Consider the following 53403-nt stretch of genomic DNA (forward strand, 5'->3'; position numbering starts at 1 on the left):
CGCCCTCGGCGGACGCGGGAGCCTCAGCGGCGGGAGCCGCCGCCTCGGCGCCGGCCTTGCGCGGGCGCCCGCGGCGCTTGGGGGCCTCGGCCTCGGCAGGAGCCTCGGCGTCGGCCTTCTTCGCGCGGACGCGGCGGACGGGCTTCTCGGCCGCGGGGGCCGCCGTCATCTCCTCGGTATCGCTCATGCGCTCTGCACTTTCTCCCAGTCGGCCATGAAGGCGTCGAGCCCGCGATCGGTCAGCGGATGCTGGACCATCTTCTTGAGCACGCCGAAGGGCACGGTGGCGATGTCGGCGCCCATGAGGGCGGCCTGGGTCACATGGTTGGCGCTGCGGATGGACGCGGCGATGATCTCCACCTTCTCGCCGTTTACCGTGTTGGCGGTGAAGTCGTAATTGCCGATGGCCTCCACGACGTTGGCCAGCTGATCGAGGCCGTCCTCGGAGATGTCGTCGAAGCGACCGACGAAGGGGCTGATGTAGCGGGCTCCGGCGCGGGCGGCGAGCAGCGCCTGGGGCACCGTGAAGCACAGCGTCATGTTCACCGGCACGCCCTGCTGGGCGAGGGTGTGGGTGGCGGCCAGGCCCTCCACCATGGTGGGGATCTTCACCACGACGTTGGGGGCGATGGCGGCCAGCTTGAGGCCGTCGGCGACGATCTCGTCGCGGGTCATGGCCACGGACTCGGCCGATACGGGGCACTCGGGGCCGACGATCTCGCAGATGCGGCCGATGTGGGCGTGGAAGTCGTCGAGCTTGCCGCCGATGCGGGCGTACAGCGACGGGTTGGTGGTCACGCCGCCGAGCGCGCCCCAGCTGGCGGCCTCCTCGATCTCAGCGAGGTCGGCGGTGTCCAGAAAGAACTTCAAGGTGTCCTCCTCAGGGTGGTGGTTGACTATGACGCAATGCGCACGCGGCGCATGACAGCCCAGGTGGGAAGGGGAAAGATGATGCGATGTCGTTGAGGCGTCTCCTGCCGACGGCAAGCGCGACGCCGCGCCTTGGGGCGTCGGACGGCGTTTGCGCGGGGAATAATCGACCAGGCCATGGTAGCGCAACCGCGCGGAGGTTTCAAGCGTGGAGGGGCCCGTTGACGGGGCGTAAGGCGGGGACGCTACCCTTCGAGAAGCGAGCGGTAGAAGCAGGTGCGCTCCCCGGTGTGGCAGGCGGGGCCGGCGGGGTGGACGAGGGCGAGCAGGGTATCGGCGTCGCAGTCGTAGCGCAGGTCCACCAGGCGCTGGACGTTGCCGCTCGTAGCGCCCTTGTGCCAGAGCTCGCGGCGGCTGCGGCTCCAGAAGACGGTCTCGCCGCGCTCGAGGGTGAGCGCGATCGACGCGGCGCTCATCCACGCCATCATGAGCACGGCGCCGTCGTCGGCGTCTTGCACGATGCAGGGGATGAGCCCGTCGGCGTTGTACGTGAGGTCGGCGATGTCCACGGCCATCACAGCCTCACGGGGATGCCGAAGGAGCGCATATGCTCCTTGACCTGGCGGATGGTAAGCTCGCCGAAGTGGAACACGCTCGCCGCGAGCACCGCGTCGGCCTCGCCCTCCAGGATGCCCTGGGCGAAGTGGTCGAGCTCGCCGACGCCGCCCGAGGCGATGACGGGGATGTCCACCGCCCGGGCCACGGCGCGGGTGAGCGCGCAGTCGAACCCGTCGCGGCTCCCGTCGCGGTCCATGGACGTGAGCAGGATCTCCCCCGCCCCGCGCCGCGCGGCCTCGCGGGCCCAGATCACCGCGTCGATGCCCGTGGCCTTGCGCCCACCGGCCACGTAGACCTCCCAGCGGTCACGGCCGCCGGCCACGGCCTTGGCGTCGATGGCGCAGACGACGGCCTGGGTGCCGAAGGCCCGGGCGGCTGCGGTGATGAGCGTGGGGTCGGCCACGGCCGCCGAGTTCACCGACACCTTGTCGGCGCCGGCGGCTATCATGCGCCGGATGTCGGCCACGCTGCGGAAGCCCCCGCCCACGCAGTAGGGCAGGTGCAGCTCCTCGCTCGCACGGGCGGCCAGCCCCACGGTGGTGGCCCGGTCGTCGGAGGTCGCGGTGATGTCGAGGAAGATCACCTCGTCAGCGCGCTGCTCGTCGTAGCGGCAGGCCAGCTCGATGGGGTCGCCCGCGTCCCGCAGGTTCATGAAGTTGACGCCCTTGACGACGCGGCCGTCCTTGACGTCGAGGCAGGGGATGACGCGCTTGGTGAGCATCGTTGCCCCCCTATTCCCCGTCGGCGGCCAGGTCGGCTGCTGTGAGCGGGCGCTCCTCGCGCGCCAGCGCGTCGGAGGCGCGCAGGGTGCCCGCGCAGGCCGCCACGCCCGCCTCCACGGTAAGGGTGCCCTCGTAGATGGCGCGGCCGGCGATGACGCCCTCCACCGCGCCGCCGAGCGCGGCGAGCGCCTCCACGTCGGCCACGGTCGCCACGCCGCCGCTCGCGATGACCGGGTGCCCGAAGGCCTGGGCCATGGCCGCGTAGGCCGCCGGATCGACGCCCGTCTGCATGCCGTCGCGCGCGATGTCGGTGAAGACGAGGTGCTCGAAGCCCCGCTTCGCCATGGCCCGCGCCAGGTCATGCGCGTCCACGCCCGACCCCTCGCGCCAGCCGGCCACGGCCGCCTCTCCCCCCTTCGCGTCGATGCCCGCGCACAGGAGCGACGCGCCGAAGCGCTCGACGGCGGCCTGGGCGAGGTCGGGGTCGCGCACGAGCGCGGTGCCGAGCACCACGCGCGCCACGCCGGCGTCAGCCAGGCGGTCGATGGTCTCGAGCGAGCGCACGCCGCCGCCCACCTCCACCTTGAGGCTCGTGAGTCTGAGGATGCGCTCGACGGCGGCGAGGTTCTCCGGACGGCCGGACTTGGCGCCGTCGAGGTCCACCACGTGGAGCCACTCGGCGCCGGCCTCCTCGAACAGCTGGGCCTGGAGGCCCGGGTCCTCGTTATACACGGTCACCGCGTCGTAGTCGCCCTTGGCCAGGCGCACGGCGCGCCCGCCGAGGATGTCGATGGCGGGAAGCAGGTACATGGCAGGTCCTTTCCGCGCCCTAGCGGGCGTCCTTGGCCAGGCGGACGAAGTTGCGCAGCAGCGCCGCGCCCGCGTCCGAGCTCTTCTCCGGGTGGAACTGCACGCCCCACACCGCGTGCCCCGGCACCTGGACGGCGCAGGTGAACGGGCGGGCGTGCACGGTGCGCGCGATGGCGGCAGGGCCGTCGGGCACGGCGAAGCTGTGGGTGAAGTAGAAGTGCTCGCCTTCCGGGATGCCGGCGAACAGCGGGTTGGGCCCGGGGGCCGAGCCGGGATGTGCCCAGTCGCTCAAACAGTCCTCGCTTGGTGGAACAGCCCACAGGGCTGTTCCAGTCGCTGTGGAACTCGCTTGGTGGGCACATCCCGGCTCGGCCTCCGGGCCCGCTGCGACGTACTCCACGGAGTTCCATCCCACGTGGGGCACCTTGTAGGCGCGGCCGGCCTCGTCGAGGCGCGGGAGCGCCCCCACGACGCCGGGGATGAGCCCGAGGCCCGCAGGCAGCGGCCCGCCCTCGGGCGCGTGCTCCTCCCCCGCCTCGAACATGAGGTGCATCCCCAGGCAGATGCCGAGGAAGGGCGCGCCGCCCTCCACGGCGGCGCGCACGGCCTCCACCTGGCCCAGCTCGGCCATGGTGGTCGCCGCGTCGGCGAAGGCGCCCACGCCCGGCAGCACCACGGCGTCGGCCGCCGCGATGGCGGCCGGATCGTCGGATATGAAGGCGTCGGCCCCGGCGGCGGCCAAGCCGCGCTCCACCGACTTCAGGTTCCCCTTGCGGTAGTCGACGACGACGGTCCTCAACGTCACCTCTTCCCTCGCTTCCTCTCAGCCTCGTGCGGCCGCGCCTAGAGCGCGCCTTTGGTGGTGGGCAGCTGCCCGGCCATGCGCTGGTCGGGCTCGACGGCCTGGCGCAGCGCCCGGCCCACGGCCTTGAAGCAGGCCTCGATCACGTGGTGGGCGTTGTCGCCCGCCAGCTGGCGCACGTGCAGCGTGATGCCGGCGTTGGCGGCCAGCGCGATGAAGAACTCCCGGGCGAGCTGCGTGTCGAAGGCGCCCACCATGCCGAAGGGCAGGTCCACGTCCCAGTGCAGCTGGCCGCGGCCCGACACGTCCACGGCCGCGAGCACGAGCGCCTCGTCCATGGGCAGCGTGCACGAGCCGAAGCGGGTGATGCCGCGCTTGTCGCCGAGGGCGGATGCGAGGGCCTGGCCGATAACGATGCCGGCGTCCTCCACCGTGTGATGGGCGTCCACGTGCGTATCGCCTGCGGCGCGCACCTCCAAGTCGAGCAGGCCGTGGCGGCCGAGGGCATCGAGCATGTGGTCGAAGAACCCCACGCCCGTGACCGCGTCCACCCGGCCCTCGCCGTCCAGGCGCACCTCGACGGCGATCTGCGTCTCCTTGGTCGCGCGCTCCACGCGCGCCGATCGGTCGGTCATCGTGCCTCACACCTTCCCATGATGAAGTCCCTCAAGGCGGCCAGGAAGCCGTCGTTCTGCTCGGGGGTGCCCACCGTGACGCGCAGGCAGCCCTCCAAAAGCGGCGCATGGCTGAAGTCGCGCACGAGCACGCCGCGCTCGTAGAGGAAGGCCCAGGCCGCGTCGGCCCCCTCCATCCTGAACAGGATGTAGTTCGCATCCGACGGGAACGGCGTCACGCCCGGCAGCGTGAGCAGTCCCCGCATGAGGCGCTCGCGCTCCTCGATGATGGCCGCGATGCCCGGCTCGAACGTGGCGCGGTTGGCGAACACCACGCGCGCCGCGGCCTGCGAGAGCGCGTCCACCGAATAGGGCTGGCGCACCTTCACGAGCTCGCGGATGACGTGCGCATGGCCGAGCACGTAGCCCACGCGCACCCCGGCCAGCGAGAACGCCTTGGAGAACGTGCGCAGGATGAGCAGGTTCTCATGGCTCTCGAGGTAGGGGCGCAGGGTGCGGCGCGAGAACTCGAAGTAGGCCTCGTCCACCACGACGAGCGCGTCGGTGGCGTCGAGCAGCCGCAGGACGAAGTCTTCCGGCGCCCGCTCGCCTGTGGGGTTGTTGGGGCTCGTGACGATGACGTAGTCGATGTCGCCGGCGGCCACGCGGGCGAGCACCGCCTCCTCGTCGAGGGAGAAGTCGGCGCGGCGCGCCACCTCCACGATGCGCGTGTTGGTGAGCTGCGCGTTGGTCGCGTAGACCGAGAAGGTGGGCGGCAGGTTGAGGAACGTCCGACCCGGCCCGCCCCAGGCAAGCGCCAGGTCGAAGAGCAGCTCGTCGCCGCCGTTGCCCACGAGCACCTGGTCGCGGTCGAGCCCGTTGGCCTCGGCGATGAGGTCGCGCAGGTCGTTGGCGAGCGGATCGGGATAGCGGTTGAGGGCCGTCCGGCGGATCTCGCGGACGATCTCCGCGCGCAGGGCCGCCTCCACGTCGCACGGGTTCTCGTTGGCCGAGAGGAACGCCTCGGCCGGCAGGTACTTGGGGTCGTAGGGCTCGAGGCCCGCCAGCTGCGGGGCAGCCGGGCGCACCCTACGCATCGCGGCCTCCCACCTTCGGCACGCCGTCCATGCCCGCCTCGTCAAGGAGCGCCAGGCGCTGGGCCACCGACTCGGCATGGGCCCACAGCCCCTCATGGCGCGCGATGGAGACGACGGCGCGCGCGTCGCGGGCGAGCGCCTTGGGCGTGTACTGGATGATGGAGGACTTCTTCACGAACTCGTCCACCGAAAGCGGCGAGGCGTAGCGCGCGGTGCCGCCGGTGGGCAGCGTGTGGTTGGGGCCGGCCACGTAGTCGCCGACGGCCTCGGGCGTCCACTCGCCGAGGAAGATGGCGCCGGCGTTGCGGATGGCGCCCACGAGGTCCATGGCGCCGCGCAGGTGCAGCTCCAGGTGCTCAGGCGCGATGACGTTGACGGACTGGATGGCCTGCTCGACCGTCTCGCAGATGACGATGAGCCCCTGGTCGCGCAGGGACGCCGTGGTGATGTCGGCGCGGGTGGAGGAGGCCATGTGCCGCTCGACGGCGGCCTCCACCTCATCAGCGTAGGCCTCGCTGAAGGTGACCAGGTAGCAGGCGGCCAGCGGGTCGTGCTCGGCCTGGGCCATGAGGTCGATGGCCACGAGCGCCGGGTCGGCCGTCTCGTCGGCCACGACGCACACCTCCGACGGGCCGGCGATCATGTCGATGCCCACGTCGCCGGAGACGACCTTCTTGGCGGCCGCCACGAAGGCGTTGCCCGGGCCCGTCACCTTGTCCACCGGCGCGATGGACTCGGTGCCGTAGGCGAGCGCGGCCACGGCCTGGGCGCCGCCCACCGTGTAGACCTCGGTGACGCCGGCGATCTTGCACGCGGCCAGCATCGCCGCGTCCAGGCCGCCGTCCTTGGCCGGCGGGGTTACGCAGACGATGCGCTCCACGCCGGCCACCTGGGCCGGCAGCGCGTTCATCAGCAGCGACGAGGGATAGAGGGCCCGCCCGCCCGGCGCATAGACGCCCACCGACTCGAGCGGGGTCACCTTCGCGCCCACGATGGCGCCGTCCTCGCGGGCGTAGAACCAGCTCTGCTCGACCTGGCGCTCGTGGAACTCACGGATCTGCGCGGCGGCCTGGCGCAGGGCGGCGAGGACCTCGGGGTCGACCTGCTCCTCGGCCGCGTCGATGGCAGCCTGCGGCACGCGGAAGTCGCCCACGGCCACGCCATCGAACTTCTCGGTCAGCTCGCGCAGGGCCGCATCTCCGCGCTGGCGCACGTCCTCGACGATGGCCGTGGCGGCTTCGAGGGCCTGGGCGTTGAAGGCGCCGGTGCGGTTGAGGTGGGCGCGCGAGAGGACTTCGTCTGACTTGAGGATGACGCGGCGCATGGGCTTTCTCCTTTGTCTCGATGGGGTGGTCAGGCGGCACGCGGGCACGGGGCGCCGGTGCGGCAGGCGGATCGCGGGGAGGCGGCCGGCGCGAGGCGCGGGCAGCCGGGGCGAGCGTCAGCTCGCGGGGCCTCCGGGCTGCGAGGAGCCGGCGATGGGCTCGTAGGCGGCGGTGGCGGCATGGGCGCCGAGCGCCTGGGCGAGCGCCGTGATGCGGTCGTCGGTGCGGAAGGCGCAGGGGTTGGCGAAGAAGCGCGCCGTCGAGCCGATCACATCCTCCACCACTTCCAGGTTGTTCTCACGCAGGGTGGTGCCGGTGGCCGTGATGTCCACGATGCGCTCGGCTAAGCCGGTGAGCGGCGCGAGCTCGATGTTGCCGTGGAGGTAGACGATCTCCACCTGCACGCCGGTCTTGGCGTAGTAGGCGCGGGTGATGCGCGGGTACTTGGTGGCCACGCGGATGGAGCCGAGCTTGCGGTAGCGCGCGGCCACGTCCTGCGCCGCGCCGATGGGCTCGGCCACCACGAAGCGGCACGCCCCGAAGCGCAGATCGGCCAGCTCCACCACGTCAGGCGCCGCCTCGAGCAGCGAGTCCTTCCCGCAGATGCCGCAGTCGGCCGCTCCCAGGGCCACGAAGGCCGGCGCGTCGGAGGGGCGCACGATGATGTAGTCGACGCCGGGGTTGGACACGACGAGCGCGCGGCCCGGCGCGTCGAGGCCCGTCACGTCCAGGCCGGCCGCGGCGAGCGCGTCGATGGCGTCGGCGTTGAGCGCGCCCTTGGGCACGGCGATGCGCAGGGGACGCGCGCCCGGCGCGCCCGCGGTGGCGGCGGCCATGGCCTGCTCCAGGTAGAAGGCGAAGCCGGCGGCAGGGCGGTCGGCCCCAAAGGCGGCGGCCAGGCGGTCGTAGCGCCCACCCGAGCCGAGCGGCGTGCCGAGCAGCGGCGAGTAGGCCGCGAACACGATGCCGGTGTAGTAGTCGAACGAGCTCATGGCCGAGAAGTCCACGAGCACGCGGCGCGCCAGGTCGGACGCGGCCAAAAGGTCGTAGATGCGCTCGAAGTCGTCGAGGCCGTCGGCGCAGCCGAGCGGGGCGACGAGCGCGCGGGCCGCCTCGATGGCGTCGCGGCCGCCGCGGATGCGCGGCAGCGCGCGGATGGCGGCTGCGTAGGCCGGGGCCACGCCGGCAGCCAGCTCGGCGAGGGACGCGTCGTCGAGCGCCGTCAGGCGGTCGAGCTCCACGAAGTTGGAGGCGTGGTACGCGTCGAGCACCGCCGCCTTCCACGCCTCAGGCGCGCCCGAGCGGTCGAGCAGCGCGCGCAGCGGGGCCACCGTGGCCACCGCGAGCGAGAACTCATCGACGCCAGCCGTGGCGAGCGCCTCGGCGAACAGGCCGATGATCTCGGCGTCCGCCTGCGGGCCCTCCTCCCCCAGGCACTCGACGCCCATCTGCGTGAGCTCGCGGGCGCCCTCCCGGGCGTCGGAGTCGGCCTCGCGAAAGACGCGCTGGGTGTAGCGGAAGCGCAGCGGTCCGGGCTCGGCGGCCAGGCGCGTGGCGCCCATGCGGGCCACCTGGAGGGTGACGTCCGGGCGCATGGCCAGAAGCTCGCCGCGCGAGTCGAAGAACTTGAAGGGGGCGGCGGGGATGCGCCCGCCCGTCTCCAAGACGCCCATGACCTCGAGCGTCGGGGTCTCCACGGGCAGGTAGCCGCGAGCGGCGAAGAGGTCTTGCACCGCGCGCGTGATGACCTCACGCGCCGAGGCCTCCTCGGCCAGCACGTCCCGGAATCCGGATGGGGTGACGAGATTCACAGGTCCTTCCTTCTCCTCGCAATCAAACGATCCCATGGTACCCGCCCCCGGCCGCCCCGAACCGCCCAATCGACCGAACCGGACGCAAATACCGCCAAGCGAGCACAAGCCCGGACAGCCGGCACGCCTCCATGCGCACGCCGACCGCCCTTCGCCTTCGCTGTACTTTATCACAGTAGAGTAATAAAGCAATAGGAGGGGAGCCCTCGGGCAAAAAATGGACTTATCGCAATCGTCAGCGATGGCGTCGCGCCTTTTCGACCGGAATCGGAAAACGGACTTATCGCGCGTTTTCGCAAAACCGCTAGGCGATGTCGCCGTTTTTTTGTCCACCGCAGCCCAGTCACCAGCGCCGGAGATCAGGGAGGCAGACGGCGCAAAAGCCGTCGTCGTAACTGCGGGTTCACGGCGCCCGGCGACGCCTGGGGCCGAAGAGCGCAAGCAGGCGGGCTCAGGCCTCCTCGATGACGAGGGCCCGCAGGATGCCGGGGGTGTCGTAGGCGCGCTTGCCGGCGCCCATGCCCACGCGCTCGATGACGAACCGCTCGGGCAGCGCCGCCCGGGTGCGTGCCGCAGCGGCGATGGCGGCGCCGGTGGGGGTGACCAGCTCGCCCTCGACCGCAGTCAGGCGCAGCGGCAGGCCTGCGGCCCGCACGATGTTGACCACCGCTGGCGCCGGCACGGGAATGAGCCCATGCTGGCAGCGCACTGTTCCGCGCCCCTCGGCAAGCTCGGTCACCACCACCTCGCCGATGCCCCGAGCGGCCAGATCGTCGAGGGCGACAGCCGCGGCCACGATGTCGGCGATGGAGTCGACGGCGCCCACCTCGTGGAAGTGCACCTGGTCAACGGGCACCCCGTGAGCCTCAGCCTCCGCCTGGGCGATGAGCTCGAATATGCGTCGGGCAAGCGCCCGCGCCCCCTCCGTCAGCACCGCCGCCTCCAGAATGGCGTTGATCTCCGCCATGCCGCGATGCTCGTGGCCATGCCCCGCGCCATGGGAGTGCCCGTGGAGGCCACCCTCGCCATGGTCGTGGACGCGGCCCTCGCCGCTGTCGTCGGCATCCTCCCGGGAGCGCCCGTGGAGGTGGCCGCAGGCGAGCTCGTGGACGCGGGGATCGGAGGCGGGCTCGTGGACGTGGGGGCCGGACGCGTCGGCGCCGGCGCCCCCGGGGATGCGAGGATCGGAGGCGTGAGGGGCGGAAGGGCCGACATGGGCGTAGGAATCACCGTGTTCGTGGAGAAGGGAGGAGCCAGCGCGCTCGCAGGAGGCGGCTGAGCCAGCGCGGCCGCGGCCCTCGCCGCTGTCGTCGGCATCCTCCTGGGAGCGCCCGTGGAGGTGGCCGCAGGCGGGCTTGTGGGCGTGGGGATCGGAGGAGGCGGCGCAGGACGCGTCGGCGCCGGCATGCTCGCGGGGCGCGGGGGCGGGACCGTGGAGGTAGGCCAGGTCGTGGTCGTGGTTCTCATGGGCGGCGTCGAGCACCACGTCGAAGTCGCACACGTCCAGGCCTGACTTCACGACGCGACCGATGCGCACCTCGAAGCCGTCGACCGGCAGGCTCGCGAGCGCCGCGCGCACGGCGTCCTCACTGGCGCCCGCGTCGAGGAGCGCCGCCACCGCCATGTCGCCGCTGATGCCCGATGAGCATTCCAGGTACAGCATCTTCCCCATGTTCCGCTTCCCTTCCTCAGCGAGCACGCGCCCGCCAAACTCGCAAACAAGTGTTTCACGTGAAACATTTCTCCGCACCAAAACGCCCAAACGAATGTTTCACGTGAAACATTTTCAACCTGCCAGGCACCCCCCCACCGTGCGAGGATGTTTCACGTGAAACACCCTCGCACGCCTCGGGCTCGGCCGCGGTCAGCTCGACGAACGCCAGACACCAGGCACGACGAGGCGCGGCACCCAACGCGGTGCCACGGCGCACCCTGGCCCCACCCGAAGCTCGCCGAGCGCCTCAGCGCAGGTGGTTGATGAGGCTCGCCTGGTAAGCCGCGCCGAAGCCGTTGTCGATGTTGACCACCGACACCCCGCTCGCGCACGAGTTGAGCATGGCGAGGAGCGCCGTCATGCCACCGAATGACGCCCCATAGCCGACGCTCGTGGGCACGGCGATGACCGGGCATGAGACCAGACCGCCGACCACCGAGGCCAGGGCCCCCTCCATGCCCGCCACGGCCACCACCACCCGCGCGCGGGCGAGCACGTCAGCCTGCGCAAGCAGGCGGTGAACGCCTGCGACGCCCACGTCATAGAGCCGCGTGACGCGGTTGCCCAGGAACTCGGCCGTGAGGGCTGCCTCCTCGGCCACGGGCACATCGCTCGTGCCGGCCGCCGCGACGACGATCTCCCCCACGCCGTCAGGCTCGGGCATGCCGCCCACCACCCCCAGCCGAGCCTCGGCGAAGTACGTCAGCGCCAGCGCAGGCGCCGGGCCGTCGACGGATGCGGCAAGCGCGGGAGCAGGCACAAGGGCCCCGAGAGCCGCTGGAGCGCCAGCCTCAGACGCGTCCCGCACGGCTCCCCCGCCGCCGGCCGCCCCGCCTGAGAGCGCGTCGGCCACGGCGGCGGCCTTTCCATCATCGAGGCGCGTGATGAGTACCCGCGGCTGGCCCGATGCGACGAGCGCCTGGCAGATGCCCGCTATCTGCGCGGCCGTCTTGCCCTCGCCGTAGACCACCTCGGCCACGCCCTGGCGAACGCCCCGGTGGGTGTCCACCTTCGCATAGCCCAGATCGGCGAAGGGCGCCGTCTTGCAGCGGGCCAGCGCCTCCTCGACGGATGCCTCCCCCGCAGCCACCGCTGCGAGCAGCGCCCTCAGACCAGCCTCATCCACCACACGCTCCCTCTCTCGTCTGCGATAGCGCCGCGCGTTGAATCCGCGCCCGCCACCTGCGCCGCACGTCCTCGCAGGCCTCGCGCCGCCAGCAGCGCGTCCGCACGGCCGCAAGGCGCTCCAGCGCTCCACATTACAGCACTTGAAGCAAACTCCAAGTCAAGAATTCTCGCACTCGCAGCCAAAAAGGCGTGCTGGCCGAGACTCTTTCCGCAAGACACTGCCCGCCGCTCACTGCCGACCTGGGAAAACGTCCCGCGAAAGAGCGACCACCCGCAAAGTAGGCGCCCCGCGCCCGCGAAAACCGCCCTCACCCCTCGGATAGCTCGCAACAATGGCTCCGAACCGCGCCCCGAGCGCACGCCGCCCCGCCAGGCAGGACCGGGCGGGGCGGCGGAACGGGCTCTGAGGGACAAAGCGCACTACTTCAGAATATCGCGCTCATGCTCCATGATGTCCTCGTAATGGTCGATCTTGTAGTCGAGGCGACCCAGCGCGTCCTCAAGCTCGACGATGCGCCGGCGGATGTCCTCGCGCTGGCTCTGCAGGATGGCCTTGCGGCGTTCCATGGTCTCATCGCCACGATAGAAGAGATCCATGTATTCGGTGAGCGCCTCGATGGACATGCCCGCGTCGCGCATGCATTTGACGAACTCGACCGTCTTGCAGTTCGCCTCGTTGTAGTCGCGAATGCCGCTGGCATTGCGGGGGATGCCCTGGAGAATGCCGATGCGCTCGTAATAGCGAAGCGTGTCGGCGGAGATCCCGTAGCGTTTGCTTACTTCAGCGATCTTCATAGTGCTAAGTGCTCCTTGCAGTGCAGGTGAAACCAGCCCAGGAGGGCACCCCTATTAGACCACATAGAGTTAACTTCATGTCAAGTTTGACAGCCCAATTTTCTTAAGAAGCCCCCGCGTATGGATGCGTTTCGGCCCGAAAGCCGTCCAAGCGCGCCCTCTCAGGCCCCCATGCTCGCCTGAACCGCCGACCACAGGGAGAACGAGACCACCGCCAGCGCGACGATCACGATGCTCACGACCACCTTCGCCGCCACCGGCCACCCGGAGCGCCACATGAGCACAAGCCCCACGGGCCAGAAGACCACCAGCAGGAAGATGATCCAGAAGTTATCCTCGTACCATCGCTTGCCACCGGCCTCCTTGACGATGGCGTTGGCCTGCTCGCGGCTGCGCTGAGCCTTGTGAGTCCAGTCGCCAGCGCGGCGACCGCTCGAATCGTTTGCCATGGTAAGACCCCCTCTGCGTGAAGAAGCGCCCTCGGCGCGGGCTTTCGGCTCATGCTATCACCGAAAGGCTCATCGATGCCGAGGGCGCTCTTCCGTGGCCCAACCGTTACGGGCGACCGCCCGCGGTGCCTCCGCTAGCCCAGCTTCTGCTCGAGCAGCTCGTTGATCACCTTGGGGTTGCCCTGCCCCTTCATGGCCTTCATGCACTGGCCCACGAAGAATCCGATGAGGCCGGTCTTGCCGCCACGGTACTGCTCCACCTTGTCGGGGTTGGCGGCGAGCACCTCGTCCACCACCGCCTCGATGGCCCCGGTGTCGGACACCTGGCGCATGCCGCGCGCCTCCACGATGGCCGCCGGGTCGGCGTCGTCGGCGATTACCGCGGCGAAGACCTCCTTGGCCTGCTTGGACGAGATGGCGTCCTCGGCCACAAGCCCCACGAGCTCGAGCGCGCGGGCCGGCGTGAGGCGCGCGAACACCCCGTCGAAGCCGCTCGGCGCGCCGTCGGAGCCGTCGTGGGTGTTCACATAGCCCGTCGCGTCATTGATGACGAGGTTCGCGAGCGGCTTGGCCAGCCGGGCGGCGTCGCCTGCGGCCTGGGCCATGGCCTCGTCGAAGAAGGCCGCCGTGGCGCGGTGCTCCACGAGGTGGCGCGCGTCGTAGGCGGACAACCCGTACGCCTCGGCGTAGCGGGCCGCCTTCTCGTGCGGCAGCTCGGGCAGCTTAGCGCGGACGCCCTCGATGAACTCGTCGGTGAGGTCGTAAGGCGCCAGATCCGGCTCAGGGAACAGGCGGTAGTCGTCGGCGGTCTCCTTCACGCGCATGACGATGGTGCGCTTGGCGGACGGATCCCAGTGGCGCGTCTCCTGGTAGATGACGCCGCCCTCCTCAAGCACCTCGGCCTGACGGCAGATCTCGTAGGCCAAGCCGTCGTGGAGGTTCTTGAAGGAGTTCATGTTCTTGAGCTCGGTCTTGGTGCCCAGGCCCGTGGTGCCGCGGCGGCGCAGCGACACGTTGCCGTCGCAGCGCAGGCTTCCCTCCTCCATGGAGCAGTCGGAGATGCCGATGGCCAGGTAGATCTGGCGCAGCTTCTGCATGAACAGGCGCGCCTCCTCAGGCGTGCGCAGGTCGGGCTCGGTCACCAGCTCGATGAGCGGCGTGCCGGCGCGGTTGTAGTCCACGAGCGAGTGCGTGGCCCCGGCGATGCGACCCTCGCCGCCGCCGAGGTGCACCATCTTGCCGGCGTCCTCCTCCATGTGGATGCGCGTGATGCCCACGTGGGCCACATACCCGTCCTCGGTGCGGGTGACGTTGCCGCGCGACTCGCCGACGGCCACGCCGTCGAGGTCGATGCGCTCGCCCGCCGCCGGGCCGTCCACGTCCAGGTCCAGGTGCCCGCGCATGCAGAACGCGACGGGGCCCTGGGTGGTCTGGAAGTTCTTCGCCATGTCGGGGTACATGTAGTTCTTGCGGTAGAACATCGAGTGCTTCTCGATGTCGCAGTTGGTGGCCAGGCCCGCCAGCACGATGGACTCGATGGCCGCACGGTTGGGCACGGGAAGCGCCCCGGGCAGCCCCAGGCACACCGGGCAGGTGTGGGTGTTGGGCGCCGCGCCGAACTCCAGCTTGCAGCCGCAGAACATCTTGGTGTTGAGGGTGGTCAGTTCGGCGTGGATCTCCAGGCCGATGACGGCCTCCCAGTCGCGCAGGACCTCTTCCAGCTTCCTCACGGCTACTCACCGGCCTTTCCGTCAGCGAAGGCGGGGGCTACCGGCGCCGGCCCGAAGGCCAGCTCCAGCGCCGCGGCCGCCCGCAGCATGTTGGCGTCCTTGAAGGGCGGCGCGATGAGCTGCACGCCCACGGGCATCCCCGTGTCCGCGCCGAGCCCCACGGGCACGGACATGCCGCCGTTGCCCGCGATGTTGATGGAGATGGTGAACATGTCGGAGAGGTACATCTCCGTCGGGTCGCCGATCTCACCGAACTTGAAGGCGGTGCGCGGCGCCACCGGCGCGAGGATCACGTCTACCTTCTCATAGGCCTCCAGGTAGTCGCGCGTGATGAGGGTGCGCACCTGCTGGGCCGGGTAGTAGTAGCGATCGTAGACGCCGGCGGACAAGAGGTAGCTGCCGAGCATGATGCGACGGCGCGCCTCCGGCCCGAAGCCGTGCTCGCGGCTGGCCTCGTACTGGCTGCCGAGGTCGGAATGGCCCGGATCGCAGTAGCCGTAGCGCACCGAGTCGAAGCGCGCCAGGTTGGAGAAGGCCTCGCAGGGGCCGAGCACGTAGTAGGCGCTCATGGCGGCGCGGGCGTGGGGCAGCTCCACCTCCACGAGCTCGGCGCCGGCGGCCTCGAGCGCGGAGGCGGCGGCCTCCACCTTGGCCTTGACCTCAGGCGCGAGGCCCTCGGCCTCCAGGAACGCGGGCACGACGCCCACGCGCAGGCCGCGCGCGCCGTCGGCCAGGTTGGCCGTGAAGTCCACGTCGCACGGCTGGCTCGTGCAGTCCAGCTCGTCGCGGCCGACGATGGCGTTCAGGGCGAGCGCCGCGTCGGCCACCGAGCGGGCGAACGGGCCCACCTGGTCAAGCGAGCTGCCGAAGGCCACCACGCCGTAGCGCGAGACCATGCCGTAGGTGGGCTTGACTGCCACGATGCCGCAGAACGAGCCGGGCTGGCGGATGGAGCCGCCCGTGTCCGACCCGAGCGTCACCGGCACGAGGCCTGCGGCGACAGCCGCCGCGCTGCCGCCCGACGAGCCGCCGGGCACGCGCTCGAGGTCCCACGGGTTGCGCGTGGGGCCGAAGGCCGAGGTCTCGGTGGAGCTGCCGAAGGCGAACTCGTCCATGTTGAGCTTACCGATGGGCAGCGCGCCGGCGTCGAGCGTGCGCTGGACGCAGGTGGCCGTGTAGGGCGACACGTAGTCGCGCAACATGTTCGACGAGCAGGTGGTGCGCGTGCCCGTGAGGTTCATGTTGTCCTTGTAGCCCACCGGCACGCCGGCGAGCGGGCCCAGCTCAGCCAGGCGCCCCTCAGCCACGGCCGCATCCACACGCGCGGCGGCCTGGAGGGCCAGATCCTCGGTGACCTGGAGAAACGCGTGCACCGCCTCATCGGCGGCGGAGATGCGCTCCAAGGAGCCGCGCGCCACCTCGGCGGCGGAGAACTCCTTGGCCGCGAGCCCGGCCTGGATCTCGGCAACGGACATCTCCCCGAAGCTGCGAGCCATCAGCGGTCACCTCCCTCGCCGAGGATGGACGGGATGAGGAAGCTGCCGTCCTCCTGCTTGGGCGCGTTGGAGAGCGCCGTCTCCTGGGTGAAGCCGGCGCGCTCGACGTCATCGCGCATGACGTTGGAGAGGTCGCCGATGGGGTGGAAGGTGGGCTCGACCCCGTCGAGATCGTACTCGGTGATGGGCGCGAGGCTGTCGATGATGGCGTTGAGGTCGGCCGTCATGGTGACGACCTCCTCGGCAGACAGCCCGATGCGCGCGTACTCGGCGATGCCGCGCACGTCGTGTTCGGTGAGGTGTTGGGTCATGGAGAGCTGCCCCGCTTTCGTCGGTGGATTCAACCTGCTTATGATAGCAAAGGCGCGACGGAGCGGACGGGATCGGAGGCAGCCGGACGAGAATTCGCGGATGGTGACGCACGGCGGGGCACGGAGCTTCAACGGAGGCCGCCCGACGACGGAGCGAGACGGCAACGGAGGCCCGACGGATGGCAGCCCGCGCTCGCGCGCCGTGGTAGGATGGGGCATCCGATCGAACAGGAGGCGCCCATGGCCCTAACGTCCCCCTCCCTCCCCCTGCGCGCGAGCGCCGTCGTGTGCGCGCTTGCGCTGCCCATCGCGCTCGCCGGCTGCGCGCCGGCCGGGCCGGCATCCGACGTGCCGGCCGCAAGCGAGCCCGCCGCGTCCGCGACGAGCCTCACCGCCGGGCTCGAGCCCGACCGAGTGACGCCGACGTCCGAGCTGACCGAGGCCCAGGCTGACGCGCTGACCGACTTCTCCCTCACGTTGTTCAACGAGGCCTACGGCGGGCAGGGCGGCGCGCTGCTCTCACCGCTCTCCGTCGAGTACGCGCTGGCCATGACGGCCAACGGCGCGCGCGGCAATACCCTCGCCGAGATGGAGGACGTGCTCGGGCTGCCCGTGTCCGACCTGAACGACTGCCTGCACGCCTACGCCGCGTCGCTCGAGCCGCCCGAGGGCGCCGACGCGGAGAATGCCGAGCCGGCTGACGACGCGCTGCACCTGGCCAACTCGCTGTGGATCCGCGACGGCCTGGCCGTGGAGGAGCCCTTCCTCCAGGCCTGCGTCAACTACTATGACGCCGGCGTGTTCCAAGAGCCCTTCGACGCGTCCACCGTCGAGGCCATCAACGGCTGGGTGGACGAGCAGACCGACGGCATGATCGACCGCATCGTGGAGACCCTCGACCCGTCGATGGTCATGTGCTTGACGAACGCCGTGGCCTTCGACGGCGACTGGGAGACCCCCTATGAGGAGTCCCAGGTGGCCGACGACACCTTCACCCGTGGCGATGGCAGCGCCCAGACGCTCCCCTTCATGGGCTCGAGCGAGGGCCTCTACCTGGAGGGCGCCGACGCCACGGGCTTCGTCAAGCCCTACGCCGACGGCCGCTACTCCTTCGCCGCGCTCCTGCCGGCCGAAGGCACGACGCCCGGCCAGCTGCTCGCGTCCATGAGCGGATCGGAGCTGCGCGCGCTTCTGCGCGGCGCCTCCTTCGACGAGGTGCAGGCCCTCATGCCCAAGTTCGAGGACCGCTACGGCATCGAGCTGTCGGGCACGTTGGCGAAGATGGGCATGGCCGACGCCTTCGGCGCCAGCGCCGACTTCACCGGCATCAGCGCCGAGGGGAGCCTGGCCATCAGCGAGGTGGAGCACAAGGCCTTCGTATCGGTGGACGAGACCGGCACGCGCGCCGCGGCCGCCACGAACGTGGGAGTCCGCGTCACCTCGGCCATGCCGAGCGGCGAGCCCAAGACCGTGCGCCTCGATCGTCCCTTCGTCTACCTCATCATCGACAACAACCAGTGCGTCCCCGTCTTCATCGGCATCATGGACGGCGCCGAGTAACCCCGCCAGCCGCCAAGCCCCGAGGGCCCGAGCCTACCGCGGGTCCACGCCGCGCTCAGCGGCCGCTCGGGTTAGGGACTCCTCGGTGAGGGGCGCGCCGGCGGGCACGTACACGGCCAGGCAGGGGAAGCTCGGCTTGGCGGACAGGAGCGCGGCGGGGTCGTGCCCCTCGCGTGCGGCGAGGACGGCCGAGGCGGCGCGCACCGCCTCCTTCGAGAGGCCCGCGCGGCGCAGGGGCGACACGATGCCGCGCTCGGCGAGCGCCCGGAAGCCCGGGCGGCGCGCCGGGTCGTCGCTGCCGTTGGTGCCGTCCACGATGGGGATGCGCCCCGCCGGCGCGGGAACGCCCGCGCTGGCGCCGCCGGCGACTTCAACGGCCGCGCGGGCCGTGCCGCCCGCCGGCACGCCTGAGGCGCTCACCGGCCCGTCCTCCCACAGCCCCGCCTCCGCGTCGCGCTCCACCTGGGCACGGATGGCGTCGAAGATGAGCCCCTTGCAGCGATAGCACCGGTCGGGCGGGTTTGCGGCCACATCGGCATGGGCCAGCACGTCGAGGGCGATGGTCGTAAGCGGCACCCCCAGCGCCGCGGCGACGCGCTCGGCGTCGTCGCGCTCGAAGGCCGGCTGGAAGGCCGTGTCGACGCGATAGGCGCGCACGGCGCAGCCGGCCGCCCGGGCCGCCGCCAGCAGGTAGGCCGAGTCGCAGCCGCCCGAGAACGCCACCGCCAGCCGCGGCGTCCGCGCCAGGAAGCCGTCGAGCGGCTCGGCGCCCAGGCGCTGCCCCTCCCCTACGCCCGGCACGTCAGGCGCCAGCCGCGCTTCGCGATCTTCAGCCATCGCTCGCCCTCCCCTTTCTCGCTCCTCTTCCCCGAATGAAAAACGGGCGCCACCTAGGCGCCCGCCGTCCGCATGATCTGACGCGTGTTACACGTTGAACTTGAAGTGCATGACGTCACCGTCCTGCACCACGTAGTCCTTGCCCTCCTGGCGCAGCTTGCCGGCGTCGCGGCAGCCCTTCTCGCCGCCGAGGGCCACGTAGTCGTCGAAGGAGGCCGTCTCGGCCTTGATGAAGCCGCGCTCGAAGTCGGTATGGATGACGCCAGCGGCCTGGGGGGCCTTCGCACCCACGGGAATGGTCCAGGCGCGGGTCTCGGTCTCGCCGCTCGTGAAGTAGGACTGGAGCCCCAGCAGGCGGTAGGCCTCGTGGATGAGGCGGGCCAGGCCGCTCTCGGGCAGGCCGAGCGCCTCCAGGTACTCGCGCGCCTCCTCCGGATCCATCTCAGCCAGCTCGGCGATGTCGGCCTCCACCTTCGCGGAGATAGGCACGGGCACGCAGCCGTCGATCTCGGGCAGATCCGCCCCCACGGCATCCTCGTCCACGTTGGCGATGTAGAGCATCGGCTTCATGGTGAGCAGGTGCAGATCGTAGAGAGCCGCCACCTCGTCCTCGGACAGGCTCAGCGTGCGCACGCGATGGCCCTCGTTCAGCCCTGCGAGGGCCTTCTTGGCCGCCTCCAGCTTGGCGATGCCGGCCTTGTCGCGCTTAGCCTCCTTCTCCAGCCGCGGGATGGCCTTCTCCACCGTGGCGATGTCGGCCAGGATGAGCTCGGTCTTGATGGTGTCCACGTCCGAGAGCGGATCCACCTTGCCAGCCACGTGGGTCACGTCCGGGTCGGCGAAGAAGCGCACCACCTCGGCGATGGCGTCGGTCTCGCGAATGTTGGCGAGGAACTGGTTGCCCAGGCCCTCGCCCTGGGAGGCGCCGGCCACCAGCCCCGCGATATCCACGAACTCCACCGTGGCCGGGACGATCTTGGCCGGATGGTCGATGGCCGCCAGCGCGTCGAGCCGCGCGTCAGGCACCGGCACGATGCCCACGTTGGGCTCGATGGTGGCAAAGGGGTAGTTGGCCGCCAGGCCGCCTTTGTTGGTGAGCGCGGTGAACAGGGTGGACTTGCCCACGTTGGGCAGGCCGACGATGCCGATTGAGAGAGCCATGGGAATCCTTCGCTTACGTCGAGTTACCTTCTGGAGAGAATCCTACCGTAAAACAGAGGAAGAGCGCCCGACGAGGGCGCCCTTCCCAGGGAAAGCAGAGACAGCGCAGCGCGCTACATGGAGAAGAAGCCGAACTGCGCCGCCACGTAGGCCACCAGGATGATCACCACGAGCACCGGGGCGACGTACTTGATCATGACGGTCCAGGAACCGGCCATCGAGAACTTGGAGGAGACGCGCACCTCGTCGATGATGGCCTGGGGCTTGATGATCCAGCCGACGAACACGCAGGTGAGCAGCGCCACGATGGGCATGAGCACCGAGTTGGAGAAGAAGTCGGCCAAATCGAGCAGCGAAGAGCCCTCGCCGAGAGGCTCGATGAACGACAGCCCGTTGTAGCCCGCGTTCACGAGCGCGCCGGCGATGACCACAAAGGCGATGACGATGCCGAGGGCCTTGCCGCGCGTGCACTTCAGGCCGTCCTGCACGATGGACACGAGCGTCTCGGTGAGCGAGATGGCGCTCGTGAGCGCCGCGAACAGCACGAGCAGGAAGAACAGGAAGCCGATGATGGTGGCCATGCCGCCCATGTCGACGAACACGGTGGGCAAGGTGATGAACATGAGCGAGGGGCCCGCCTTCGTGGCCACGGCCTCGCCCGAGCCCATGGCCACGAAGGCCGCGGACACGATGAGCAGGCCGGCGATGAAGGACACGCCCAGGTCGAAGCAGCCGATACGCGCCACCGAGGAGGTGAGGTTGTCCTGCTTGCGCATGTAGGAGCCGTAGGTGATCATGATGCCCATGGCCAAAGACAGGCTGTAGAACATCTGCCCCAACGCACCGATGACCAGCTCCGGCGAGAACTTGCTGAAGTCCGGGGTCAGGTAGTACAGGGCGCCGTCGATGGCGCCGGGCATGGTAAGCGTGTAGAGCGCGATGCCGACGGCCATGACGATAAGGGCCGGCATCATGAACAGGTTGGCCTTCTCGATGCCGCCCTTGACGCCGAGCGCCACCACGACGAACACGACGGCCATGAAGACGAGCATCCAGATATAGCTCTCGAAGCTCGAGGTGATGAACCCGCTGAAGAAGTCGCCGCCGTCAGCAAGCGCCTCCGGGCCGTTGACCAGGTAGGCCGCCGTGTACTTGGTTACCCAGCCGCCGATGATGCAGTAGTAGGGCGTGATGATGAAGGGCACCGCCGAGGCCAGCACGCCGATGAAGGCGTATTTCTTGCCGAAGCTCTTGAAGGCGCCGATGGCGGACTGCCCCGTCTTGCGGCCAAGCGCCGTCTCCAGCAGGAGCAGCGACACGCCGAAGGTGAATACCAGCACCAGGTAGGTGAGCAGGAACGTGCCGCCGCCGTACTTGGCAGCCAGGTACGGGAAGCGCCACATGTTGCCCAGGCCCACCGCCGAGGCGGCTGCGGCCAGGATGAACGCCCACTTGCCAGACCAGCTGGCACGGGCGGGAGAATTCGTTTCCATAGTATCCCCTTCTCGAATTCCCCGGCGGAGACCGGCTCTCCCCGAGCCCGCAGCCTCCGCCGAAAACGTCCAATCGCTAACCGGGTGATTATACGCGCAGGCGCTTGCGTTGCCACGATGAGTTCGGGTGGCAGGCCGAACCGTCCGCGAGCGGGCGATCCGATGCGAGCCTGGAGAGGAGCACGGCGCGTCGGGAAGTGCGCTACAGCGCGCCCGCCTCCGAAAAAGGGCGCCGCTACCGCAAATACGGTCGGTTATGCACCCGCCGGAGCCGGCAGACGGCGGACTGAAGCGAGGCAGGCCGGCAAAATCCCAGGTCGCGAAAAGCGCCGACAGGGCTGTGGGCGCCGGGGCGAACTTATCGAGTGCAAAACCGCGCGAATTTGCAGAGAAGGGCCGCCATTCCAAGGTCGGCACGCAGCCAGCCCGAGCAGCGCATGGCCAGATACGAGCAGGCGCCCGCACGAGGGCGGGCGCCTGGCTAGAGGGAGAGACGCCGGGGAGGGGGATCCGGCAGCTCCCAGGGAGGGGCGTTAGAGACACATGCCGGGGAGATGCTCTGCGCTCCCCGGGAGACGGGCTACTCTGCCTTGGGGCGCAGCGGCAGGAACTTGAGGCCCAGGAGGAAGACGAGGACGGCGAGGGCGACGACGCCGGCGCACACGCCCCACTCGATGGGGGCCGGCCAGTAGACCATGCCCTGGTAGGCGCCGGCCATGCCGGACTCCCAGCTGGTGACGGTCATGGGGGTCACCGGGCCGGCCAGGTCGAGGGAGGGCAGCTGGAAGCCGCCCACGAGCAGCTGCACGCGCTTGCAGAGGATGGCCAGGACGGCGGCCGCGCTCGCCGCCACGAGCAGCGGGGTGGTGCGCAGGGAGGGCGTGAAGCAGACGACGGCCGCGGCCACGCAGAGCACGACCTCGCCCCAGAAGAAGGGCGCGAGCGGGCCGGACACGAGCATCTCAACGACCGCCAGGCCCTCGCCCCCGGGGAAGGCCTCCGTGAGCAGGTCGCAGCCGAAGAAGTAGAGGTCCACCACGACGAAGGCGCCGAGCAGCTTGGCGAGGCGCGCGAGCTGCGCCTGCTCGAGGGCCAGGTAGCCCGCGCGGCGCAGGGCGGCGGCCACGCAGATCACGAGGCCGGTGCCGCACACGAGGGCGGACGACACGAACCAGGGCGCGAGGAGCGCCGTGTGCCACATCTCGCGGCCCTGCTGCAGGCCGAAGATCCAGGCGGTGACACTGTGCACGAGCACGGCGCACACGAGCGCGACCACGCTGATGACGCGCAGGGCCGTGTGCGAGACCTTGCCGGCCTCGGCCCGCACCTGGGCCCAGAGGTAGGCGCAGGACAGGATCAGGTAGGTCGCCAGCACGATGATGTCCCACATGAGCGGCGAGCCCAGGTTGGAGTAGGCGAACAGCTCCCACACGCGCAGGGGCTGCCCCAGGTCGACCACCACGAAGCCGATCGCGGCCACCGTGGCCGCGATCGAGCTCATGACGGCCACCTTGGAGATGCCGCCGAAGCCCCTGATCCCGAAGGCCTTGGGCACCGACGAGATGATGAGGCCGCCGGCCGAGAGGCCCACGAAGAACATGAACATGGTGATGTAGAGGCCCCAGGAGTCCAGGTTGCGCATGGCGGTCTGCGCCATGCCGCCCGTGAGCTGCATGCCCCAGAGCACGATGCCGATCACGGTCAGGATGCCGGCGATCGCGATCCCCGCGTTGAGGCCCTTCCCGCCCCAGGCGGCCGCCCGGGCGCCGGCGGCCTCGCGCGCCTTGGGCGCCGCGGCCGGGTTGAAGTCGTCGTCCACGACGGCGACGGATTCGAGTTCAGTCATGAGAAGTCTCCTTCGGAGGAGGCGCGCCCACGCAAGCCGCGGGCGCGCCGCGCGGTTACACCAGGTAGTACACGGAGGGGTTCGTGCCCTTCTCGGGCAGCAGCTGCTTCTTGCTGCGCGCGGCTATCATCTGAGACACCTCGCTCTGCGGGTCGTCCAGATCCCCCCAGATGCGCGCACGGGCGGGGCAGGCGCCCACGCAGGCCGGCTCCTGGCCCTTCGCCACGCGCTGGTAGCACATGGTGCACTTCTCAACCGTGTGCTTCTGATGCGCGGGCACGTCCTCGTCTCCCAGGTCCATGCCCAGCATGAACTGGGGCTCCTCCCAGTTGAAGGAGCGCACGCCGGTGTAGGGGCAGGCGGCGACGCACATGCGGCAGCCGATGCACTTCTCCACGTCCTGACGCACGATGCCCGTCTCCGGGTCGCGGTAGGTGGCGCCCACCGGGCACACCTTGGCGCAGGCGGGGTTCTCGCAGTGCTGGCAGTTCACCGGCACGTACTCGATGGTCGAGTTCGGGAACTCCCCGGCGGGGATGTCCATCTCGGCCCCGCCGTCGGTGAGGATGCGGTTCCACCACATCTCGTCGGGCAGGTTGTTCTCTATCTTGCAGGCCACCGAGCAGGTATGGCACCCGATGCAGCGCTGCTGGTCAATGGCGAATCCGTAATGCATGGCTTGCTCCCTACTTCTTCCGGACGTCGACGCGGGTGTCGTAGAAATTGAAGGCGACGGACCACTCGTCGTGGTCGGGGTACGTCAGCTCCTGATAGCCGCCCTCGATGAACTGGTCACGCTGCCAGCCCTTCGGCATGCGGCTCACGCCCGCCGGCAGGCTCGGGTCGATGACGCACTCCACCACCATGTGGCCGCGGTCGTTGAACACCTCCACGACATCTCCCGACGCGATGCCGCGCTCAGCGGCGTCCGGCGCGCTGATCTTGTACACCGGCTTGGGGTCGAGCTCTTTGAGCAGCGGCGAGTTGAACCACTGGGAATGGGTGCGCCAGCGCGAGTGCTCCTGGTAGAACACGATGGGGAACTTCTTGGCCGCCTCGCTGTTCTCGGACACCTCGGCGGACTCCTGGTAGTACACCAGGTGCTCCTTGGGGAAGCGCGCCTTCACGTCCTGGCCGTAGGCCACGCGGGGCGCCGGCTTCTCGGTGTAGAGCTGCGCCAGGCCCGACTTGGTGGGGAACTTGGCGCGGCCGACGATGCCGGGCTTGCCGGGGATCACCGTCAGGTCGATGTAGCCCTCCTCGCGCAGGCGCTCAAGCGTGACGCCGGCCTTCTGGCAGGACTCGTTCTTGAGCAGCGCGGTGGCATAGGTCTCGAAGGTGGCACTCTCAGGGAAAGCGGCCTCCAGGCCCATGGCGCGGCCGATGAGGCTGGCGATCTCCACGTCGTCCTTGGCCTCGTAGAGCGGCTCGATCACCTTGTCCTGATGCACGATGTAGGGCAGGTTGTGCGCCTTGCGGAAGTCCTCGTTCTCATAGAACGACGCGGCGGGCAGCACGATGTCGGCATGGCGGGCGGTGTCGGTCATCTCCATGTCCATCGCCAGGATGAAGTCGAGGTTGGGGATGATCTTGGTGAGGTAGTTGTTCTGGGCGGGCCAGTTGCTCACCGAGTTGGAGATGATGGAGACGAGCGCCTTCATCGGGTACGGCTCGCCGTGAAGCTCCTGGGTCTCCACCACCTGGTGCAGCATGGTCATGGGGAAGGTGGTGGCCATGCCCTTGAAGCCCTTGGCAGCCCAGAGGCCCGTGAGGTTGAGCGAGAGCGCGGTGTTCAGGAAGATGCCCGTGAAGCCGGCGCCGTCGCGGCCGACCTGGCCGGTGAGGGACAGCAGGATGGCGATGGCCCAGCAGGACTGGTAGCCGTTGGCGTAGTGGTCCATGCCGAAGGAGATGTTGACGGACGCCGCCTTGGCGCCGGCCAGCTCCTCGGCCAGGTAGACGATGTCCTCCTCCTTCATGCCGCACACGCGGGCCGCGTCGGCCACGGTGTACTCATCGATGCGCTCCTTGAGCAGCGTGTAGGACGTGGTGCACGGGATGCCCTGCACGTCGAAGCGACCCTCGAGCGCGGGGCTTGCGGCCGCGCCGTAGAGCGCTGCGGCGCCGGAGGCCTCGTCCCACACGTAGGCCGGATCGTCCTCGCCCTCGGCCACGGCCTCGAAGTCGCTCTTGTGGAGCAGCAGGCCCGTGTCGTCGCGCACGAGGAAGGGCGCGGTGGAGCGCTTGGCGATGAACTCGTCATCCTGCAGGCCGTTGGCCAGGATGTGGTTGGCCATGGCCAGCGCCAGGTAGCCGTCGGTGGTGGGCTTGATGGCGAAGTACTCGTCGGACTTGTGCGCCGTGGCCGACTTCACCGGGTCGATGGTGATGATCTTGGTGCCCTGCTCCTTGGCGCGCTGCATCCAGCGCCAGTTCTGCGGCGTGGAGTGCACGGGGTTGGAGCCCCAGATGAAGATGTGGGAGGAGTCGAGCACGCTCTTGGCCTCGTTGGCGAAGTACATGAGGCCGGTGCCGAGCACGCGGTCGATGCCGTAGCCGGTGGACAGGTCGTTCATACCCGCGGGCTTCGAGACGCCGAGCATGCCGCCCAGGCGGTTGAAGATGCCGGTCTGGCCCTGGATCTCGCCGTAGTTGCCGGTGCCGAAGTCGAAGGCGATGGCCTTCGGGCCGTATTCGTCGATGATGGCCTGGAAATGCGAGGCGATGTCGCTGATAGCCTCGTCCCAGCTGATGCGCTCCCACTGGCCGGCGCCGCGCTCGGTGCCCTCCACGCGACGCATCGGGTACTTGATGCGCTCGGGGCTGTAGATGCGGTGCATGTAGGACATGCCGCGCAGGCAGCTGCCGCGGTACAGGTCCTCGCCGTAGTCGGCCGGCGTGAGCTTGACGAGCTTGCCGTCGCGCACGTGCGCCTGGTAGCGGCAGGACTGCATGCAGTTCGAGCGGCAGACGCCGTAGCCGACGACGTCAGCACCCGCGGGAGCCGCGGCGTCCTGAGCCGCCAGCGCCGTGAGCGCAGGCGTCGCGGCAGCCGTCACGGCAGCCGCACCGGCCACCGCGCCCGTCGCCTTGAGGAAGCTGCGGCGCGTGAGAGCGCGCTGCGGCACGTTCGATGTGGACATTTCTCCTCCTTGCGTGATCAGCGGAGAAGCCACCCTTCCCTCCCGGAGGGCGGACGCCGGGCCGTCGCCCGAGCGCCCATCGGCTGCTCTCCCCCTATCGTCTCCTGAGAATCGGCCGATCCTGATGAGGGGCATATTATCATAGTTAATTAGTTCAATGCAATCATTCTTTGACGATTTTATGACGAAAAAAAGCCTCGCCGCGAAATGCGACGAGGCTGTGTTAGCGCAACGTGATCAGAGCCGCGCCAGCGCAGGCCGGATGCGGCGCGGCGCGCGGGCGGGCGCAGGTTGGGCGCCCCCCTAGTCCTCCAGGATCTTGCCCAGGTCGAAGCCGTCGGCCAGGCCGCTGGGGGCCAGCAGGATGCCGCGCCCCTCGCGCGCGCCCTCGTAGGCCAGGTTCATGGCGCGCAGCTTCATGGCCACGGGCTTGCGCTCGTACACCTCGGCGGCCTCGACGAACATCTCGGAGATGTCCTTCTCCACCTCGGCCAGGATGGTGCGCGCATTGCGCTCGCGCTCCGCCTGGGCCTCCTTCGACAGCGCGTCCTCCAGCTCGGGCGGCACCTTCACGTCGCGAATCTCCACCGACATCACGGTGATGCCCCACTCCTCGCACTTAGCGCCCATGACCTCTTGCAACTCGCGATCGATCTGCTTGCGACGCAGGGAGAGATCAGCCAGGTTCACCTGGCCGATGGCGTCGCGCATGGCCGTCTGCGCGCTGCGCAGCACCGCCCGGGGGTAGTTCTCCACCTCCAGGCAGGCCTTCTGCGCGTCCCACACCATCCAGAACAGGATGGCGTCCACGTCCACCGGCACGAGATCGGCGGTGAGCGCCGCCTCGGCCGCGAACGACGAGTTCATGACGCGGGTATCCACGTGCATGGCGGCATAGTCGACAAGGGGCGCCACCACGTAGGGCCCCGGCCCGGCGATGCGATGGAAGCGCCCGAGCCGAAGGATGGCCACGCGCTCCCACTGGGGTGCCACGCGCACCGCGCCGGCCAGCGCGAGCCCCACGAGCACCGCCACGACGGCCGTGAGCGCGCCGACCGACCCGACGACAGCCATCCAGGCCCCCGTCGCCACGCCCGCGCCCACGGCGAAGAGCGCGAGCGCGAACAGGTAGACGCCCACGCGCGTGGCCTCGTTGTCTGACACCTCGGTGGCCTCGACCGGCCGCGGCGGCTGCGCGGGCGCGCCGGCGCGCCTTCCCCTCAAGCTGAATCCCATGACGTCACCTTTCCGCTGCCCGAAGGCGGCTCTCCACCAGCTTCGCGATGTCCTCCCGCGGCACGCCCAGCTCGCGGCATTGGAGGATGAACGAGTCGGCGAGCGATTCGGCGGCGCTGCCCGCGGCCTGCTCCTGCTGGAGGTAGCCGTCGTGGGCGAAGGTGCCGCGCCCGCGCTGGGAGATGATGTAGCCGTCGCGCTCGATGTCCTGGTAGACGCGGCTGACGGTGTTGTAGTTGATGCCCAAGTCCACGGCCAGCTGGCGCATGGTGGGCAGCTTGTCGCCCGGGGCGAAGACCCCCGACGTGATGAGGTAGATGAGGCGGTTGCGCAGCTGCAGCCAGATGGGGATGCCGCTGTCCTCGTCGATGGTCATGTGCATGAGGTTTTCCTGCTCTACCAAAACGCGCCCCTACCTGCCTTTCTCAGACGAAGCTCAACACGAGCGGAGCCATGACGGCCGCGGCCACCACGCACCAGCGCAGCGCCAGCCCGCCGACGAGCACACCGCAGGCCGACGCGAGCATAGCCGCCGGCCGCGCGCGGCCGATGCGCCGCCCCGCGCCGTGCAGCCCCAGCGGAACGGCGATGCCCGCCCCCACCACGCCGCTCCAGAACACAGGAGCGAGCGCGCCGGTAAGCAGCAGCGCGCAGGAGGCGCGCGCCCACTCCGTGGAGAGGCCCCGGCTGACCAAGAATAGCGCAAGCGCCGCCAGCTCGACATAGGCAAGCGTCCTACCGAGGTGCCAGAGGGCGCCTGCGGCGGCCTCGCGCGTGCGCTCGTCGAGCCCCGGGGCCGGAGCGAGCACGGCAGCCGCCACGGCAAGCGCCGTGCCGCAGGACAGCGACGAAGCCGCGAACAGCACGGTCAGCCACGGGGTGCGCCAGAAGTCGACGGCCACCGCGTCAGCCAGGAGCAGCGCCGAGTAGGCCATCACGCCCACTGCGGCGACGAGTCCCGCGATGACGCAGCCCCAAGCCGCAGCCGGGGTGCGTAGGCGAGGGACGAATCCCATGACGGCCACGGCTCCGCTCGTCGCGATAAGGGCGACCACGAGCCACGCGCCGACGGCCATCACCGTGCGTGGCGGCTGGATCAGGACGCGGGCCGCGGCATCGAGGCTTCCCAGGTCGGCCAGGAGCATGAGCGCCGCTGCCATGACGACAAGCGGGGCTAGCGCGAGGGCCGGCTGCACGCCGTGGACGACGACCCTCGTGCGCGACGTAGGGCGCCACGCGTCCCAGAGGCACGCACCGGCCGCCACCGCGAAGGCGCCCGCCCCCGTGCCGGCCAGAAAGAGATAGCCCACGATGAGCCCGCCGAAGACCACGCCCCTCCCCCTCTCGCGCTCGACGCCCACCTCGGCGCCTTCTCCGCGCGCACGGCCCCCTCGCCGGCGCTTCGCGGCCATTGTAGCATCTTTGTCATAGTCGAATAGTTCAAAGCGCCCGCGCGGCCACTCGGCGCGTGAACACCGTCCCTCAGCCAGCAGCCTGCGGGCACGCAGACCCCCAACACGCGGCCGTCCCGGCACCAAGGGTGACTGGGCGCCGGGGCGAGCCCCCCCAGGGACGCCCCGAGGACTCGCCGCCACTTCTCGGCGCGCCGATGGCACAGAATCGCAGTTTGGTACGGTTGAAGCCGCCCGACCCCGCAAGATGATCAGAGACGAAAAATCGCGACCTGGGGAAACGCAGCCGGATGCAGGCCCCGCCGGGCAAAACCGGCTCCTGCGGGAGCGTCGCACCGTACCAAACTGCGATTCCGTGCCATCCTGGGGCGAAAACGTGGCAGTGCGCGCCTGCCGTGTTACACCAGGCGCGCAGGATCAACGGCGGCGAGGTGGCCGTCGCGGGTCTCAAAGAGGCTCAGGCGCCGGTCGCGGCTCTCGTAGAGCAGCCAGAAGGCCGCAAGCGCGCCGGAGCGGCCCGGCGTCGTGCCGCACGCTGTGCGATCGGATGCCGCAGGATCCGCGACGACGCGCTCAGATGCCGCCCAAGGGCCGGCCGCGGCGCGCGCGTCCTCCCAGCCGGAGGCGGGCACAACGCAGGCCGCGATCGCCGGAGCAGGCGCGCATGCCTCCGCGTCACCCCACATCGAGCCCGCAGCAGTCGGCGCGGCGGCGCGGGCCGCGTAGCGCGAGTAGTCCACGTAGCGCACGCCCATCAGCATTCCCCTCCCTCTGGCACGCCGCCCGATTCGACGGGCGCTCCTCCCACGCCAGGCGTCGGCGCGTCCTCGGCGAAGCACGGCCACGGCGCTCGCTCCCAGGCGTCGCCGCCGGCGAGCAGGCGTCCCACGACGCCCTCGTAGGCGACGCGCCAGAACACGAGCCCCTGGGCCGGCGCGTTCTCGCCGGCGGCCGAACGGTCGCGCGCGGCAAGCACCTCGGCCGTCCAGCCCGGATCACGGCGCCCAAGCCCCACCGCCACGAGCGTCCCCACCATGGTGCGTACCATGGAGTGCAGAAACGCGTTGCCGACGACGCGAACGACCACGACGGGCTCCCCCGCTACCTCGCCCGGCTCCACCGTCACCTCGCGCACGAACCGCGTGGTGGGCTTGCCCACGGCCGAAGCGGCCAGGCAGAAGCTCTTGAAGTCATGCTCGCCCACCAGATGAGCGGCTGCGGCGCGCATGGCGCCGAGGTCAAGCGGCTTGCCCACGACCCAAGCGCGCTCGGCGAACAGCACCGGGCGGAACGGCTCAGTGAACAGCAGGTAGCGATACTCGCGCTCCACCGCGTCGAAGCGCGCGGAGAACCCGCGCGGCGCAGCGACGACCCGACTCACGGCCATGCGGTCGTCCACGAGCGCGTTGAGGGAGCGCTGGAAGCTGCGCGCCGTGCGTCCGGCCAGCTCGGCGGCGTCGGCGTCGAAGCTCACCACCTGGCCGCGCGCGTGCACGCCGGCATCGGTGCGGCCAGCGCAGACGGTGGGCACCTCGCGGCGCAGCAGCACGGAGAGCGCCCGCTCCAGCTCTCCCTGCACGGTGAGCTGGCCCGGCTGACGCGCGAACCCGGCGAAGGGCGCGCCGTCATAGGCTACGGCCAGGGCGAACGAGGCGTCCCGCGGGCATGCGGCGGCACGCTCGGCGAGCGAGGGGCGCACCGGGGCACCCGATGCGACGCTATGGGCGGATGCACGATCCGTCAAGGGATTCTCCTTCGTGACCTCCGCCCGAGGGGCGAAGGCAGCAGGCTGCGTTTCAGTGGTTCGTTAAGCTCAAGGCTTGCTCATTGTACCGCAAAGGAGCGCAGGCGAGGAAGTCCCCGCCTCTCGACGGGAAAACACGGCATCTCAGGGCGAGCGGAGCGCGCCGGCGTCCCAGAGGGGGATCGACGAGATGCCGCCAGGCGGGCTTTTACCGTCCTCCACCCCGAGCGAGGCGCCCGTAGGCGGCCCAGGACACGCAAGGCCCCCTCACGCCAGAGCGCGCCCCTCGAACCGGGGCCGCCGACGGCGCCGGAACGCCCTTCAGGCCACCCGGAACGCCCCTCCCAGCCGCCGTCAGCACGCCCGCGCGCGCCGCCATCAACCGCCCAGGATGGCGGCGACGGCTCCGCGGCCCGCCCCACCTCGCCCCGTCGCCAAGCCACGCGGTAACGTGAGAGGGGGCCGCCGGCTCCCCGCCAGCGGCCCCCTCGCGATCAGCGTCTGACGACAGCGCCCCTAGGCGATCATCACGGATCGACCGAAGAGCTCCTGGATCTCCGAGCGCATCACCGCCGAACGGGCGTCTACCGTCACCGGCAGCTCAGCACGGAAGCGGCGGCCGTCGGCCTGGTTCACGAACAGCACCACGCCATCGCGCCCCGGGTAGGACTGGAGGATCCGATTGAGCCGCAGCGACTTCGTCTGGTTGAACTCGGCCGAGGACACGCGCAGCTCCAGGTGGGCAGGCAGCGCGTCCTCCTCCCGCAGCTCGACGGCCTCCATCTCGAAGGCCATGATCTGGCTGCCGCGGTCGTTGACCTCGAACTTGCCCTTCACCTTCACGATGGCGTCATCCTGGATGGCCGCGGCGTTCTCGTCGTACTTGAAGCAGATGCACTCCACGTGGCCCGTCGTATCCTCCAGCGTGAAGGTGGCCATCTTGGTGCCGCGCTTCGTCAGCTTGACCACCACGTTGGACACCATGCCCACGAACACGGCCGACTTGATCTCCTTGGTGCGCTCGGCCAGGTCGGCCAGGGCGAACTTCGTCATGCGGGAGAGCAGGCCCTCGTAGGGCTGCAGCGGATGCTCGGACACGTAGATGCCCATGATCTCCTTCTCGTAGGTCAGCTTCGTGCGCTTGTCCCACTCCACGCCGTCAGGATCGGGCACCTCCTCCTGGAAGCCCGAGTCGGCGTCGTCGGCGAACAGGTCGAACATCGACACCTGGCCGGCGTCGCGGTCCTTCTGGCGCTTGGCCGCGCCCTCGAGCAGCGGGGTGTCCTCCACGAAGTGCATCATCTGCTTGCGCGTGTAGCCGGTCGAGTCGAAGGCGCCGCCCTTGATGAGCGCCTCCAGGGTCTTGCGGTTGTAGGCCTTGGTGTCCACGCGGTTCACGAAGTCGTGCAGCGACGAGAACGGGCCGTTGGCCTCACGCTCGGCGATGATGGCGTCGGCCACGGACTGGCCCACGCCGCGCACGCCCACCAATCCGAAGCGAATGCCCTCCGCGACGGGGGTGAACTCCGCGCGCGACGAGTTGATGTCCGGGGGCAGCACCGGGGTGCCGTTGTGGTTGCAGCTGGAGATGTAGCGGATGAGCCGGTCGGTGTTGCCCATGTAGCTGGTGAGCACCGCGGCCATGAAGTCGTTCGGGTAGTGGGCCTTCAGGTAGGCCGTGCGCATCACCAGGATGGCGTAGGCGGCCGAGTGGGACTTGTTGAAGGCGTACTTCGCGAACTTCTCGGCGTCATCCCAGATGCGCTCGGCGATCTCCAGCGCGAAGCCGTTCTGCACCGCGCCGTTGTTCCAGTCCTCCTGGAGCTGGCGCATGACGTCGATCTTCTTCTTGCCCATGGCCTTGCGCAGCTTGTCGGCTTTGCCGGCGGAGAAGCCGGACATGGCCATGGACACCTGCATGATCTGCTCCTGGTAGACCATGGTGCCGAAGGTCTCCTCCAGGATGGGGCGCAGGCGATCGTCGTAGTAGTGGGCCGGCGTCTTGCCGCTGGCCACCTGGATGTAGTCCTCCACCATGCCGGACTCGAGCGGGCCTGGGCGGTTGAGCGCGATGGAGGCCACGACGTCGGAGAAGCGCGTGGGGGGCAGGCGCTTGAACAGGCTCACGTACAGCGCACCCTCCACCTGGAACAGGCCGTCCATGTTGCCCGACTGCATGAGCTTGAAGGCCAGCTCGTCGTCGGTGGGAATCTCCTCGGGGACGATCTTCTCGCCCGTGCGCTCCTCGATGTTGCGGCACGCGATGGACAGCACGTCCAAGGTGCGCAGGCCCAGGAAGTCCATCTTCAGCAGGCCCAGGTCAGGCGTGTAGTGGCCGTCGTACTGGGTGATGATGCCGCCGCCCTTGGTGTCACGTTTCATGGGCACGTGGTCGCTCATGGGATCGCGGCAGATGATGGTGGCGCAGGCGTGCACGCCCTCGCCGCGCACATGGCCCTCGATGGAGCGAGCCGCGTCGATGATGGTCTTCACGTCCGGGTCGGTGTCGTAGGCCTTCTTGAGGTCGGGGTTGGTGTCGAGGGCCTTGTCGATGGTGATGCCCAGCTCGTCGCCGATCATCTTGCAGATGCGGTCGCCCAGGCCGAAGGCAGCCTTGCGGGCGTCGTCGGCGGAGAGCCCGGCCCCCAGCTGCAGGGTGCCCGAGAGCACGCGGGCCGTGTCGCGCACGGCGTTCTTGGCCTGGAGCGTGCCGAAGGTGATCACCTGGGACACGTGATCCTCGCCGTAGACGTCCTTGATGTGCTGGATCACCTCTTCGCGACGACCCTGCTCGAAGTCGACGTCGATATCGGGCATCTCCACGCGCTCGGGCGAGAGGAAGCGCTCGAACAGCAGGCCGTTGCTCAGCGGATCGAGGTCGGTGATGCCCATGGCGTAGGCCACGATGGCGCCAGCGGCCGAGCCACGGCCCGGGCCCACGCCGATGCCCTGGGAGCGGGCCCACTCGATGTACTCCTGCACGATGAGGAAGTACGCCGGGAAGCCCTGCTGGATGATGATGCCCATCTCGTAGTCGGCACGCTCCTGGGCCTCGGCGGGCACCGGGTCGCCATAGCGCTTGACGAGGCCCTCTTGCACGCGCTTGCGGAACCACGACTCCTCGGTCTCGCCCTCAGGCAGGGGAAAGCGCGGCAGGATGGAGTCGCGCTCAAGCACCACGTCGCACTTCGCAGCCAGCTCCACGGTGTTGTCGCAGGCCTCGGGGAAGTCGGCGAGCGCCGCGCGCATCTCCTCCTCGGTCTTCATGTAGAACTGGTCGTTCTCGAACTTCATGCGCTTCTCGTCGTTGATGAGGGAGCCGGTGCCGATGCACAGCATGATGTCCTGGGCGCGCGCGTCTTCCTTGGTGAGGTAGTGGAAGTCGTTGGTGGCGATGGTCTTGAGGCCGGCCTCGTGGGCCACGCGGGTGAGTTGGTGGTTCAGCTCGTTCTGGGTGAGGCCCGCGTCGGTGCGCAGGCCTTGGTCCTGCAGCTCGATGTAGAAGTCGCCCTCGTCGAAGCAGCTGGCGAACTTCCGGGCCCACTCGACGGCGTCCTCGAAGCGGCGGTCGTCGAGCAGCTTGGGGATGATGCCGGCGATGCAGGCCGACGAGCCGATGATGCCGTGGCCGTACTTCTGCAGCATGGAGAAGGTGGTGCGCGGCTTGTAGTAGAAGTTGTCCACGTGGGACTCGCTCACGAGCTTCAGCAGGTTGTGGTAGCCCTCGTTGTTCTTCGCCAGCAGCAGCAGGTGGTAGAGCCGGGGCTTCACGTCCTTGCGCAGGGACTCGTCGGTGGTGAAGTACACCTCGCAGCCGAAGATGGGCTTCACGCGCTTGCCCGTCTCGGCCTCCACCGCGTCGCAGGCGTCGGAGAGCTCCACCATGCCGGACATGACGCCGTGGTCGGTGACGGCCACCGCCGGCATGTCCAGGTCGGCGGCACGACGCACCATGTCCTTGATGTGCGTGAGGCCGTCGAGCAGGGAGTACTCGGTATGGTTGTGCAAGTGGACGAATGCCATGGATGCGCCTCGCAGGTGATCAGGGCGCCGGGATGCGTTTGGGGGAGGTGTGGCGCAGGGGGATTTTTCGGTAAGCCATGATACCAGCAAAGCCGCTCCCCCGCCCCCGAACAAACCATGGAGATTGGACGAAGCCGAGGAGCGTCCAGAACTACCCGCCCGTTAAACTCTGAATCAATTGAGCAGAGGGGGAAACGTTTGAACTAATCAGCCCAGCCACCCACAGTCGGAGGCAATGTGTCGCAACACCTCGAGACCGTCCCCTGCCCCCCCGAATTCCCCGATCGCAACTGTGCAGGAAAAGCTTTGTCATCACGTAGACGAACGATACGCTGGATGGTATTTTGCCTATGAGAGTCGCTCAGCACAGGGAAATTTGCGTTCACTTATACCGAACCATCCGATCGAGAATAAAGATCAAGTCAGGAGCATCGTCGATGGGCCAGCCGACATTTCAATGGATTCCCGTCTACAAAGTCATTGCCGAGGAAATCCAAAAGAGGAATACCCCTCGCGGCCGCGAAGAGCTGCTCGACATCTGTGCCGAGTGTCTGGGAAAAGATGACTGGGAGTACGTTGACCCGCTTGCAATATTCCTTGCGTTCAATCGCTCCGGGAAAAACAACAATCTGCAGCGCGCGAAGCAAATTCGCTCTCTCATGAAGGCGTTCGAAATTGAGCTCCCCTTCGATGACGACCTAAGCGGCATCCCAACAACTTACCAGCGGTTCGGCATAATAGCCCACAATGCCGACGATGCCGAAAAGAGCTGGGATCTCTTCGGTCTTATCCTCAATGGGGATGACCAGATATTGGAAAACGAATCATTCCTTGAAATGATGGATCAGGTAGCTGCATTTAACGGCAACAGGCATTTTAACGATCTTACAAAAATCCTGTATATGATTAACCCCCGCGTTTTCTTTCCCCTCCACCACTCCAACAACGATTTGGTCAGAGATCGTTATGGAGTGGACTGCAGAATTATCCATCATTCGGCAAAGGGATACGCTGAGTTCATTAAGCAGCTCAAAGATGCCCCCGCTGAAAAGTTCTGGCTCCTATCTAACTCAGCTGATCCCCACCTCGGCAATGGCATCAATGCTCAGATAGATCCCGAATCGCCCTCAGCCTCCCGAGCTCCACAAGGTAGGAACATCATTTTGTATGGCCCTCCCGGCACCGGCAAGACCTACAGTGTGCCAGCAGCCGCGTGGCTCATAGCTAATGGAAAAGAATGCTCTCTCGACAGCCTTCGTGACCTTTCCCCGGAAGATCACGAAGCAGCTAAACAATGGTATAATGCGCAGCTACAAAAGCCCGATGGACAGATCGCCTTCACCACCTTTCATCAATCATATGGCTATGAGGAATTCATTGAGGGCATTCGTCCCGTCATTGCCGAAGAGAGCCCCGAAAGCGACGGCAGTTTGTCCTATTGCCACGAAGACGGCATTTTCAAATCTTTTTGCAAGCGGGCTTCTCAGCCCATTGTCTTAGGAGGGGCCGAACGCCTCGGGCTCAACAGCAATCCAACCGTGTGGAAGGTGTCGCTCGACGGCACCGGGCCTAACCCCATTCGCGCCGACTGCCTCGAAAACGGCCACATCCGCATCGGATGGGACGAGTACGGCCCTGTCATCACCGACGGGATAGACTACAAGCACGGCGGCAAGGGAATACTCAACTACTTCACAAACGTCATGCGTTCGGGCGACATTGTGCTCTCATGCTACTCTGCCACGACTGTCGACGCAATCGGCGTTATAACTGGCGACGCTGAATGGCACGAGGAGTATGATCGCCTCAAACGGCAGCGAGAGGTGAATTGGCTCGTAAAGGACCTCTCCCTCAATATCGTCGAGCAATTCAACGCGCCCACCATGACGCTCTCGACTATCTACCGCTCAAAGGTAAGCGCCGGGGACATTTTGAAGGTTGTCGAGAGAGAAAGCGGTGGTGAGATAGCATCACCTAATGACAATTCGTATATCTTTGTTATTGACGAGATTAACCGCGGAAATATCTCCAAGATATTCGGAGAGCTCATCACTCTTATTGAAGAGTCGAAACGAGCAGGCCTCGCCGATGAACAGCGAGCTGTCCTCCCTTACACCAAGGAGGTCTTCTCAGTCCCTGCAAACGTCACTATTCTTGGCACCATGAACATGGCAGATCGATCTCTGACTCAGCTTGACGCAGCTCTGCGCCGACGCTTTAAGTTTATCGAACTTGCTCCCAACCCATCAGCCATCAAGCCCCAAAACATCGAGAGCACCGAGGGGCCCATCAACCTCAGCTCTATTCTAAGCGCGATGAATGCGCGCATTGCAGCCCTCTATGATCAGGATCACCTCATCGGCCATTCCTATTTCATAGGCACCAAAACTTTCAAAGATCTACGGCAGCGTTTCAGTCAAAACATCCTTCCCTTACTCCAAGAGTACTTCTACGATGATTACGACAAGATCCGGCTTGTGCTGAACGATAGCAGCGACGCGGAAGGCTTCATCGTCAAGAGGCAGATAGAAGGAAAATACCTGGGCAATCTCGGGAATGTGGCCGCACCGCTAATGGTCAGCGATAGCGCCCAATGGGAGCCACGGCACTTTATGGCCATCTACGAAGAGACGCCACTTAAAGTCAGGCCAACCAGCGTAAAACAAGGATGACCTAGACCTGCCATGAAGGATACCTTGACTCTGTTTGAGTACGACCATCTCTGCACCGACGACGGAGCAGAAGACACCATTTTTATCGACAGTGACGCCTTCAATGCCCTTGAATTGTTCCTTTGCTCCCAAGCCGCTAACGAGAACATCAACGCGGAGGAGACACATGCGGTGTTTCGCTTCTCCAGCCGGCGGGGACGGAAAACACTCGCTGCTCAGAATTACGTCGGTGTTATCTCTGCTGGCAACACAGAAATTGAGATATTGCCCAAAATTGGCAAAAAAATCCGGTACTGCGATTCCGAATACGAGCGTGTACGTCGCACGTTTCTTGCTATGCTGCAAGAATTGCGAGACGCCCCTTTCAAGAACCTGGGCTGCGCAGAATTGACAACGGCCAGGATGCCCTTGTTTGAGATATTCATTTCAGCATTTCTCAATGAGGTGAGCAAGGTTGTCCGAAGTGGCCTAAGATCCGATTACCAAGACTGGTCGGGAAACGAGCGCTTCCTGAGGGGGGCGACTCAACTTTTCCGAGCAGCTACGTCTCAATCACGCCAACAGCTCTCGCTTTGCTGTGGAGTACAGCGTCTATCACGTGAATCGACCTGAAAATCGCCTGATTAAGACAGCTTTACAGTTCGCGGCACGACGGTCGCAGAACCCACTTAACCGGCGACGTATCAAAATTGCCTCAGATCACCTCTCTGATGTTGAACCTAGCACCAATCCCCGCGCCGATTTCGCAGCCTGCAAGAGCGACCGCAACATGACCCACTATGCCAGCGCGCTCGCCTGGTGTCGCATCTTCTTAGCCAGCGAAGCACCTGTCCCCTTTCCCGGCATCATTGCCGCCGATGCCCTGCTGTTTCCCATGGATCGAATCTTCGAGAACTACGTAGCCGCCCAGTTGCGCCGCGCTTGCGCATCGATCGGCATTATCATGCAGTCCCAAGACCATGGCAAGTATTTGTTCGATGAACCAAAGCGATACCATTTGCGTCCTGACCTTGTCGCCACGAACGACAATCGCACAGTCATTCTGGACACCAAGTGGAAGCTGCCAATAAATGGCAAGCCAGCCCAGGGGGACATGTACCAGATGCTCGCCTACGCGATTCGCTATGGGGCCGATCACGTGGTGCTCGTGTACCCAACCACCATCGACAGCCCCAGTGGAAAGAGGCAATCTCATCGCATCGACATCTCGGGAAGAGCCACCTGGATACATACTTATTTTTATTCCCTTCCCGAGATTACCGCCGGAAATGACGAGCATTATGACGGCGCACAGGAACTAGCTGGTTTTATTTACGGCCTCTTCTAGCATCCATGTCGCCAACGCTTGCCGCAGGCTCCCAGCCTCCATCAGCCCCTAGCCCACAGGCGCCTATGCTAATATGGCCTTGACAGCATGATCGATGCGAGGTGATTGCACATGCCGGAGATCTCTCTGTTCAGAGGCATTCGGGTCACTATGTACTATAGTGACCACAATCCTCCCCATTTCCATGCGGAGTGTGGCAGCTATAAGTGCCTGGTGGACATCGCGGCCGGCTGCGTCCTCAACGGCTCCCTCCCGGCACGGCAGCTGAAGCTTATTCTCGCGTGGAACGAGCTGCATCGAGACGAGCTCATGCAGAACTGGGAGCTCGCCAAGGAAAACCGTGTCCTCAACCAGATCAATCCGCTGTAGGGAGCACTTATGCAGACCGACTATTTCCCGACGGTAGTGCAAGCCGTAGCCGGCCCCGAGAAAACGGTGTACGCCTACTTCTCCGACGGCCGTATCACCCACTTCGATCTGAGCGACCTCATCGCCGAAGGTGGCGTATTCGCGCAGCTCGCCGATGATGACCTCTTTGCCAGCGCGCTCACCGTCCTCAACGACACCGTCGCCTGGGACGTGAGCGGGCGCTACGACCCCGCCACCTGCATCGATCTCGACCCTTTCACCGTGTATGCGGCGGAGCGGGTTTCCGATCCCCTGGAGGATGTCGCGTAACACGACCCGCAAGTCAGGCTGACTCCCGAGCATTCCCCAAGGCCAGCCTCGCATCCGTCCCTCATCCCCGAAAACTCAAAGGGGGCGCCCCCATCGGAGCGCCCCCTTCAAACAGGCTCTTTCGGAAAAGAGTATTACTGGGCGGCCTCGCTTGCCACCTTGAGCTGCAGGTCGTACCACGCCATGTGGTTCTGGCAGTTCTCCAGGGCCACACGGGCCTGCTCGGTGTCCTGGCCCTCCAGATCCTCGATCTGCTGGCGCAGGGCCTCGGCCTTCTCCTTGACCTCCTCGACGTCAAGCGTGTCGAGGTCGGTGCCGAAGCGGCCGAGCACCGTCAGCGTGTCACGGTACACCTGAGCGGCGCCCTCGTAGAGCAGGAAGCGACGCCGATCGTTGCCGGCTTCATCCAGCCAGAGGGTCAGCACGCCCTGCTTGTCCGCGGACACGAGCATCTCGTGCCCCGGCAGGACGCCGTAGCCGCCTTCCGCGCCGGGAACCGACGCGTAGTGGATCTCACCGGAGAACAGCTCGCGGGTGGGAATGGCCACCGTGCAGCGAAGGGTTGCCATGCTTACTCATCCTTCTGCATCGCGTCGTAGGCCGCGTAGACATCCTCGATGGGGCCCTTGTTCACGAAGCACTGCTCGGGGATGTGGTCGCACTTGCCGTCGAGGATCTCGGCGAAGGAGCGCACCGTGTCCTCCACGCGGACGTAGACACCCGGCACGCCGGTGAAGACCTCGGCCACGTGGAACGGCTGGCCCAGGAACTTCTGGATCTTGCGGGCGCGGTTGACGGTGAGCTTCTGCTCCTCCGACAGCTCGTCCATGCCGAGGATGGCGATGATATCCTGCAGGTCCTTGTACTGCTGCAGGATCTGCTGCACGCCCACGGCCACGCGGTAGTGCTCCTCGCCGACGATCTCCGGGTCGAGCGCGCGGGAGGTGGACTCCAGCGGGTCGACGGCGGGGTAGATGCCCAGCTCGGCGATGCCGCGGGAGAGAACCGTTTTGGCGTCCAGGTGGGTGAACGTGGTGGCCGGCGCGGGGTCGGTCAGGTCGTCAGCGGGAACGTAGACGGCCTGCACCGAGGTGATGGAGCCCGTGGTGGTGGAGCAGATGCGCTCCTGCAGGTCGCCCATCTCGGTGGCCAGCGTCGGCTGGTAGCCCACGGCGGAGGGCATGCGGCCCAGCAGGGCCGACACCTCGGAGCCCGCCTGGGTGAAGCGGAAGATGTTGTCGATGAACAGCAGCACGTCCTGGCCCTGATCGCGGAAGTACTCCGCCTCGGTCAGGCCGGCCAGGCCCACGCGCAGACGGGCTCCCGGAGGCTCGTTCATCTGACCGTACACGAGGCAGGTCTTGTTGATGACGCCCGACTCCTCCATCTCCAGGTAGAGGTCGGTGCCCTCACGGGTGCGCTCGCCCACGCCCGTGAACACCGACGTGCCGCCGTGCTCCTGGGCCAGGTTGTTGATGAGCTCCTGGATGGTAACGGTCTTGCCGACGCCAGCGCCGCCGAACAGGCCCGTCTTACCGCCCTTGACGTAGGGCTCGATCAGGTCGACGACCTTGATGCCGGTCTCGAACGTCTCGGTGGTGGTGATGAGCGTGTCGAACGCGGGCGCGGGATGGTGGATGGGCATCCACTCCACGTCGGTGGGCATGGGCTTGCCGTCGACGGGCTCGCCCAGCACGTTCCAGATGCGGCCGAGGGTCGCCTGACCCACGGGCATCATGATGGGAGCGCCCGTGTCCACGGCGTCCATGCCGCGCACCATGCCGTCGGTCGAGCTCATGGCAACCGTGCGGACCAGATCGCCGGGAAGCTGCGTCTGAACCTCGAGCACGGTGCTGACCTCGCCCATCGGGGTAGTAGCTTTCACGGTCAAGGCGTTGTAGATGGCCGGCATGGCGTCCGGCGGGAACTCAACGTCTACAACAGCGCCGACGATGCGGACGATCCGCCCCGTAGCGCCCTGCTTGGCCGCTCCTTTTTCGATAGTTTCAGCCATTTATTCCTCCAAAGCTGCGGCGCCGCCAACGATCTCGGTGATCTCGGTGGTGATCGCGCCCTGGCGCACGCGGTTGTACACGCGGGTCAGGGTGGAGACCATCTCGTTAGCGTTGTCGGTAGCCGACTTCATTGCGTTGCGGCGAGCGCCTTGTTCGCCCGCAGCGGAATCGAGAAGTGCGAAGTAGAAGGCGTTGCGCAGGTAGGCCTGCATCAGGTACCGCATGACGGACTCCGCATCCGGCTCGAAGTCGAGGTCTCCCGGAGGGATGGTGTCATCCTTCTCGCGGAAGCTCGCGAAGACGTCCTCCTCCTTGGGCTTGAGGCCCAAAAGGTCAGCGTAGGACTGCTGGTTCACGGGCAGCACCTGCTGCTCGACCAGGCGCTGCTCAGCGGCGTTCTTCGCGTGGTTGTACACGATGATCGCCTCGTCGAGCGTGCCCTCGCGGTAGCCCTCGGCCAGGTAAGCGGAGATCTGGGCCGCCTCCTCGTAGGTGGGGTCGGCGGAAAGCCCCTGGAACTCCATCACCGGCTTGATGTTGCGGTAGCTGAAATAGCCCAGGGCCTTCTTGCCGCACGCAACAACCTCGACCTCGACGCCCTGGCGCTCCTTCTCGCGGATGAGCTTCTCGGCGTGGCGCAGCACGTTGCTGTTGAAGCCGCCGGCCAGGCCGCGGTCAGAGGTGACCACGACCACCAGCGCGCGCTTGACCTCGTCATGAACCTGGAGCAGGGGCTCGGAGTCCATCGGGGCGTGCTTCGCCGCGTTGATGAGCATGTCCGAGACGGCCATGGCCCAGGGCAGCGCGTCGTTCACCCGCTCGGTGGCCCGGCGGATCTTCGCAGCCGCGACCATCTCCATGGTGCGCGTGATCTGCTTCGTCGAGGCGACGGAGTTGATTCGCCGTTCTATGTCGTGAAGGTTGGGCATGGTGACCGCCTTTTACGCCGTCGGGACGAAGGACTGCTTGAACGCGCTGATGGCGTCGTTCAGGGAGGCCTTGATCTCGTCGGTCAGCTTCTTCTCCGTCATGATGCTCTCGAAGATCTGCGGCTTCTGGGCGCGGATGGTGTCGAGCAGCTCCGTGCGGAAGCGCACCACGTCGTCCAGCGGCAGATCGTCCAGGTAGCCCTCGTTGCCGGCGTAGATGGAGACCACCTGCTCGGCGACGGGCATGGGGTTGTAGCGGCCCTGCTTCAGCAGCTCGGTCATGTGGGAGCCGCGGGTCAGCTGGTCCTGCGTGGCCTTGTCCAGGTCGGAGCCGAACTGGGTGAAGGCCTGCAGCTCGCGGTAGGACGCGAGGTCCAGACGCAGGGAGCCGGCCACCTGCTTCATGGCCTTGATCTGCGCGGAGCCGCCGACTCGGGACACAGAGATGCCCACGTCAACAGCGGGGCGCTGGCCCTGGAAGAACAGGTCGGTCTGCAGGAAGATCTGACCGTCGGTGATGGAGATCACGTTGGTCGGGATGTAGGCGGACACGTCGCCAGCCTGGGTCTCGATGATCGGCAGGGCCGTCATGGAGCCGGCGCCGTTCTCGTCGGACATCTTGACCGCGCGCTCCAGCAGGCGGGAGTGCAGGTAGAACACGTCGCCCGGGTAGGCCTCGCGTCCCGGAGGACGGCGCAGGGTCAGCGACATCTGGCGGTAGGCCACGGCCTGCTTGGACAGGTCGTCGTAGATGATGAGGACCGCGCGGCCCTTGTTCTCGGGGCCGGCGGGCTCGCCGTTCTCGCCGTTGTAGACGAAGTACTCGCCCATGGCAGCACCGGCCATGGGGGCGATGTACTGCAGCGGGGCCGAGTCAGACGCGTTGGCGGAGACGATGATGGTCTTGTCCATGACGCCGTGGCGCTCGAGCGTCTCGACGACGCCGGCAACCGTGGAGGCCTTCTGGCCGATGGCGACATAGATGCAGATCATGTCGGTCTCTTTTTGGTTGATGATGGCGTCGATGGCGATAGCCGTCTTGCCGGTCTGGCGGTCGCCGATGATGAGCTCGCGCTGGCCGCGGCCGATGGGGATCATCGAGTCGATGGCCAGGATGCCCGTCTGCATGGGCTCGTGCACGGGCTTGCGCGAGGTCACGCCCGGGGCCTTGAACTCGACAGGGCGGTAGCCCTCGGCAGTGATGGGGCCCTTGCCGTCGATGGGCATGCCGAGCGGGTTCACGACGCGGCCCAGCAGGCCCTTGCCGGCGGGAACCTCAACGATACGACCGGTGGTACGAACCTGGTCGTTCTCACGAATTGCGGTGACGTCACCGAGGAGCACGGCGCCGACCTCGTCTTCCTCGAGGTTCTGAGCCAGGCCGTAGACGGTCTTGCCCTCCTTGCTGACGAACTCGAGCAGCTCGCCCGCCATGGCGTCGCGCAGGCCGTCGACGCGGGCGATGCCGTCGCCGACCTGGATGACCGTGCCGACTTCGCGAGACTCGACGCTGACGTTCAGCGCGGCGAGCTGCTTGCGCAGGGCATCGTCAATGGACTGTGCGGTGATTTCAGTCACTAGCATTCACCTCCATCTGAAGAATCCTTGAGCACCTGGCGCGCGTGGTTGATCTGCGAGATTATGCTCGCGTCGATGCGCTTGCCGTTGGCGCTCATGATGATGCCGCCCAAAATAGACTTGTCGATGCGCTCGCGCAGAACGATCTTCTTGCCCAAATCGGCTTCGGCTTTGCGGGTAATAAGGGTGCGCAGGTTGTCGTCGAGGGCCACGGCCGTCGTGACGTCCACCACGCAGAGGTCGAGCTTGGAGCTGAGCTCCTCGCCGTAGGCCTCGTAGACGCGGGGGAGCAGGTCGGCATCGCCGCGCTCGGCCATGACGGCCATGACCCCGATGAACACCGGGTTGCAGTCGGCGAAGACGGCCTCGGCCAGGTCGTGACGCTGCTGCGCGGTGTAGTCGAGGTTCGACAGCGCGTGGGAGAGATCCATGTCGGCGTTCATGACGCGCAGGACCTCCTCCATCTGATCGCGGACCTCGACCACGGCGTCCTGGCCGCCGGCCTGGTTCGCCCCGTCGAACATGACGGCGGCGTAGGTGGCGACTTCCTCTTTGACGACAAGGCGATTAGTTGGCATTGAAACTACCTGCCTCGCTCACGTAGCGCTCGATGATCTTGCGATGCTCGCCCTCGGTGAGGTCCTCGCCGATGAGCTTAGCAGCCACATCCACGGAGATGTCCACCACGGAGCCCTGAAGCTCGGCCACAGCCTGCTTCTTCTCGGCCTCGATGGCGACCTTCGCCTTGGCGATCATGTCCTCAGCCTCGGACTGGGCCTTGGCGCTGATGTCCGCCTTCACTGCCTCGCCCGTGGCACGGGCGTCGGAGATGATCTGGGCTGCCTGGGCCTTGGCGTCAGCGAGCTGCTGCTTGTACTCCTGGAGCACGCGTTCGCTCTCGATCTGAGCTTCCTCGGACTTCTTCAGGGCCTCGCGGATGGTGTTCTCGCGCTTCTCCAGCATGCCGTTAAACATCGGCCAGCCGAACTTCGCGAGAATGATCCAGAGGATGATGAAGGCGACGAGCATCGGGATGAACTCGATCATGTCGGGCAGGATCTGAGCGATGCCACCCGCCTTCTCGTCGGCAGCTTCAGGAGAGGCGAACGCGAGCGCCGGGAACGCAGCAGTCACCGCCAGCGCCGAGGCGCTGAGCTTCGCAACTGCCTTGCTTGCTCTTGCTTTCACGTATAACCTCCTTCTAGCCTTTTCGCGGCTTACAAACCGAATCAGACTGAAGTGGGTTACAGGATGAAGGCCAGAACGAAGCCGATGAGGGCGAGGGCCTCGGCAAGGGCGGCGCCGATGATGAAGTTGGTGAACAGACGCCCCTGAACCTCGGGCTGGCGGGCGGTGCCGATGCAGCAGCCGTAGCAGGCCAGGCCGATGCCCACGCCAGGGCCGATGGCGCCGAGGCCGTAGCCGATGACCTTCAGAGCAGAAAGTACGAGTTCGATTTCCACAATTTCCTCCTTTTACCGTTTTTGAGCCTGTTTCCCAAAAACAATGACATCTATGGTCAACCGACGATGTGGATGTGCCGGTAGAACCCAAGCGGGTGCGGGGAGCGCGGCTCCCCAGGGGCACGCAGCCCCGACGGGCGCCTAGTGCGCCGAGGTGGCCAGCGAGATGTACACGGAGGTGAGCACCGTGAACACGTAGGCCTGAAGGAAGGCGACGAGGGTCTCCAGCGCGTACATGACGAGCAGGAGCGCGAACCACGCCACAGAGATGCCGGCGGTGGGGCTCATGGCCTCGATGCCGGTGGTCAGGAAGATGCCAGTGGCCAGGGCGAAGATGCCCAGCACCATATGGCCGGCGAACATGTTGCCGTAGAGTCGGACAGCCAGGGTAAGCCAGCGCAGAATGAGCGAGATGAGCTCGAAGAACCAGATGATGGGCACCATGGGGGCCGGCAGGCCGGACGGGGCGATAGACTTGATGTAGCCCAGGCCGCCGTGGGCCTTGATGCCGCACCAGTTGAAGTAGAGGAAGGAGAGGGTCGCGAGCGCCCAGGTGACCGAGATGGTGCCGGTGGGCGTCTTACAGCCGGGGATGAGGCCGACGAAGTTCGAGATGAGAATGAAGAAGAACATCGTGGCCAGGAAGGGCACGTGCTTCTTGTAGCCGTGGCCAATGATGCCCTCGCCCATGTCGTTGCGGACGAACTGGTAGCCGTACTCGACGGTGTTCACGAACTTGTTGGTGGGCACGAGGGTCAGCTTGCGCGCGACGGTCAGAACCACCACGCAGGTGATGATCCAGCAGATCACCATCCACAGCACGTACTGCGTCATGCCGAAGGTGCTGCTCCCGACGACGATGGTGGAGTTAAAGGACTCCTGCAGTTCCTGCGCATGGTGTGACAGTTGTTCAAGAGCGTCCACGTATCAACCCTTTCCTTCTACTTTCTCACGACGGTGCCCACGCCGTAGGCGATGGCCACCGTGCTCAGGGCAACGACCTCGGCCACCACGAAGGGAAAGCCGAGCTCCCGGTTGAGGGCGATGCAGACGACGGCCGTCATGACCAGGATGACGAAGGAGACGAACAGCGCCAGGAACAGCACCAGCATGGAGCCGGCGATGCCCGCAGAGGCCGTCTTCCTCGTCATGCGCAGCCCGATGAGCAGCGGGGCGAACCCCGCCACGCCGGCGAACGCTCCGAGGATAATCGCAAGTGCCATAAACCGTCCTCATCCGAGCGCCGCATCGCGCATTCAACCCATTAAACCGCTACGTATGATAGCGTCGGCACGGGGGTTGGCAGGTGAGAGTTTGCGAAAATAGGCGAGCGGCGCGCGGGGCGCGCGAAGGGCGCCCCAGACGCGGCACGGCCCCGCCCCTCGCCGTGGAGGGACGGGGCCGCGAAGGCGGTCGGACGCAGTTGGGGACGCGAGGCGCGGGCCCGCGCAGGGCACGCGACGGGACCTCGACGCCAGGACGCAGGCGGGCTACTCGGCCGCGGGCTCGGCGCCCGGCTCGAAGACGCGCACCTTGATGCCGGACTCCGCGAGCATGGACATGGCCAGCTCGTCGGGATAGGGGTTCTGGTAGACCACCTCGGTGATGCCGGAGTTGATGAGCATCTTGGCGCACACCACGCAGGGCTGGGTGTTGATGTAGATGGTGGCGCCGTCGATGTCGGTGCCGAAGCGGGCGGCCTGGACGATGGCGTTCTGCTCGGCGTGCAGCCCGCGGCAGATCTCGTGGCGCTGGCCCGAGGGCACGCCGAGCTGCTGGCGCAGGCAGCCGGTCTCGGCGCAGTGGGCGAGGCCCGTGGGCACGCCGTTGTAGCCCGTGGCCAGGATGCGGCGGTCCTTGACGATGACCGCCCCCACCCCGCGGCGCAGGCAGGTGGTGCGCTCGGCCACCTCGTTGGCCAGCTTCATGAAGTACTCGTCCCAGCTGGGGCGGCTGTCCTTGAAGCCCTCGGACATGGCGTCCTCCTTCCCCGGCGGCGCGCTGGGCGCCCCCGGCTACTTGGTTCCGAAGATGCGGTCGCCCGCGTCGCCCAGGCCCGGCACGATGTAGGCGTTCTCGTTGAGGCCCTCGTCGACGGCGCAGGTGTAGACGCGCACGTCGGGGTCAGAGGCCAGCACGGCCTCGATGCCCTCGGGAGCAGCCACGAGCACCATGAGCTTGATGGTGCCCCGCACGCCCGCCTCGCGCAGGTAGCGCACGGCCGCGGCGGCCGAGCCGCCCGTGGCCAGCATCGGATCCACCACGAGCACCTGGCGGCTGGCGATGTCGGCCGGCAGCTTGTCGTAGTAGACGTGGGGCTCGTGGGTCTCCTCGTCGCGGAACATGCCCAGGTGCCCCACGCGGGCGGCCGGCATGAGCTCGAGCACGCCGTCCACCATGCCCAGGCCGGCGCGCAGGATGGGCACGACGGCCAGCTTCTTGCCGCCGATCTGCTTGGCGTCGGCCGCGCAGATGGGCGTGTTGATGACGATGTTCTCCAGCGGCAGGTCGCGGGTGGCCTCGTAGCCCTCGAACAGGGCCAGCTCGCGCACGAGCTCGCGGAACTGCTTGGAGGAGGTCTCCTCGTCGCGCAGGATGGAGAGCTTGTGCTGCACCATCGGGTGGTCGATGACGATGACGCGTTCGTTGTCCATGGGGCTGCCTTTCCCTCGCTTCCCTACTTAGTACTCCAGGCCCGGGTAGAGCGGGTGCGCCTCGAGCAGCGCGTCCACCTTGCCCCGGATGTCGGCAAGCATGGCCGCGTCGTCGGGATGGAACACCGCGGCGGCGATGAGCTGGCCCACCTGGTAGAAGTCCTCGGCCGTGAAGCCGCGGGTGGTGGCAGCGGCCGACCCCACGCGGATGCCGGAGGTGACGAAGGGCGAGCGCGGCTCGTTGGGGATGGAGTTCTTGTTCACCGTGAGCCCCACCGACTCGAGCAGCTTCTCGGCGTCCTTGCCGGTGATGTCGGCGGCCGTGAGGTCCACCAGGCACAGGTGGTTGTCGGTGCCGCCCGACACGAGGCGCAGGCCGCCGTCGAGCATGCCCTGGCCCAGCGTGCGGCAGTTCTCCACCACGCGCGCGATGTAGTCCCGGTACGCAGGCTGGAGCGCCTCGCCGAAGGCGACGGCCTTGCCAGCGATGACGTGCATGAGCGGGCCGCCCTGGGCGCCGGGGAAGATGGCCTTGTTGATGCGCTTGGCCATCTCCTCGTCGTTGGTGAGGATGAAGCCGCCGCGCGGGCCGCGCAGGGTCTTGTGGCTCGTGGAGGTGACGATGTCGGCATGGGGCACGGGGCTCGGGTGCAGGCCCGCAGCCACGAGGCCGGCGATGTGGGCCATGTCCACCATGAGGTAGGCGCCCACCTCGTGGGCGATGGCGGCCATGCGCTCGAAGTCGATGACGCGGGGGTAGGCCGAGGCGCCGCCCACGATGACCTTGGGGCGCACCTCCTTGGCCTGGCGTTCCAGCGCGTCGTAGTCGATGGTCTCGGTGGCCGGGTCGACGCCGTAGGAGACGATGTGGTAGAGCAGGCCCGAGAAGTTGACGGGGCTGCCGTGGGTGAGGTGGCCGCCGTGGTCGAGGCTCATGCCGAGCACCGTGTCGCCCGGCTCGATCATGGCCAGGTAGGCGCCGAAGTTGGCGCTCGCGCCGGAGTGGGGCTGGACGTTGGCGAAGGCGGCGCCGTAGAGCTCGCAGGCGCGGTCGCGCGCGAGGTCTTCCACCACGTCCACTTTCTCGCAGCCGCCGTAGTAGCGCTTGCCGGGATAGCCCTCGGCGTACTTGTTGGTGAGGACGCTGCCCACCGCCTCCATGACGGCGCGGGACGTGAAGTTCTCCGACGCGATGAGCTCGACGCTGCCGCGCTGGCGGGCCAGCTCGGCGCGCAGGGCGGCCTCGACGGCCGGGTCGGTCTGGGACAGGTGTTCGAGGGCCATGGGCTTAGCGCTTCCTTTCCAGGTCGTGGATCTTGGCGACGCGTCCGGCGTGGCGGCCGCCCCCGAAGGGGGTGGCGAGGAACGCGTCGATGATAGCCTCGTTCTCCTCGAGGCTGACGAAGCGCCCCGAGAGGGTGAGGACGTTGGCGTCGTTGTGCTCGCGGGCGAGCGCGGCGAAGTCGGGCCGCACGATGTTGACGGCGCGGATGCCGTCCACCTTGTTGGCGGCCACGGCCATGCCGATGCCGGTGCCGCAGACGAGCACGCCGAAATCGGCCTGGCCGCCCGCCACGGCGCGGGCCACCTTCTCAGCGTAGTCGGGGTAGTCGACCCGTCCGTCGTCGGCCGGGCCGAGGTCGGCCACGTCGTGGCCCAGGCCCTCCAGGTAGCCGACGAGCGCCTGCTTCTGCTCGAAGCCGGCGTGGTCGCTTGCGATGCTCACGCGCATGGGCGTCCTCCTCCGATGGGACGGGCCGCTCTCCTGCGGGTGCGGCCTGGGGTTTTTCCGACAGCTTGACATTGTAGGCCCAACACGGGGCGACGGCATCGAAGATTGCGCGTGCCGCGCAAAAAACCCGCTGGCGCGCGGGGCGCATGCGAGAAGCGCCGACGGGGGCGGGCGGGGCGGGCTCCGCCTGCGAAGGCCTAGAGCCGCGCGTCGAGCCAGGCGAGGACGTCCTGGTAGACCTCCTCGCGGCCGATCTCGTTGAGGATCTCGTGGCGCATGCCCTCGTAGAGCTTGAGGGACACATCAGCCACGCCCGCGGCCTCCATGCTCTGCGCCGCGCGGGCGACGCCGCGGCCCGCGTCGCCCACTGGATCGGCGTCCCCGGCGATGAACAGGACGGGCAGGTCGTGGGGCACGGCGGCGAAGGTGCGCGGCAGCGCCGCGCGGAAGGCCAGGTCGGTGAGGGCCGCGTAGGCGCCGGCGGAGAACATGAAGCCGCTGGCCTCGTCGGCGATGAAGGCGTCCACCTCGGATTGGTCGCGGGTGAGCCAGTCAAAGGGGGTGCGTGGATCGTCCACCTGATGGGAGTAGGACCCGTCGGCCAGGGAGTGGAGCAGGTTGCTGCGGGCGTCGGCGCCACGCAGGGCCACGATGGCGCGGGCGAGCAGGTTGCCCGCCTTGGAGACGACCACCGGCCGATGGGCGGTACCGCAGATGATGGCGCCGGCCAGGCCCGCTGCGTGGGAGGCCAGGTAGACGCGCAGGACGAGGGATCCCATGGAGTGGCCGAAGAGGAAGTAGGGCACGTCGCCCTCGTAGCGGCCCGCGACGAGGGCGCGCAGGCCGCCCACATCGGCCACGAGAGCATCGGCCCCGGCGGCAGGGTCGATGAGGCCGCGGCTGGCTGGGTCGGGCGCCGTGCCGCCATGGCCCAGGTGGTCGTGGCCGCAGACCACGAAGCCGTGGGAGACGAGGAAGGCGGCGAAGCCCTCGTAGCGGTCGATGTGCTCGGCCATGCCGTGAACGATCTGGACGATGCCGCGAGGACGATCGCCGGAGGCGACGGCGGGCGGCTCCCAGAGCACGGCGTGCACGGGCGTGGAGCCGTCGGCGGAGAGGAAGCCGAGGGGCGTGCGGACGGGCGCGGCCAACGCCGAGGCGGCGTCGCCGGCGGACGCGCAGCCGGCGTCGGCGGACGCATGCTGGGCGCCATCGGCTGCGAGGCCCTCAGCCCGAGTCGCGGCGTGCTGGGCCGCGCAGGCGCGCACCGCGGCGGCCAGGGGGCCCTCGCGCAGGATGACGGGAGCGGGCCCTGTGCAGTCGACGACGGTGGAGGCCGTGCCGCCGGCCGCGCCTGCGCCACCCAGCACGCCGGCACAGGCGGCGGCCAGGGTCTCGTCCACGTCCTCGGCGCGGCGCGGGGCCGGCTCGCCGGCGGGGTTGGCCGAGGTGACGGCCAGGGGGACGCCGGCGGCGCGGATGAGGGCGAGCGCGTCGTCAGAGGCGGGCATGCGCAGGCCGATGGTGCCCGCCTCCGACCGGAAGGCCGGCGGCACGGCGTCGGAGGCGCGCACCACGAGCGTGAGCGCACCCGGCCACAGCCGCGCAGCCAGGTCGCAGGCGTAGGCGGGAGCGTCGACGCCGTAGCGGTCAAGGTCGGCGGGGTCGGCCACGAGCCAGGCGACGGGCTTGCCCTCGTCGCGTCCCTTCAGGCGGAAGAGCTCAGCGGGGTCAACGGCGGGGCCCACCGCCACGCCGAGCCCGTAGACGGTGTCGGTGGGAAGAACGACGGCGCGTCCCTCGGCGAGGGCGACGGCGGCCTCTGCGGCGGTGATGGCGTGAGTCATGCTGCTCCCTTTCCGCGCAGCCCCTCGTCGGAGCCCGCATGGGTGGTCGGCGAACGATCGCCCCTCATGATACCGCCCGCCTCCCCCGCTGCCTGCGGCAAGGCGCCCGGAGGGACGATCCGTAGTCGAGTCGATGCAGTTGTGGAGAAATTGTTAGCCTCAGTTAATACTCTCGCTTTTCGTCAGAAGTTATCTTATATTAACTTTCGTCAGGAAGGACGAGCGCCGAATCGAAGCCGCCGACAAGGCGGGGCCGAGACGGCGAGCAACCTTCCGGGCAACTCCTCCTCTCTTTGCTTTACCGGGTGACGGAGCCCTCCTCGTCTGGCTGCCGTCACAAACAAGAAGGCCCGCAGGATCCCCCTCCCTGCGGGCCATTCTTGTTTGTGGGGCTGCATCAGCCGGCAGGGCGGGCTGCGCAGCGCGTCAAGTTCGCGCCGGGAGCCCCGGCAGCCGTTTAGGCGTCGCGTGCCTCGATGAGGGCGCAGACGAAGCAGAGGTCGGACAGGCGGTTGAGGTAGGCCATCGCCGCGTCGGCCACGATCGGACGGCTGCCCTCCGCGTCCTGGGCACGCAGGCGCCAGAGGGCCCGCTCGCAGCGACGCACGACGGTACGCGCCACGTGGAGCTGGGCCGAGGACGGGTTGGCGCCCGGCAGGTCGAAGCCGAAGCCGTCAGGCAGCGGCGTCGCCAGGAGCGCGACCGTTTGCTCGAGGGCGGCCACGTCGTCAGGGCCGAGAAGCGGATCGCGTCCCGGGTCGGCCACGTCGGCCATCATGACGGCGAGCAGGGACTCGGCGTCGCGCAGTTCCTCGCTCACCGCCGGGTTCTGCGCGAGCGCCCGCGCCATCCCGAGTGCGGCCTGCGCCTCATCCACCAGACCGAGCGCCTCGATGGGCACGCTCGTCTTGGACACCCTCGTGCCGTCGAACAGCGACGTCTCGCCGCCATCCCCCGCCTTCGTCACCGTCGTCCGCATCGCCTTCGCCCCTCTTCCGCCTTCTTGCCGAGTATCACCGCGCCGACCGTGCAGCGCAGCGGCGGCGTTTGACGCCACCATAGCACACGGGGATAATCGAGCCGTCACCGAGGGAGAGGACGTCACCGAATGGGAGCATACGCTGACCAGGTGTTCGAGCAGGTTCGCCGCGTGCCGCGCGGCAAGGTGGCCACCTATGGGCAGATCGCGCGGCTGATCGGCAAGCCGCGCACGGCCCGCTACGTGGGCTACGCCCTGCGCGCGAACCCGGAGCCCGGCGCGGAGGCCGACGACATCCCCTGCCATCGCGTGGTGTTCAAGGACGGCTCGCTCTGCAAGGGCTTCGCCTTCGGCGGACCGGAGGTCCAGCGCGAGATGCTCGAGGCCGAGGGGGTGCCCTTCCTCGACGACGGCCGCATCGACCTGGCCCGCTGCGCCTGGGATCCCCACGCGCCCGCCGACGCGGAGGGCCTGCCCGTCGCTCCCCCGCCCGACTTCGACTGGGCCCGCGAGCTGGGCGAGGGGTAGGCGATCGCGCGAGGGCTGGTACGGGGCGCCCGGGCGAGACGGAGGCGGGAGGCGAGCGAGGACGCGGGGGCGCGGGACTGCGCGCGGACGAGGCGCCGAGGCGAGAACGGGAGCGCGGGCGGGTGCGCGGGGGCGGAAGCGCGACGCCAGCGCGAGGGCGAGGGCGCGGGACTGTGGCACGCAGGGACGCGTGGACGCGCGCGGACGAGGCGCCGAGGCGAGAACGGGAGCCGGGCGGGTGCGCGGGGGCGGAA

General features: G+C 67.8%; 50 protein-coding genes and 1 pseudogene. 7 read left to right on the forward strand and 44 right to left on the reverse strand.

The genetic code is table 11. The features are described 5' to 3' along the window. The 17 genes and pseudogenes from D1643_RS01675 to gatC form a co-directional block, all read right to left on the reverse strand. Positions 1 to 187 (reverse strand): annotated as a pseudogene (locus D1643_RS01675) (hypothetical protein); the annotation flags it as partial. Further along, positions 184 to 870 (reverse strand): transaldolase family protein, encoded by a 687-nt coding sequence (locus tag D1643_RS01680; protein ID WP_160707975.1) that lies wholly within the window; start codon positions 868 to 870, stop codon positions 184 to 186. The gene D1643_RS01680 and the pseudogene D1643_RS01675, both read right to left, overlap by 4 nt. Before the next feature lie 245 nt (positions 871 to 1115). Beyond that, a complete protein-coding gene (gene hisI, locus D1643_RS01685) occupies positions 1116 to 1445 on the reverse strand; it encodes a phosphoribosyl-AMP cyclohydrolase (protein WP_201750904.1) in 330 nt (109 codons plus the stop codon). Next, positions 1445 to 2209 (reverse strand): imidazole glycerol phosphate synthase subunit HisF, encoded by a 765-nt coding sequence (gene hisF, locus D1643_RS01690; RefSeq protein WP_160707977.1) that lies wholly within the window; start codon positions 2207 to 2209, stop codon positions 1445 to 1447. The genes hisI and hisF overlap by 1 nt, the downstream gene beginning before the upstream one ends. 10 nt (positions 2210 to 2219) lie before the next feature. Then, positions 2220 to 3020, reverse strand: coding sequence for a 1-(5-phosphoribosyl)-5-[(5-phosphoribosylamino)methylideneamino]imidazole-4-carboxamide isomerase (gene hisA, locus D1643_RS01695; RefSeq protein WP_160707979.1), 801 nt, complete (start codon positions 3018 to 3020; stop codon positions 2220 to 2222). Positions 3021 to 3039: 19 nt separating this feature from the next. Further along, positions 3040 to 3825: an imidazole glycerol phosphate synthase subunit HisH gene (locus D1643_RS01700; protein ID WP_370520248.1), complete on the reverse strand. Its 786-nt coding sequence runs from the start codon at positions 3823 to 3825 to the stop codon at positions 3040 to 3042. A 38-nt stretch (positions 3826 to 3863) separates the two neighbouring features. Then, on the reverse strand, positions 3864 to 4457 hold the full coding sequence (gene hisB / locus D1643_RS01705) for an imidazoleglycerol-phosphate dehydratase HisB (RefSeq protein ID WP_160707981.1): 594 nt from the start codon (positions 4455 to 4457) through the stop codon (positions 3864 to 3866). Then, positions 4454 to 5533 carry a histidinol-phosphate transaminase gene (gene hisC, locus D1643_RS01710; protein ID WP_160707983.1) on the reverse strand — a complete coding sequence of 360 codons (1080 nt, stop codon included), beginning with the start codon at positions 5531 to 5533 and terminating at the stop codon, positions 4454 to 4456. The genes hisB and hisC overlap by 4 nt, the downstream gene beginning before the upstream one ends. Further along, positions 5526 to 6857: a histidinol dehydrogenase gene (hisD, locus tag D1643_RS01715; protein ID WP_160707985.1), complete on the reverse strand. Its 1332-nt coding sequence runs from the start codon at positions 6855 to 6857 to the stop codon at positions 5526 to 5528. The genes hisC and hisD overlap by 8 nt, the downstream gene beginning before the upstream one ends. Positions 6858 to 6974: 117 nt before the next feature. Next, positions 6975 to 8669: an ATP phosphoribosyltransferase gene (gene hisG, locus D1643_RS01720; protein WP_160707987.1), complete on the reverse strand. Its 1695-nt coding sequence runs from the start codon at positions 8667 to 8669 to the stop codon at positions 6975 to 6977. 451 nt (positions 8670 to 9120) lie between these two features. Then, on the reverse strand, positions 9121 to 10341 hold the full coding sequence (larC, locus tag D1643_RS01725; protein WP_160707989.1) for a nickel insertion protein: 1221 nt from the start codon (positions 10339 to 10341) through the stop codon (positions 9121 to 9123). Between the two features lie 289 nt (positions 10342 to 10630). After that, the gene (larB, locus tag D1643_RS01730) at positions 10631 to 11509 is read right to left on the reverse strand and encodes a nickel pincer cofactor biosynthesis protein LarB (RefSeq protein WP_370520251.1); all 879 of its coding nucleotides are present in this window, start codon (positions 11507 to 11509) and stop codon (positions 10631 to 10633) included. Between the two features lie 422 nt (positions 11510 to 11931). Continuing rightward, positions 11932 to 12306, reverse strand: a complete 375-nt coding sequence (locus tag D1643_RS01735) for a MerR family transcriptional regulator (RefSeq protein ID WP_160707991.1) — start codon at positions 12304 to 12306, stop codon at positions 11932 to 11934. 161 nt (positions 12307 to 12467) lie between these two features. Continuing rightward, on the reverse strand, positions 12468 to 12755 hold the full coding sequence (locus tag D1643_RS01740) for a holotricin-3 (protein ID WP_160707993.1): 288 nt from the start codon (positions 12753 to 12755) through the stop codon (positions 12468 to 12470). 134 nt (positions 12756 to 12889) lie between these two features. Next, positions 12890 to 14485 carry an Asp-tRNA(Asn)/Glu-tRNA(Gln) amidotransferase subunit GatB gene (gene gatB / locus D1643_RS01745; protein WP_160707995.1) on the reverse strand — a complete coding sequence of 532 codons (1596 nt, stop codon included), beginning with the start codon at positions 14483 to 14485 and terminating at the stop codon, positions 12890 to 12892. A gap of 2 nt (positions 14486 to 14487) precedes the next feature. After that, positions 14488 to 15981: an Asp-tRNA(Asn)/Glu-tRNA(Gln) amidotransferase subunit GatA gene (gene gatA, locus D1643_RS01750; RefSeq protein WP_160707997.1), complete on the reverse strand. Its 1494-nt coding sequence runs from the start codon at positions 15979 to 15981 to the stop codon at positions 14488 to 14490. Then, on the reverse strand, positions 15981 to 16292 hold the full coding sequence (gatC, locus tag D1643_RS01755; protein WP_160707999.1) for an Asp-tRNA(Asn)/Glu-tRNA(Gln) amidotransferase subunit GatC: 312 nt from the start codon (positions 16290 to 16292) through the stop codon (positions 15981 to 15983). The genes gatA and gatC overlap by 1 nt, the downstream gene beginning before the upstream one ends. Positions 16293 to 16532: 240 nt before the next feature. On the opposite strand from gatC, the gene D1643_RS01760 reads away from it, so the two are divergent. Further along, positions 16533 to 17852, forward strand: coding sequence for a serpin family protein (locus D1643_RS01760; protein WP_160708001.1), 1320 nt, complete (start codon positions 16533 to 16535; stop codon positions 17850 to 17852). A 33-nt stretch (positions 17853 to 17885) separates the two neighbouring features. On the opposite strand, the gene D1643_RS01765 is transcribed toward D1643_RS01760, so the two are convergent. From D1643_RS01765 to dnaE, 12 genes are all read right to left on the reverse strand, one after another. Then, positions 17886 to 18689, reverse strand: a complete 804-nt coding sequence (locus D1643_RS01765; protein ID WP_160708003.1) for a 7-cyano-7-deazaguanine synthase — start codon at positions 18687 to 18689, stop codon at positions 17886 to 17888. A gap of 87 nt (positions 18690 to 18776) precedes the next feature. Continuing rightward, positions 18777 to 19850 carry a redox-regulated ATPase YchF gene (ychF, locus tag D1643_RS01770; RefSeq protein WP_160708005.1) on the reverse strand — a complete coding sequence of 358 codons (1074 nt, stop codon included), beginning with the start codon at positions 19848 to 19850 and terminating at the stop codon, positions 18777 to 18779. Positions 19851 to 19963: 113 nt separating this feature from the next. Then, the gene (locus tag D1643_RS01775; protein WP_160708007.1) at positions 19964 to 21343 is read right to left on the reverse strand and encodes a sodium-dependent transporter; all 1380 of its coding nucleotides are present in this window, start codon (positions 21341 to 21343) and stop codon (positions 19964 to 19966) included. Between the two features lie 580 nt (positions 21344 to 21923). Beyond that, the gene (gene nrfD / locus D1643_RS01780) at positions 21924 to 23189 is read right to left on the reverse strand and encodes an NrfD/PsrC family molybdoenzyme membrane anchor subunit (protein WP_160708009.1); all 1266 of its coding nucleotides are present in this window, start codon (positions 23187 to 23189) and stop codon (positions 21924 to 21926) included. A gap of 55 nt (positions 23190 to 23244) precedes the next feature. After that, positions 23245 to 23865: a 4Fe-4S dicluster domain-containing protein gene (locus tag D1643_RS01785; RefSeq protein WP_160708011.1), complete on the reverse strand. Its 621-nt coding sequence runs from the start codon at positions 23863 to 23865 to the stop codon at positions 23245 to 23247. 10 nt (positions 23866 to 23875) lie between these two features. Next, on the reverse strand, positions 23876 to 26332 hold the full coding sequence (locus D1643_RS01790) for a molybdopterin-dependent oxidoreductase (protein ID WP_160708013.1): 2457 nt from the start codon (positions 26330 to 26332) through the stop codon (positions 23876 to 23878). Between the two features lie 303 nt (positions 26333 to 26635). Continuing rightward, the gene (locus D1643_RS01795) at positions 26636 to 27568 is read right to left on the reverse strand and encodes a slipin family protein (RefSeq protein ID WP_160708015.1); all 933 of its coding nucleotides are present in this window, start codon (positions 27566 to 27568) and stop codon (positions 26636 to 26638) included. 4 nt (positions 27569 to 27572) lie between these two features. Beyond that, positions 27573 to 27971 (reverse strand): GntR family transcriptional regulator, encoded by a 399-nt coding sequence (locus tag D1643_RS01800; RefSeq protein ID WP_236643298.1) that lies wholly within the window; start codon positions 27969 to 27971, stop codon positions 27573 to 27575. Between the two features lie 22 nt (positions 27972 to 27993). Then, positions 27994 to 28929: an NrfD/PsrC family molybdoenzyme membrane anchor subunit gene (gene nrfD / locus D1643_RS01805; protein ID WP_160708017.1), complete on the reverse strand. Its 936-nt coding sequence runs from the start codon at positions 28927 to 28929 to the stop codon at positions 27994 to 27996. A 449-nt stretch (positions 28930 to 29378) separates the two neighbouring features. After that, positions 29379 to 29741: a hypothetical protein gene (locus D1643_RS01810; RefSeq protein ID WP_160708019.1), complete on the reverse strand. Its 363-nt coding sequence runs from the start codon at positions 29739 to 29741 to the stop codon at positions 29379 to 29381. Further along, entirely contained in the window at positions 29735 to 30724 is a 990-nt protein-coding gene (truA, locus tag D1643_RS01815) for a tRNA pseudouridine(38-40) synthase TruA (RefSeq protein WP_201750906.1), read from the reverse strand. Before truA ends, D1643_RS01810 begins: the two co-directional genes overlap by 7 nt. Before the next feature lie 516 nt (positions 30725 to 31240). Next, the gene (gene dnaE / locus D1643_RS01820; protein WP_160708021.1) at positions 31241 to 34747 is read right to left on the reverse strand and encodes a DNA polymerase III subunit alpha; all 3507 of its coding nucleotides are present in this window, start codon (positions 34745 to 34747) and stop codon (positions 31241 to 31243) included. 437 nt (positions 34748 to 35184) lie between these two features. Here dnaE and D1643_RS01825 point away from each other — a divergent pair, with 437 nt between their 5' ends. The 5 genes from D1643_RS01825 (at position 35185) to D1643_RS01845 (ending at position 39424) form a co-directional block, all read left to right on the forward strand. Next, positions 35185 to 37419: an AAA family ATPase gene (locus tag D1643_RS01825; RefSeq protein ID WP_160708023.1), complete on the forward strand. Its 2235-nt coding sequence runs from the start codon at positions 35185 to 35187 to the stop codon at positions 37417 to 37419. Positions 37420 to 37431: 12 nt separating this feature from the next. Next, positions 37432 to 38031 (forward strand): hypothetical protein, encoded by a 600-nt coding sequence (locus D1643_RS12000; protein WP_160708025.1) that lies wholly within the window; start codon positions 37432 to 37434, stop codon positions 38029 to 38031. After that, positions 37997 to 38746 carry an McrC family protein gene (locus D1643_RS12005; RefSeq protein ID WP_370520254.1) on the forward strand — a complete coding sequence of 250 codons (750 nt, stop codon included), beginning with the start codon at positions 37997 to 37999 and terminating at the stop codon, positions 38744 to 38746. Before D1643_RS12000 ends, D1643_RS12005 begins: the two co-directional genes overlap by 35 nt. A gap of 111 nt (positions 38747 to 38857) precedes the next feature. Next, entirely contained in the window at positions 38858 to 39115 is a 258-nt protein-coding gene (locus tag D1643_RS01840; protein ID WP_160708027.1) for a DUF4160 domain-containing protein, read from the forward strand. 9 nt (positions 39116 to 39124) lie between these two features. Next, positions 39125 to 39424: a DUF2442 domain-containing protein gene (locus D1643_RS01845; protein WP_160708029.1), complete on the forward strand. Its 300-nt coding sequence runs from the start codon at positions 39125 to 39127 to the stop codon at positions 39422 to 39424. Between the two features lie 134 nt (positions 39425 to 39558). Here D1643_RS01845 and D1643_RS01850 read toward each other — a convergent pair whose 3' ends face one another. The 15 genes from D1643_RS01850 to D1643_RS01920 form a co-directional block, all read right to left on the reverse strand. Then, positions 39559 to 39993 (reverse strand): F0F1 ATP synthase subunit epsilon, encoded by a 435-nt coding sequence (locus D1643_RS01850; protein ID WP_160708031.1) that lies wholly within the window; start codon positions 39991 to 39993, stop codon positions 39559 to 39561. Between the two features lie 2 nt (positions 39994 to 39995). Then, positions 39996 to 41438 (reverse strand): F0F1 ATP synthase subunit beta, encoded by a 1443-nt coding sequence (atpD, locus tag D1643_RS01855; RefSeq protein ID WP_160708033.1) that lies wholly within the window; start codon positions 41436 to 41438, stop codon positions 39996 to 39998. Beyond that, positions 41439 to 42368: an ATP synthase F1 subunit gamma gene (gene atpG, locus D1643_RS01860; protein WP_160708035.1), complete on the reverse strand. Its 930-nt coding sequence runs from the start codon at positions 42366 to 42368 to the stop codon at positions 41439 to 41441. A gap of 12 nt (positions 42369 to 42380) precedes the next feature. Beyond that, the gene (gene atpA, locus D1643_RS01865) at positions 42381 to 43952 is read right to left on the reverse strand and encodes a F0F1 ATP synthase subunit alpha (RefSeq protein WP_201750908.1); all 1572 of its coding nucleotides are present in this window, start codon (positions 43950 to 43952) and stop codon (positions 42381 to 42383) included. Further along, positions 43946 to 44524: an ATP synthase F1 subunit delta gene (gene atpH, locus D1643_RS01870; RefSeq protein ID WP_160708037.1), complete on the reverse strand. Its 579-nt coding sequence runs from the start codon at positions 44522 to 44524 to the stop codon at positions 43946 to 43948. The genes atpA and atpH overlap by 7 nt, the downstream gene beginning before the upstream one ends. Then, entirely contained in the window at positions 44514 to 45134 is a 621-nt protein-coding gene (gene atpF / locus D1643_RS01875) for a F0F1 ATP synthase subunit B (protein WP_160708039.1), read from the reverse strand. The genes atpH and atpF overlap by 11 nt, the downstream gene beginning before the upstream one ends. Positions 45135 to 45190: 56 nt before the next feature. Continuing rightward, a complete protein-coding gene (atpE, locus tag D1643_RS01880; protein WP_370520255.1) occupies positions 45191 to 45409 on the reverse strand; it encodes an ATP synthase F0 subunit C in 219 nt (72 codons plus the stop codon). A 141-nt stretch (positions 45410 to 45550) separates the two neighbouring features. Next, positions 45551 to 46333 carry a F0F1 ATP synthase subunit A gene (gene atpB / locus D1643_RS01885; RefSeq protein WP_370520257.1) on the reverse strand — a complete coding sequence of 261 codons (783 nt, stop codon included), beginning with the start codon at positions 46331 to 46333 and terminating at the stop codon, positions 45551 to 45553. Positions 46334 to 46350: 17 nt separating this feature from the next. Next, positions 46351 to 46632, reverse strand: coding sequence for a hypothetical protein (locus D1643_RS01890; protein ID WP_160708041.1), 282 nt, complete (start codon positions 46630 to 46632; stop codon positions 46351 to 46353). A 267-nt stretch (positions 46633 to 46899) separates the two neighbouring features. Beyond that, positions 46900 to 47385, reverse strand: coding sequence for a cytidine/deoxycytidylate deaminase family protein (locus D1643_RS01895; protein WP_160708043.1), 486 nt, complete (start codon positions 47383 to 47385; stop codon positions 46900 to 46902). Positions 47386 to 47424: 39 nt separating this feature from the next. Next, positions 47425 to 48063 (reverse strand): uracil phosphoribosyltransferase, encoded by a 639-nt coding sequence (gene upp / locus D1643_RS01900; RefSeq protein ID WP_160708045.1) that lies wholly within the window; start codon positions 48061 to 48063, stop codon positions 47425 to 47427. 27 nt (positions 48064 to 48090) lie between these two features. Further along, positions 48091 to 49347 (reverse strand): serine hydroxymethyltransferase, encoded by a 1257-nt coding sequence (gene glyA, locus D1643_RS01905; RefSeq protein WP_160708047.1) that lies wholly within the window; start codon positions 49345 to 49347, stop codon positions 48091 to 48093. A gap of 4 nt (positions 49348 to 49351) precedes the next feature. Next, positions 49352 to 49795 (reverse strand): ribose 5-phosphate isomerase B, encoded by a 444-nt coding sequence (gene rpiB / locus D1643_RS01910; RefSeq protein ID WP_160708049.1) that lies wholly within the window; start codon positions 49793 to 49795, stop codon positions 49352 to 49354. 197 nt (positions 49796 to 49992) lie between these two features. Continuing rightward, a complete protein-coding gene (locus D1643_RS11735; RefSeq protein WP_160708051.1) occupies positions 49993 to 51642 on the reverse strand; it encodes an L-threonylcarbamoyladenylate synthase in 1650 nt (549 codons plus the stop codon). A gap of 457 nt (positions 51643 to 52099) precedes the next feature. Further along, the gene (locus D1643_RS01920) at positions 52100 to 52621 is read right to left on the reverse strand and encodes a cob(I)yrinic acid a,c-diamide adenosyltransferase (protein ID WP_160708053.1); all 522 of its coding nucleotides are present in this window, start codon (positions 52619 to 52621) and stop codon (positions 52100 to 52102) included. A 129-nt stretch (positions 52622 to 52750) separates the two neighbouring features. Here D1643_RS01920 and D1643_RS01925 point away from each other — a divergent pair, with 129 nt between their 5' ends. Further along, entirely contained in the window at positions 52751 to 53149 is a 399-nt protein-coding gene (locus D1643_RS01925; protein WP_160708055.1) for an MGMT family protein, read from the forward strand. Positions 53150 to 53403 lie beyond the last annotated feature (254 nt).

It is taken from the genome of Enterorhabdus sp. P55, from assembly GCF_009911695.1.
Lineage (GTDB): Bacteria > Actinomycetota > Coriobacteriia > Coriobacteriales > Eggerthellaceae > Enterorhabdus.

Excerpts from the sequence above, each read along its gene's own strand:
- hisI (WP_201750904.1), bottom strand. The coding sequence starts at position 1,445 with ATGGCCGTGGACATCGCCGACCTCACGTACAACGCCGACGGGCTCATC.
- hisF (WP_160707977.1), bottom strand. The coding sequence starts at position 2,209 with ATGCTCACCAAGCGCGTCATCCCCTGCCTCGACGTCAAGGACGGCCGC.
- hisA (WP_160707979.1), bottom strand. The coding sequence starts at position 3,020 with ATGTACCTGCTTCCCGCCATCGACATCCTCGGCGGGCGCGCCGTGCGC.
- hisB (WP_160707981.1), bottom strand. The coding sequence starts at position 4,457 with ATGACCGACCGATCGGCGCGCGTGGAGCGCGCGACCAAGGAGACGCAG.
- hisC (WP_160707983.1), bottom strand. The coding sequence starts at position 5,533 with ATGCGTAGGGTGCGCCCGGCTGCCCCGCAGCTGGCGGGCCTCGAGCCC.
- hisD (WP_160707985.1), bottom strand. The coding sequence starts at position 6,857 with ATGCGCCGCGTCATCCTCAAGTCAGACGAAGTCCTCTCGCGCGCCCAC.
- larC (WP_160707989.1), bottom strand. The coding sequence starts at position 10,341 with ATGGGGAAGATGCTGTACCTGGAATGCTCATCGGGCATCAGCGGCGAC.
- D1643_RS01735 (WP_160707991.1), bottom strand. The coding sequence starts at position 12,306 with ATGAAGATCGCTGAAGTAAGCAAACGCTACGGGATCTCCGCCGACACG.
- D1643_RS01740 (WP_160707993.1), bottom strand. The coding sequence starts at position 12,755 with ATGGCAAACGATTCGAGCGGTCGCCGCGCTGGCGACTGGACTCACAAG.
- gatA (WP_160707997.1), bottom strand. The coding sequence starts at position 15,981 with ATGGCTCGCAGCTTCGGGGAGATGTCCGTTGCCGAGATCCAGGCCGGG.
- gatC (WP_160707999.1), bottom strand. The coding sequence starts at position 16,292 with ATGACCCAACACCTCACCGAACACGACGTGCGCGGCATCGCCGAGTAC.
- D1643_RS01760 (WP_160708001.1), top strand. The coding sequence starts at position 16,533 with ATGGCCCTAACGTCCCCCTCCCTCCCCCTGCGCGCGAGCGCCGTCGTG.
- D1643_RS01765 (WP_160708003.1), bottom strand. The coding sequence starts at position 18,689 with ATGGCTGAAGATCGCGAAGCGCGGCTGGCGCCTGACGTGCCGGGCGTA.
- ychF (WP_160708005.1), bottom strand. The coding sequence starts at position 19,850 with ATGGCTCTCTCAATCGGCATCGTCGGCCTGCCCAACGTGGGCAAGTCC.
- D1643_RS01775 (WP_160708007.1), bottom strand. The coding sequence starts at position 21,343 with ATGGAAACGAATTCTCCCGCCCGTGCCAGCTGGTCTGGCAAGTGGGCG.
- nrfD (WP_160708009.1), bottom strand. The coding sequence starts at position 23,189 with ATGACTGAACTCGAATCCGTCGCCGTCGTGGACGACGACTTCAACCCG.
- D1643_RS01785 (WP_160708011.1), bottom strand. The coding sequence starts at position 23,865 with ATGCATTACGGATTCGCCATTGACCAGCAGCGCTGCATCGGGTGCCAT.
- D1643_RS01790 (WP_160708013.1), bottom strand. The coding sequence starts at position 26,332 with ATGTCCACATCGAACGTGCCGCAGCGCGCTCTCACGCGCCGCAGCTTC.
- D1643_RS01795 (WP_160708015.1), bottom strand. The coding sequence starts at position 27,568 with ATGGGATTCAGCTTGAGGGGAAGGCGCGCCGGCGCGCCCGCGCAGCCG.
- D1643_RS01810 (WP_160708019.1), bottom strand. The coding sequence starts at position 29,741 with ATGCTGATGGGCGTGCGCTACGTGGACTACTCGCGCTACGCGGCCCGC.
- dnaE (WP_160708021.1), bottom strand. The coding sequence starts at position 34,747 with ATGGCATTCGTCCACTTGCACAACCATACCGAGTACTCCCTGCTCGAC.
- D1643_RS01825 (WP_160708023.1), top strand. The coding sequence starts at position 35,185 with ATGGGCCAGCCGACATTTCAATGGATTCCCGTCTACAAAGTCATTGCC.
- D1643_RS12000 (WP_160708025.1), top strand. The coding sequence starts at position 37,432 with ATGAAGGATACCTTGACTCTGTTTGAGTACGACCATCTCTGCACCGAC.
- D1643_RS01840 (WP_160708027.1), top strand. The coding sequence starts at position 38,858 with ATGCCGGAGATCTCTCTGTTCAGAGGCATTCGGGTCACTATGTACTAT.
- D1643_RS01845 (WP_160708029.1), top strand. The coding sequence starts at position 39,125 with ATGCAGACCGACTATTTCCCGACGGTAGTGCAAGCCGTAGCCGGCCCC.
- D1643_RS01850 (WP_160708031.1), bottom strand. The coding sequence starts at position 39,993 with ATGGCAACCCTTCGCTGCACGGTGGCCATTCCCACCCGCGAGCTGTTC.
- atpD (WP_160708033.1), bottom strand. The coding sequence starts at position 41,438 with ATGGCTGAAACTATCGAAAAAGGAGCGGCCAAGCAGGGCGCTACGGGG.
- atpG (WP_160708035.1), bottom strand. The coding sequence starts at position 42,368 with ATGCCCAACCTTCACGACATAGAACGGCGAATCAACTCCGTCGCCTCG.
- atpA (WP_201750908.1), bottom strand. The coding sequence starts at position 43,952 with ATGCTAGTGACTGAAATCACCGCACAGTCCATTGACGATGCCCTGCGC.
- atpH (WP_160708037.1), bottom strand. The coding sequence starts at position 44,524 with ATGCCAACTAATCGCCTTGTCGTCAAAGAGGAAGTCGCCACCTACGCC.
- D1643_RS01890 (WP_160708041.1), bottom strand. The coding sequence starts at position 46,632 with ATGGCACTTGCGATTATCCTCGGAGCGTTCGCCGGCGTGGCGGGGTTC.
- D1643_RS01895 (WP_160708043.1), bottom strand. The coding sequence starts at position 47,385 with ATGTCCGAGGGCTTCAAGGACAGCCGCCCCAGCTGGGACGAGTACTTC.
- upp (WP_160708045.1), bottom strand. The coding sequence starts at position 48,063 with ATGGACAACGAACGCGTCATCGTCATCGACCACCCGATGGTGCAGCAC.
- glyA (WP_160708047.1), bottom strand. The coding sequence starts at position 49,347 with ATGGCCCTCGAACACCTGTCCCAGACCGACCCGGCCGTCGAGGCCGCC.
- rpiB (WP_160708049.1), bottom strand. The coding sequence starts at position 49,795 with ATGCGCGTGAGCATCGCAAGCGACCACGCCGGCTTCGAGCAGAAGCAG.
- D1643_RS11735 (WP_160708051.1), bottom strand. The coding sequence starts at position 51,642 with ATGACTCACGCCATCACCGCCGCAGAGGCCGCCGTCGCCCTCGCCGAG.
- D1643_RS01920 (WP_160708053.1), bottom strand. The coding sequence starts at position 52,621 with ATGCGGACGACGGTGACGAAGGCGGGGGATGGCGGCGAGACGTCGCTG.
- D1643_RS01925 (WP_160708055.1), top strand. The coding sequence starts at position 52,751 with ATGGGAGCATACGCTGACCAGGTGTTCGAGCAGGTTCGCCGCGTGCCG.